Source organism: Rathayibacter sp. AY1F8, assembly GCF_002932165.1.
GTDB lineage: Bacteria > Actinomycetota > Actinomycetes > Actinomycetales > Microbacteriaceae > Rathayibacter.
On record NZ_PSVB01000015.1, the window covers coordinates 1 to 57,671 of the forward strand.

A 57,671-nucleotide genomic window follows, 5' to 3' on the forward strand; every position below is an offset into this window, starting at 1 on the left:
ATCGTCGTCCGTCCTCGAGGACGAGGACGGCGGCCCCGACACGACCCAGAAGGGCTCCTAGTCCGTGCCAACGACACGCCTCAGCACCGAACCCACCGCCGTCCTCGTCCTCGAGGACGGACGACGATTCCGGGGACAGGCCTACGGCGCCCGAGGCCGCACCCTGGGCGAGATCGTCTTCGCCACCGGCATGACCGGCTACCAGGAGACGCTGACCGACCCGAGCTACGCCGGCCAGATCGTCGTGCAGACCGCGCCCCACATCGGCAACACCGGGACCAACGACGAGGACATGGAGTCGCGCCGCATCTGGGTCGCCGGCTACGTCGTCCGCGACCCCTCCCGCGTCGTCTCCAACTTCCGCGCGCAGCGCTCCCTCGGCGACGACCTGGAGACCGACGGCATCGTCGGGATCTCCGGCGTCGACACCCGGGCGATCACCCGCCACATCCGCTCGGCCGGCTCGATGCGCGCCGGCGTGTTCTCCGGCGAGGACCTCGCCCTCCCCGAGGAGGAGCAGCTCGCGCTGGTCCTCGGCGGCCGGCAGATGCAGGGGCTCAACCTCTCCTCCTCGGTCTCGACCGACGAGCAGTACACGGTGCCCGCCCGCGGCGAGCGCGTCGGCTCGGTCGCGGTCATCGACCTGGGGGTGAAGACCTCGACGGTCAACTACCTCGCGGAGCGCGGCTTCGACGTGCACGTGCTGCCCGAGTCGGTGACCGCCGAGCAGGTGCTCGCGCTCGACCCGTCCGCGCTCTTCTTCTCCAACGGCCCCGGCGACCCCGAGGCCTCGGACCGCCACGTCGAGCTGCTGCGCACCACCCTGCGCGCCGACCTGCCGTTCTTCGGCATCTGCTTCGGCAACCAGCTGCTGGGGCGCGCTCTCGGCTTCGGCACCTACAAGCTCCCGTTCGGCCACCGCGGGATCAACCAGCCCGTGCTCGACAAGCTCACCGGCCGCGTGGAGATCACCTCGCAGAACCACGGGTTCGCCGTGGACGCGCCGATCGAGGGCGAGCTGGACTCGCCCGAGGGCTTCGGCCGCGTCGAGGTCAGCCACTACTCCCTCAACGACTCGGTCGTGGAGGGCCTGCGCTGCCTCGACATCCCCGCCTTCTCGGTGCAGTACCACCCGGAGGCGGCGGCCGGCCCGCACGACTCCAACCACCTCTTCGACCGCTTCCGCGAGATGGTCGTGCAGCGCACGGCCGGGCGCGGGGCCTCGGAGCCCACCGACATCCCCACGACCAGCAGCATCGGAGAGCAGAAGTAATGCCGCGCAGGGAAGACATCCAGAGCGTCCTGGTCATCGGCTCCGGCCCGATCGTCATCGGACAGGCCGTCGAGTTCGACTACTCCGGCACCCAGGCCTGCCGCGTGCTGCGCGCCGAGGGGGTGCGCGTGATCCTCGTCAACTCCAACCCGGCGACGATCATGACCGATCCCGACTTCGCCGACGCCACCTACGTGGAGCCGATCACGCCCAAGGCGATCGAGGCGATCATCGCCAAGGAGAAGCCGGACGCGATCCTGCCGACCCTCGGCGGGCAGACGGCCCTGAACGCGGCCATCCAGCTGCACGACCTCGGGATCCTCGAGAAGTACGGCGTCGAGCTCATCGGCGCGAGCTTCGAGGCGATCAACCGCGGCGAGGACCGGCAGATCTTCAAGCAGCTGGTGCTGGACGCGGGCGCCGACGTCGCGAAGTCCTACATCGCGCACACCGTCGACGAGGCGATCGAGTACGCCGAGGACCTGGGCTATCCCCTCGTCATCCGCCCGTCGTTCACCATGGGCGGCCTGGGCTCCGGCTTCGCCTACACCCGCGAGGAGCTGGTGCGGATGGTCGGCGACGGCCTGCACCAGAGCCCCACCACCGAGGTGCTCCTGGAGGAGTCGATCCTCGGCTGGAAGGAGTACGAGCTCGAGCTCATGCGCGACACGGCCGACAACACGGTGGTCGTCTGCTCGATCGAGAACGTCGACCCCGTCGGCGTGCACACGGGCGACTCGATCACCGTCGCACCGGCGCTGACCCTCACCGACCGCGAGTACCAGAAGCTGCGCGACATCGGCATCCGGATCATCCGCGACGTGGGCGTGGACACCGGCGGCTGCAACATCCAGTTCGCGATCGACCCGGCGGACGGCCGGATCATCGTGATCGAGATGAACCCGCGCGTCTCCCGCTCCTCCGCCCTCGCCTCCAAGGCGACCGGCTTCCCGATCGCCAAGATCGCCGCGAAGCTCGCCATCGGCTACCGCCTGGACGAGATCCCGAACGACATCACCAAGGTGACGCCGGCGAGCTTCGAGCCGACGTTGGACTACGTGGTCGTGAAGGTCCCGCGGTTCGCGTTCGAGAAGTTCCCGGCCGCCGACAAGACGCTGACCACGACCATGAAGTCGGTGGGCGAGGCGATGGCGATCGGCCGCAACTACGCGCAGGCGCTGCAGAAGGCGCTCCGCTCGCTCGAGAAGCGCGGCTCGTCGTTCCACTGGGGTGCGCAGGAGCGCTCGGTCGAGGAGCTCCTCGAGATCGCGAGGACCCCGACCGACGGCCGCATCGTCACCGTGCAGCAGGCGCTGCGCCTGGGAGCCACGGTCGAGCAGGCGTTCGAGTCCACGAAGATCGACCCCTGGTTCCTCGACCAGATCGTGCTGATCAACGAGATCGCCGACCTGGTGCGCGAGCACGACGGCCTCGACGCCGGACTCCTCCGCCTGGCGAAGGACCACGGCTTCTCGGACGCGCAGATCGCCGAGCTCCGCGGGCTCGACGAGGCGGAGGTCCGCCGCACCCGCTACGCGCTGGACGTGCGCCCGGTCTACAAGACCGTCGACACCTGCGCGGGCGAGTTCCCGGCGCTCACGCCGTACCACTACTCCTCGTACGACGAGGAGACGGAGGTCGTCGCCGCCGACCGCCGCAAGGTCGTCATCCTGGGCTCCGGCCCCAACCGCATCGGCCAGGGGGTCGAGTTCGACTACTCCTGCGTGCACGCCTCGTTCGCGCTCTCGGACGCGGGCTTCGAGACGATCATGATCAACTGCAACCCCGAGACGGTCTCGACCGACTACGACACCTCGGACCGCCTCTACTTCGAGCCGCTGACTCTCGAGGACGTGCTCGAGGTCATCCACGCGGAGTCGCAGTCCGGCGAGCTCGTCGGCGTCGTCGTGCAGCTGGGCGGCCAGACGGCGCTCGGGCTCGCCGCGGGCCTCGAGGCGGCCGGCGTGCCCATCCTCGGCACCACCCCCGCGAACATCGACCTCGCGGAGGAGCGCGGCGCGTTCTCGCGGATCCTCGACGAGGCGGGGCTTCTCGCTCCGCGCAACGGCACCGCGACCGACCTCGACGGCGCCCGCGAGGTCGCGGTGGAGATCGGCTACCCGGTCCTCGTCCGTCCGTCGTTCGTCCTCGGCGGGCGCGGCATGGAGATCGTCTACGGCACGCCCCAGCTCGAGGACTACTTCGAGCGGATGGCCGGCGAGGGGATCATCGACGAGGCGCACCCGCTGCTGGTGGACCGCTTCCTCGACGACGCGATCGAGATCGACGTCGACGCGCTCTTCGACGGCGAGCAGCTCTACATCGGAGGAGTGATGGAGCACATCGAGGAGGCCGGCATCCACTCCGGCGACTCGGCGTGCACGCTCCCGCCGGTGACGCTCGGCCGCCGCCAGATCGACCAGGTGCGGGAGGCGACCCTCGCGATCGCGCAGGGCGTCGGCGTCCGAGGACTGCTGAACGTCCAGTTCGCGATCGGCCAGGGCGTGCTCTACGTGCTCGAGGCGAACCCCCGGGCCTCGCGCACCGTGCCGTTCGTGTCGAAGGCGCTGGGCATCCCGCTCGCGAAGGCCGCGTCGCGCCTGATGGTGGGCGAGACCATCGCCGCGCTGAAGGCCGAGGGCCTGCTGCCCGAGCGCGACGGCTCCGACGTCCCGATGGACTCTCCCATCGCGGTGAAGGAGGCGGTCCTGCCGTTCAAGCGCTTCCGCACCAAGGAGGGCCAGATCGTCGACTCGCTGCTCGGGCCCGAGATGCGCTCCACTGGCGAGGTCATGGGGATCGACCGCGACTTCCCGCGCGCCTTCGCGAAGAGCCAGGACGCCGCGTACGGCGGCATGCCGGCGAGCGGGACCGTCTTCATCTCGGTCGCCGACCGCGACAAGCGCTCGATCGTCCTGCCCGCGCTGCGCCTGCGTCAGCTCGGCTTCGACATCCTCGCGACCGAGGGCACGGCCGAGGTGCTGAACCGCAACGGGATCCACGCCCGCGTGGTCCGCAAGTACAGCGAGACCGCCGAGGGCGACGCGCCCTCCATCGTCGAGCTGATCGCCCGCGACGAGGTCGACGTGGTGATCAACACGCCCAGCGGAGGAGCGACCCGCGCCGACGGCTACGAGATCCGCGCCGCCGCGGTCGCCGCGGACAAGCCGCTGTTCACCACGATCGCCCAGCTCGCGGCGGCGGTCGCCTCGCTCGACGCGGCGAACGAGCCCTTCGAGGTGACGAGCCTGCAGGACTACGCCCTGCGCCGCGCGGAGCGCACCGCGTGAGCGGCGGCGCGGCGGGCACCGCCTCCTTCGGCTCGCGCCTCGAGGCGGCGTTCGCCGCGCACGGCCGGCTCTGCGTCGGGATCGACCCGCACGCGTACCTGCTCGACGCGTGGGGCCTCGCCGACGACGCGGCCGGGCTCGAGAGCTTCGGCCGAACGGTCGTCGAGGCGGCGGCCGGCCGTGCGGGCGTGGTGAAGCCGCAGATCGCGTTCTTCGAGCGGCACGGCTCGGCGGGCTACGCCGCGCTCGAGCGCGTGCTCGCCGACGCCCGCGAGGCCGGACTGCTGGTGATCGCCGACGTCAAGCGCGGCGACATCGGCACGAGCGTCACCGCCTACGCCGAGGCGTGGCTCCGGCCCGGCTCGCCGCTCGAGGCGGACGCCATGACCGCGGCGGCCTACCAGGGGCTCGGCTCCCTCGAGGGGATGCTGACCCTCGCCGAGGAGGCGGGCAAGGGCGTGTTCGTCCTCGCAGCCACCTCCAACCCCGAGGCCCGCCCCGTGCAGCGCGCCCTCGTGCAGGACGGCGGCCGGGCGGGATCCACCGTGGCGCGCGCGGTCGTGGCGGACGTGGCATCCTGGAACGACGCTCACGCTCGCGCGTCGATCGGCTCGGTCGGCGTGGTGCTCGGCGCCACTGTCGCCCTGGGCGACTTCGGCATCGGCATCGACGAGCCGCTGCACCCCGCACTTCCGGTGCTCGCGCCCGGCTTCGGCCACCAGGGCGCAGCCGTCGCGGACGCGCAGCGGCTGTTCGGCGCGCTGAGCGCCGCCACCATCGTCAGCGAGTCGCGCAGCGTGCTCGGCGCCGGCCCCTCGGGGATCGCGGCCGAGATCACCCGCCGCGCGACCGACATCCAGGAGACCCTTGTCCGCTGAAACCGTCAGCCCCGATCCCGGCGCCTCCTCGCGCCCGGAGGCCGTGCGCCGTCCCTCGCCGCCCGAGGTCGACCGGCGCGCCGCCTCCGAGGCCGCGATCGCGGCGCGCCGTGCCCGCGCCGCCGTCAAGAAGGCCGTCGCCGCCGGACGCCGCCCCGCGACCGCCGTGCTCGCGGCGGCCCAGGCCGAGCCGCTCGGAGTCGAGGGGCGGATGCGCGTCAGCGAGCTGCTCCGCGCGGTGCCGGCGCTCGGCGTGGTGAAGACGCCCCGGGTGATGGACCAGCTGCGGATCGCCGAGTCGAAGCGCCTCGGCGGGCTCGGCCGGCGCCAGGTCGAGGGCCTGGCGTCGTTCCTCGAGGAGCGGGAGTCCCGGCAGCGCCGCCCCGGCCGCAACCGCCTGCTCGTCCTCGCCGGTCCGACCGCGGTCGGCAAGGGCACCGTGTCGACCTACATCCGCGAGAACTACCCGGACGTCCTGCTCTCGGTCTCGGCCACCACCCGGGCCCCGCGTCCGGGCGAGGTGGACGGCGTCAGCTACTACTTCGTCGACGACGCCGAGTTCGACCGGATGGTCGCGGCGGGGGAGTTCCTCGAGTACGCCGTCGTCCACAACGCTCACCGCTACGGCACGCCCCGCGGCCCCATCGACGCCGCGCTGGAGCAGGGCCGGCAGGTGATGCTCGAGATCGACATCCAGGGTGCCCGCCAGGTGCGCGAGCGGATGCCGGACGCGCGGCTGGTCTTCCTCCTGCCGCCGAGCTGGGACGAGCTGGTCCGCCGGCTGGTCGGCCGCGGCACCGAGAGCGCGGAGGAGCAGGAGCGCCGCCTGGCCACCGCGAAGGTGGAGCTGGCCGCGCAGGACGAGTTCGATTTCGCCGTCGTCAACAGCACCGTGCCCGAAGCGGCCCGCGAGGTCGTAGAATTGATGTCGCCTCGTGCCGACGGCGCGCCCGCTGACCCGGGCCGCTGAGACCGGGCCACCGACCACCTCCGGGCCGACGCCCCGGGTCCCACCGGGCACACGCCCCTCGGAGCCCGCGCGCCTGTGTTGCTCCGGAGCCGCAGATCGGCGCTGATGCGCCTGCAAGGAGACACCCATGGCCAACAACCTCGGCATCATCGACCCGCCCATCGACGAGCTCCTCTCGAAGGTCGACTCCAAGTACGCGCTGGTGATCTTCGCCTCCAAGCGCGCCCGCCAGATCAACGACTACTACGCCGACCTCCACGAGGGCAGCCTGTTCGACAACGTCGGCCCGCTGGTCGACTCCACCATCGACGACAAGCCCCTCTCGGTCGCACTGCACGAGATCAACGAGGACAAGCTCGTCGCCAAGCCCCTCGCCGAGTAGTCCCCTCCGGGTGGGCTCCTCTCTCGAGGCCGGCCGACGGCTCAACGTCGTCGTCGGCATCACCGGCGGCATCGCCGCGTACAAGGCCGTCGGAGTCGTCCGCGCGCTGGTCCTCGCGGAGCACGACGTGCACGTCGTCGCGACCGAGGCCGCGCTGCGCTTCGTCGGGAAGCCCACCCTCGAGGCCATCTCGCGGAACCCGGTGCACACCGAGCTCTACGAGGGCGTCGCCGAGGTCCGGCACGTGGCCATCGGCCAGGCCGCCGACCTCATCGTGATCGCGCCCGCGACGGCGCACACGCTCGCCAAACTCGCTGCCGGCCTCGCCGACGACCTGCTCGGCAACACGGTGCTCGCGAGCACCGCCCCGCTCGTGGTCGCCCCCGCGATGCACACCGAGATGTGGGCGAACGCCGCCACCGTCGCGAACACGGCGGTGCTCCGCTCCCGCGGCGTGCACGTCGTCGGCCCCGCGGTCGGCCGCCTCACCGGCGCCGACTCGGGCCCCGGCCGCATGGAGGAGCCCGAGACGATCGTGGCGGAGGCCCTCGCCGTCCACGCCCGCTCCGCCTCCGCCCGCCGCGACCTCGCGGGCGTGCGCGTCCTCGTGACCGCCGGCGGCACCCGCGAGCCCCTCGACCCGGTGCGCTTCGTCGGCAACCGCTCCAGCGGCAGGCAGGGCGTCGCGCTCGCGCTGGCCGCTGCGGCCCGGGGCGCGGAGGTCACCCTCCTCGCCGCGAACCTCGACGTGCCGGCGCCGGAGGGCGTCACGGTCCTCCCGGTGGGCACCGCGCTCGAGCTGCGCGAGGCCGCCCTCGCCGCGGCCCCCGGCGCGGACGTCGTGATCATGGCCGCGGCCGTCGCCGACTACCGGCCCGCCGCGGTCGCCGACGCGAAGATCAAGAAGGAGCAGCAGGGCGACCGTCTCGTCCTCGAGCTCGTCAAGAACCCGGACGTCCTCGCCGAGATCTCCGCCTCCCGGCGGGAGGGGCAGATCGTCGTCGGCTTCGCCGCGGAGACCGAGCCGGACCGGGACGCGATGCTCGCCCTCGGCCGCGCCAAGATCGCCCGGAAGGGCTGCGACCTGCTCGTCCTCAACAGGGTGGGCTGGGCCGAGGGTTTCCAGAGCGACAGCAACGCCGTCGTGGTCCTCGATCGGGCCGGCGATATAGTTGGCGAGGCCTCGGGCAGCAAGGCGGAGGTGGCCGATCGCGTCCTCGACGCGGTCGTGCGCTAGCCCCGCCGGTCCGCCCGCCCAGGCGCCGATCGCCTGCCGCCCGGCATCGCGCCCGCCAGGCCACTCCCGGTACGAACGACCCCGGTCCGCACGAGCCGGGACGAGAAGAGAAGCATGACCTCCGGTCCCCTCCGCCTGTTCACCTCCGAGTCCGTCACCGAGGGCCACCCGGACAAGATCTGCGACCAGATCTCGGACCGCATCCTCGACGCCCTGCTCCGCGAGGACCCGCACAGCCGGGTCGCCGTCGAGACGCTGGTCACGACGGGGCTCGTGCATGTCGCGGGCGAGGTCTCCACGAGCGGCTACGTCGAGATCCCCAAGATCGTGCGCGACACGATCGTCGAGATCGGCTACGACTCCTCGGAGAAGGGCTTCGACGGCCGCTCCTGCGGCGTCTCGGTCTCGATCGGCCAGCAGTCGCCCGAGATCGCGGCGGGCGTCGACACGGCGCTCGAGGTCCGCTCCTCCGAGGCGGGCGAGGACGCCTTCGACCGCCAGGGCGCGGGCGACCAGGGCCTGATGTTCGGCTTCGCGACCGACGAGACCCCCGAGTACATGCCGCTGCCGAGCTGGCTCTCGCACCGCCTCGCCGAGCGCCTGGCCGCCGTCCGCAAGTCGGGCGAGCTCGACTACCTCCGACCCGACGGCAAGACCCAGGTCACCATCGGCTACGACGGCACGACGCCGTCCACCATCGACACCGTCGTCCTGTCCACCCAGCACGCCGAGCACGTCAGCACCGAGACGATCCACGCGGACATCGCGGCGCACGTCATCCGCCCCGTCCTCGAGACGGTCGACCTCGACTCCTCCGCCGTGCGCCTGCTGATCAACCCGACGGGCCGCTTCGAGATCGGCGGCCCTCAGGGCGACGCCGGGCTCACCGGCCGCAAGATCATCGTCGACACCTACGGCGGAGCGTCCCGCCACGGCGGCGGCGCGTTCTCGGGCAAGGACCCGTCGAAGGTGGACCGCTCGGCCGCCTACGCCATGCGGTGGGTCGCCAAGAACGCGGTCGCCGCGGGGCTCGCCTCGCGGCTGGAGGTGCAGGTCGCCTACGCCATCGGCAAGGCGGCCCCGGTCGGCCTCTACGTCGAGACCTTCGGCACCGGCACCGTCTCCGACGAGACGATCACCGAGGCGATCCGCTCGGTCTTCGACCTGCGCCCGGCCGCGATCATCCACGCACTCGACCTGCTCCGCCCGATCTACGCGCAGACCGCGGCCTACGGCCACTTCGGCCGGGAGCTGCCCGACTTCACCTGGGAGCGCCTCGACCGGGTCGACGACCTGCGCTCCGCCGCGGGCCTCTCGTAGCGGGCGCGGCGGCGATGGCGACGAGCGGAGCCGTCGCGCGCGTGCTCCTGGACTCGCCCCTCCCGCAGCTCGACCGGCTCCTGGACTACGCGGTGCCGGAGGCGCTGCGGGGCGAGGTGGTCCCCGGCGTGCGCGTGCGGGTGCCGTTGCGGACCGGAGGCCGGATCGCCGACGCGTTCGTCGTCGAGACGGGGGAGGGGACCGAGCACGCCGGAGCGCTCAGCGGCATCGAGGAGCTGGTCTCGCCGCTCGTCGTGCTGACCCCGGAGGTCTGGGCCCTCGCCCGCCGGGTGGCCGACCGCGCCTCCGGAGGCGCGAGCGACGTGCTGCGCCTGGCCGTGCCGCGCCGCCACGTCCGCGTCGAGAAGGCGCGACTCGCCGCGGGTCCCGCTCCTGCGGCGCCCGCGGTCGGGGCGGGCGGCGTGACGGGCTACCCCGACGCCTCCTTCGCGGGACTCGCCGAGGGGGCCCGGCTGGCGGTCGGCGCCGTGCCCGCTCCGGTGAGGCTCGACTCGGGCGCGTGGGTCGGCGGCTGGGCCGTCACGCTCGCCGAGCTCGCCCGGGACACGCTCGCCGCGGGCCGCGACGCGATCCTGGCCGTCCCCGACTACCGCGACCAGGAGCAGCTGGAGCTGGCCCTCGCCGCCCTCGTCCCCGCGGAGGCGGTGGTGCGCCTCGATGCGCGGCAGAAGGGCGCCGAGCGCTACTCCGCCTTCGTCCGCTGCCTCGATCCCGGGCCGCGGGTCGTCGTCGGCAACCGCTCCGTCCTCTACGCGCCCTCCTCCGCCCTCGGCCTGATCGCGCTCTGGGACGACGGCGATCCGCTCTTCGCCGAGCCGCTCGCGCCCTACGCGCACGCCCGCGACGTCGCCCTGGTGCGGCAGGAGCAGAGCGGCGCCGGCCTCGTCCTGCTCGGCAACACGCGCACGGTCGAGGTCGAGCGGCTCGTCGAGATCGGCTTCGCGACCGAGGTGGAGCCGCGGCCGAGCCGCCGCCCGCACGTCGTGCCGACCGCCCAGCAGTGGGCGGCCGACGAGCACGACGCGGCAGCGCGCATCCCCTCCTCCGCCTGGCGGGAGGCGCGGAAGGCCCTCGACTCCGGTCCCGTGCTCGTCCAGGTCGCGCGCCCCGGCTACGCGCCGGTGGTCGCCTGCGCCCGCTGCCGGACCGTCGCACGCTGCAACCGCTGCCAGGGTCCGCTCGGCGTGCACTCCGAGGGCGGGCGGCCGAGCTGCGGCTGGTGCGGCCTGATCGCGGCCGACTGGACCTGCTCCGTCTGCGAGGCGACGGCTCTGCGCCTCGTCTCCCTCGGCGCGGGCCGCACCGCGGAGGAGCTCGGACGCGCCTTCCCGGGTGCCAAGGTGATCGTCGCCGACGGGCAGCGCCCCGTGCTCACCCTCCCCGACGAGCCCGCGCTCGTCGTGGCCACGCGCGGGGCGGAGCCGCGGGCCGACGGCGGCTACCACGCCGTCCTGCTGCTGGACGGCGAGCGGATGCTGGCCCGCGAGAGCCTGCGGGTCGCCGACGACGCGCTCCGCACATGGTCGAACGCCGCGGCGCTGGCCCGCCCGGGCGCGCCGGTCCTCCTGGTCGGGGTCGGCGGCCGGCTCGCGACCGCCCTGGCGACCTGGCGGCAGGCCGAGTACCTCCGGGCCGAGCTCCAGGAGCGGCGCGCTCTGCGCTTCCCGCCCGCGGTGCGCCTGGCCACGGTGAGCGGCGACGCGCACGCGGTGGAGGAGGCGCTCGACGCGCTCGACGAGGACGACCGGCACGAGGTCCTCGGTCCTGTCGGGCTCGAGGACGGCTCCGTCCGGGCGATCGTCCGGTTCGACTACGCTCGCGGTGCGGATGTGGCCGCGCGCCTCCGCTCCGCCGTGATCCGCAACGCCACGCGCCGTCGTCGCCCGCCGACCACGCCCGGCCGCTTCCGGCCGGCCCCCCGGCTCCGGGTCCGTCTCGACGACCCCGACATCCTCTGACTCCCCAGGAGACCCCCGTGCGCCTCGTCTTCGCCGGCACGCCCGCCGCCGCCGTTCCGACCCTCCGCGACCTCGCCGCCTCCGCGCACGAGGTCGTGGCCGTGGTCACCCGGGAGGACGCCCCGGTGGGACGCAAGCGCGTGCTCACCCCCTCGCCGGTCGCCGTCGTGGCCGAGGAGCTGGGGATCCCGGTAATCCGGGCGAACCGCCTCGTCGAGGACGTGACCGACCGGATCGCGGAGCTCGCCCCCGACCTCGGCGTGATCGTGGCCTACGGCGGCCTCGTCCGGCAGCGCCTGCTGGCGGTGCCGCGCCTGGGCTGGATCAACCTGCACTTCTCCCTGCTGCCGCGCTGGCGCGGGGCGGCTCCCGTCCAGCGGGCGCTGATGGCGGGCGACACGCGGATCGGCGCGAGCGTCTTCCAGCTGGTCGCCGAGCTCGACGCCGGTGACGTGTACGCCGAGCTCGCCGTCGACGCGGGGGAGCGCACCGCGGGCGAGCTGCTGACGGAGCTGGCCGCGAGCGGCGCCGGCCTCACCCTCGGCGTGGTCGACGCGCTGGAGGAGGGCACGGCCGTCGCGACTCCGCAGACCGGAGAGGCGACCCCCGCTCCCAAGCTCGACGCCGCCGACGGCCGGATCGACTGGAGCCTCCCGACCGCGCGGGTACTCGCGCTCGTGCGCGGAACGACTCCCGAGCCCGGAGCCTCGACCGCGGTGGGGGACGCGCGCCTCAAGGTGCTCGCGGTCCGCGCGGCCGAGGGGGACCTCGCTCCCGGCGTCGTCCGCCTCGACTCGGGGCGCGCCCTCGTCGGCACCGCGGACGGAGCGGTCGAGCTGGTCACCGTCCAGCCCGCCGGCAGGACCCCGATGGCCGGCGCCGCCTGGGCCCGCGGCCTGCGCGAGAGCACGGTGCTCGCTTGAGCGCCCGTCGCGAGGCCGCTCCCGCCCGGCGGGTCGCCTACGACGTCCTGCTCGCGGTGAGCGGGTCGGACGCCTACGCCAACCTGGTCCTGCCCGCGCGGATCAGCGCCGCCGGCCTCTCGCCCGCCGACGCGGGACTGGCCACCGAGCTCTGCTACGGCACTCTGCGGATGTCCGGCTACTACGACCGCGTGATCGCCCTCGCGGCCGGCCGGTCCGTCGAGACCATCGATGCGCCGGTGCTCGACGCGCTGCGCCTGGGCGTGCACCAGCTGCTCGCGACCCGCGTGGCCCCGCACGCCGCGGTGAACGAGAGCGTCGCGCTCGTCGCGGCCGGCTCCTCGCGGGGAGCGGTGGCCTTCGCCAACGCCGTGCTGCGCGCGGTCTCGCGCTCGGGCGCCGGCGAGTGGCGCGAGCGGGTCTCCGCGGCCGCGGTCTCCGGCGACGACCGGATCGCCGCGCTGAGCTCCCACCCCGTGTGGATCGTGCGCGCCCTGCGACGGGCGCTGGCGGCGGAGGGGGCGGCCGACGAGCTCGACGCGCTGCTCGCCGCCGACAACGCGGCTCCGCGGGTGAACCTGGTGGCTCTGCCGGGCCTGGCGTCTCCCGGCGAGATCGCCGGCGCCGAATCCGACCGCTTCTCGCCGGTCGGCATGACCAGCACCGGCGGCGACCCGGAGGCAGTCCCCGCGGTGCACGAGGGCCGCGTGCGCGTGCAGGACGAGGGCTCCCAGCTCGCCGCTCTGGCGCTCTCCCGGGCACGGCCGGTCCGCCCGGGCGAGCGCTGGCTCGACCTGTGCGCGGGACCCGGCGGCAAGGCGGCGCTGCTCGCGGCGGAGGCGCGCGCAGGCGGGGCGGCGCTGCTCGCCAACGAGGTGGTCCCGGGCCGCGCGGGCCTGGTGCGGCAGGCGCTGGCCGCCGTCGACCCGTCGGTCGAGGTGCGCACCGGCGACGGGCGCGACCTGGGCGACGAGCAGCCGGGCTCGTTCGACCGCATCCTCCTCGACGCGCCGTGCACCGGTCTCGGTGCGCTGCGGCGTCGGCCCGAGGCGCGCTGGCGCAAGTCCGCGGCCGACGTGGAGCCGCTGGCCGCCCTCCAGGGCGAGCTGCTCGACTCCGCGGTCCGGGCTCTCGCTCCCGACGGGCTGCTGGCCTACGTGACCTGCTCGCCGCACCTCGGCGAGACCCGGCGCGTGCTCGCCCTCGCGCAGGAGCGGCACGAGCTCGAGCTCGTCGACACGCCGGCCGTGCTGCGCGCGGTGACGGCGGACCCGCTCCCGCTGCCGGACGGCCCCCTCCACGTGCAGCTCTGGCCGCACCGGCACGGCACCGACGCCATGTTCGTCCAGCTCCTCCGCCGCCGCCGGCCCCTCGAGGCGGCGTCCGGAGACGCCTGACCCCTCCGGAGCGGGAGCGTGCTCAGCCGGGCGGACGCCGAGGACGCTCCGATCTAGGCTGGACGCATGCCCGCACGGATCAACCCCAGCATCCTCTCCGCCGACTTCGTGAACTTCGAGGCCGAGCTGCAGCGCATCGCCGGAGCCGACCTCGTGCACGTCGACGTGATGGACAACCACTTCGTGCCGAACCTCACCTTCGGGCTGAACATGGTCCAGCGCCTCCAGGACGTCTCGCCCCGCCCGCTCGACCTGCACCTGATGATCGACGACCCCGACCGGTGGGCCCCCGACTACGCCGAGACCGGCGCCTTCTCCGTGACCTTCCACGCCGAGGCCGCGCGCGACGCCGTGGCCCTGGCGCGGCGCCTGCGCGGGATCGGCTCGCGGGCGGGGATCGCGCTCAAGCCGGGCACGATGGTGGACGACTACCTCGACCTCCTGCCCGAGTTCGACCAGGTCCTCGTGATGACGGTCGAGCCCGGCTTCGGGGGCCAGTCCTTCATGCAGGAGACGATGCCCAAGCTGCGCACACTCCGGAACGTGGTGGACCGCACCGGGCTCGACGTCTGGCTCCAGGTCGACGGCGGGATCGCACCCGGCACGATCGAGATCGCAGCGGAGGCGGGAGCCGACACCTTCGTCGCGGGCTCCGCGGTCTTCGGCGCGGACGACCCGGAGGCCGCGATCGCGTCGCTGCGCGAGACGGCGACCGCTCACCTGCACCGGCACTGAGGCGTCCCGCGCCCGGCCGCCGTATAGACTTCCCCGGTGAAAACTTTCGACGACCTCTTCGCTGAGCTGGGCGAGAAGGCCGCCGCCCGTCCCGAGGGTTCGGGCACCGTCCGCGAGCTCGACGCCGGCGTGCACTTCATCGGCAAGAAGATCGTCGAGGAGGCAGCCGAGGTGTGGATGGCCGCCGAGTACGAGGGCGACGAGCGCACCGCCGAGGAGATCTCGCAGCTGCTCTACCACCTGCAGGTGCTCATGCTCGCCAAGGGACTGACGACGGCCGACGTCTACCGGCATCTGTGAGCCCCGCCCCGCTCGCCGGGGTGCGCCTCCGCTCCGCGCCGTCGCGCCCGCACGCTCCCCGAGGAGCCGTGCCGCCCCCTGAACAGCCGTCGAGTCATGAAGGACGTCCCGTGACCACCACCCCCGCCCCGGCGCTCCTGCGCGTCGCCGTCCCCAACAAGGGCTCCCTCTCGGAGACCGCCGGTCAGATGCTCGCGGAGGCCGGCTACACCGGCCGCCGCGACCCGAAGGAGCTGCACGTCGTCGACGAGCGCAACGGGGTGGAGTTCTTCTACCTGCGCCCGCGCGACATCGCCACCTACGTCGGCTCCGGCGCTCTCGACGTCGGGGTCACCGGCCGCGACCTCCTGATCGACTCCGGCTCCGAGGCGCGCGAGATCGCGAGCCTCGGCTTCGCCAACTCCACCTTCCGCTTCGCCGGGCCCGCAGGCCGCTACGACGAGCTCGCGCAGATCGACGGCCTCCGCGTGGCGACCAGCTACCCGGGCCTCGTGGGCCGCTTCCTCCGGGAGCACGGCGTCGAGGTGACGCTGATCCGCCTCGACGGCGCGGTCGAGTCCGCGATCCAGCTCGGCGTCGCCGACGTCATCGCCGATGTCGTCGAGACCGGCACCACGCTCCGCAAGGCCGGCCTCGAGATCTTCGGCCCGGTCATCCTGGACTCGACCGCCGTCCTGGTCTCCGCCGCGGGGGAGCCCGAGGGCATCCCGGTGCTGCTGCGCCGCCTGCAGGGCGTGCTGGTCGCCCGCGAGTACGTGCTGCTCGACTACGACTGCCCCGTCGCGCTCCTGGAGAGCGCCACGGCGATCGCCCCGGGCTTCGAGTCGCCGACGGTCTCGCCGCTGCACGACGCCGAGTGGGTGGCCGTCCGCGTGATGGTGCCGCGCTCGGACATGAACCAGGTGATGGACCGCCTGTACGACCTGGGCGCCCGCGCGATCCTGGTCACCTCCATCCACGCCGCGCGCCTGTAGAGGGGGAGCCGATGAGTCTCGCCGTCCGCGTCATCCCCTGCCTCGACGTCGCCGCCGGCCGCGTCGTGAAGGGCGTCAACTTCCAGAACCTGCGCGATGCGGGCGACCCCGTCGAGCTCGCCCGCCTCTACTTCGAGCAGGGCGCCGACGAGCTGACCTTCCTCGACGTCACCGCCACGGTCGACGACCGCTCGACCACCTACGACGTGGTGCGGGCGACCGCCGAGCAGGTCTTCATCCCGCTCACGGTCGGCGGAGGCGTGCGCAGCGCCGAGGACGTCTCGCGACTGCTCGCGCACGGCGCCGACAAGGTGGGCGTCAACTCCGCCGCGATCGCCCGGCCCGAGCTCCTCGGCGAGATCGCCGACGTCTTCGGCGCGCAGGTGCTCGTGCTCTCGCTCGACGTCAAGCGGAGCGACGCCACGGCGTCCGGCTTCGTCGTCACCACTCACGGCGGACGCCGCGAGACCGAGCTCGACGCCCTGGCCTGGGCGGCCGAGGCCGTCGAGCGCGGCGCCGGGGAGCTGCTGGTCAACTCCATCGACGCCGACGGCACCAAGCAGGGCTTCGACCTCGAGCTGATCGCCGCGATGCGCGAGCTGAGCTCCGTGCCGGTCATCGCCTCCGGAGGCGCCGGCGCCGTCGAGCACTTCGCTCCGGCCGTCGACGCGGGAGCCGACGCCGTGCTCGCCGCCTCCGTCTTCCACAACCGCGAGCTGACGATCGGCGACGTCAAGCGCGCGCTCGCCGCCTCCGGGATCGAGATCCGATGACCCCCGCCGAGCTCGACGCCGTCCTGGACCGCGCCGCCTTCGATCCGACCGGGCTCCTGCCCGCGATCATCCAGCAGCACGACACCCGCGAGGTGCTCATGATGGGCTGGATGGACCGCGAGGCGCTCCGGCGGACCCTCACCGAGGGCCGCGTCACCTTCTGGTCGCGCTCGCGCCAGGAGTACTGGCGCAAGGGCGACACGTCCGGGCACGCGCAGTACGTGCGGGGTGCCGCCCTCGACTGCGACGCCGACACCCTGCTGGTCCAGGTCGAGCAGATCGGCGCAGCCTGCCACACGGGCGAGCACGCCTGCTTCGACGTCGACCCCCTCGTGCCGTTCACCGGCCTCGGTCCGGCGGAGTGAGCATGAGCGGACGGCGGCTGAAGTACACGGCGATCCTCGGGGTCGTGCTGCTCGCCGCGCTCGAGCTGACCTCCTCCACCCAGACCTGGTCCACGCTGACCCTGGCCGCGATCGAGGGGGAGGGCCAGCGGATCGACGTGGCCGGGACCGTCGCCGCGCCCGCGCTCTCCGCCCTGGCGCTCGCGGGCCTCGCCCTCGCCGCGGCCCTCGCCATCGCCGGCCCCGTCTTCCGGATCGTGCTCGGTGTGCTCCAGGCCGTCCTCGGCGCCTCGGTGGTGCTCGCGGCCGCGACGGCACTGGGCGACCCCGTGCGCGCCGGCGCTTCGCTCGTCACCGAGGCGACCGCCATCGCGGGGGAGCAGTCCGTCGCGGCGCTCGTGGCCTCGTCCTCCGCGACGGCCTGGCCCGTCGTCGCCCTGGTCTGCGGCGTGCTCACCGCGCTGCTCGGGATCGGCGTCCTCGTGACCTCGGGCCGCTGGCCGGGAGCGGCGCGGAAGCGCGCCTCCCGCTTCGAGCCCGCCGACGGCTACGGCCACGGCGCGTCGACCGTGCAGACGGACGACGGCGACATCGACCCGGTCGTCTCGTGGGACGAGCTCTCGCGCGGCGACGACCCCACCTCGGGCCGCTGACACCGGCCGCGGTCGTGTCCGGCGGTCCGGCATCCCCGCCTCCTGCAGGCGGCTGCGCAGGCGAGTCCGGGGCCGGGCGCTCAGGCGCCTCACGCTAGACTGCTCTGGTCCCGATGCACCCCCAGGAGGAGACCCATGAGCACCGAGCACGACGACGACAACCACGGCCACTCGCCCGCAGCGTGGACGGCCGTCGTCATCATGCTGGTCGGATTCACGATCGGCACGATCGCGTTCTGGTTCGACGTGCCCCTGGTGGTCTGGCTCTCGGCCGGCCTGGTCGTGGTGGGTCTGCTCGTGGGCATGGGCATGGCCAAGGCGGGCTACGGCGTCAACGGCGCGAAGGCGAACCCGAAGGCGCGCGCCTAGGTGCTCGCCGACCTCACCGCCGGCGCCCTGGCCGACGCGGCCCGGCGCCGCGAGAGCGCCCCGCTCGAAGCCGTCGAGCGCCGCGCGCTCGCCCAGGCGCCCGCCCTCGACGCCCTGGCCGCTCTGGCCCCCGCCGAGCGCGTCAGGATCATCGCCGAGGTGAAGCGCGCCAGCCCGTCGCGCGGAGCCCTCGCCGACATCCCCGTCCCCGCCGAGCTGGCCGGGCAGTACGAGCTCGGGGGAGCGAGCGCGATCAGCGTCCTTACCGAGGAGCGCCGCTTCAAGGGGTCCCTCGCGGACCTCGAGGCGGTCCGCGAGCGCGTGTCGATCCCCGTCCTGCGCAAGGACTTCGTCGCCGAGCCGTACCAGGTCCTTGAGGCCCGCGCGGCCGGAGCCGACCTGGTCCTCCTCATCGTCGCCGCGCTCGAGCAGCCCCTGCTCGCCGAGCTGCACGCCCTCGTGCTCGAGCTGGGGATGACCCCGCTCGTCGAGACGCACTCGGCCGACGAGCTCGAGCGGGCCGCCGACCTCGGCGCGCGGCTCATCGGCGTGAACGCCCGCGACCTCTCCACCTTCCAGCTCGACCGCGACCTCTTCGGCCGCCTCTCCGAGCGCTTCCCCGACGATGCGGTGAAGGTGGCCGAGTCGGCCGTCCTCACCGCCGACGACGTCGCGCACTACCGCGGCTCCGGAGCCGACGTCGTCCTCGTGGGCGAGGCTCTCGTCACCGGCGGCGACCCCGTCTCCACCCTCGCCGGCTTCCTGGCGCACTGACCACACCGATAGGCGGTACCCCCATGGCACTCCGGGATGAACTCGGCCCCTACTTCGGCGAGTTCGGCGGACGCTACGTCCCCGAGTCCCTCGTCGAGGCCCTCGACGAGCTGAGCGCCGAGTACGAGCGCACGAAGGTCGATCCCGCGTTCGCGGCAGAACTGATGGAGCTGCACCGCAGCTACACCGGTCGTCCGTCGATCATCACCGAGGTGCCGCGGTTCGCCGAGCACGCCGGCGGTGCGCGGATCATCCTCAAGCGCGAGGACCTCAACCACACCGGCTCGCACAAGATCAACAACGTGCTGGGCCAGGCGCTGCTCACCAAGCGGATCGGCAAGACCCGCGTCATCGCCGAGACGGGAGCGGGCCAGCACGGCGTCGCGACCGCCACGGCCGCCGCCCTGTTCGGCCTCGACTGCGTGGTCTACATGGGCGAGGTCGACACCGAGCGCCAGGCCCTCAACGTCGCCCGCATGCGCCTGCTCGGCGCCGAGGTGATCCCCGTGACGACCGGCTCGCGCACCCTCAAGGACGCGATCAACGACGCGATGCGCGACTGGGTGACGAACGTGGGCACCACGAACTACATCTTCGGCACCGTCGCCGGCCCGCACCCGTTCCCGGCCCTCGTCCGGGACTTCCAGAAGATCATCGGCGAGGAGGCGCGCGAGCAGGTCCTCGAGCTCACCGGCTCGCTGCCCACCGCGGTCACCGCCTGCGTCGGCGGCGGCTCCAACGCGATGGGGATCTTCCACGCCTTCCTCGATGACCCCGAGGTCCGCCTCGTCGGCTTCGAGGCCGGCGGCGACGGGATCGAGACCCCCCGCCACGCGGCGACCATCAGCAAGGGCCGCCCCGGCGTCCTGCACGGCGCCCGCAGCTTCCTCCTCCAGGACGAGGACGGCCAGACCGTCGAGTCGCACTCGATCTCGGCCGGCCTCGACTACCCGGGCATCGGCCCGGAGCACGCGTGGCTCTCGAGCATCGGCCGCGCCGATTACCGCGCGGTCACCGACTCGGCCGCGATGGACGCGCTCATGCTGCTCAGCCGCACCGAGGGGATCATCCCGGCGATCGAGTCCGCGCACGCGCTGGCCGGCACGCTGGAGCTCGGGCGCGAGCTCGGCCCCGAGGCCACCATCCTGGTCAACCTCTCGGGCCGCGGCGACAAGGACATGACGACCGCTGCGCACTACTTCGGCCTCATGGACCAGGGCGCGGTGCAGTCGTGAGCGGCCGCGGACCGAGCGTCGCCGAGACCGTCCGGCGCCGGAACGAGGAGGCGGCGGGCGCCCTGATCGGCTACCTCCCCGTCGGCTTCCCCGACCTGCCGACCAGCATCGACGCCGCCGTGGCCATGGCCGAGAACGGCGTCGACGCGATCGAGCTCGGTCTGCCCTACTCCGATCCGGTGATGGACGGACCCGTCATCCAGGAGGCGACCCAGGCCGCCATCGCGGGCGGCTTCCGCCTCCGCCACGGCTTCGAGGCCGTCCGCGAGATCCGGGCGCGCGTCGACGTGCCGGTCCTGGTGATGACCTACTACAACCCCGTCCTGCAGTACGGGGTCGAGCGCTTCGCCACCGATCTGGCCGAGGCCGGCGGGTCCGGCCTCATCACGCCCGACCTGATCCCGGACGAGGGCGCCGAGTGGCTCGCCGTCTCCGAGCGGCTCGGACTCGACCGCGTGTTCCTCGCGGCACCGTCCTCGACGGACACGCGCCTGCGCCAGGCCGTCGACTCGAGCCGTGGATTCGTCTACGCGGTCTCGACGATGGGCATCACCGGCGCGCGCACCGATGTCGACTCCGCGGCCCGCACCCTGGTCGACCGCCTCCGCGCCGCCGGCTCCGAGAGCGCGTGCGTCGGCCTGGGCATCTCGACCGGCGAGCAGGTCGCCGAGATCCTCGCCTACGCGGACGGCGCCATCGTCGGATCCGCCCTGGTGCGGGCGCTGGCGTCCGGCGGGGTCGACGCGGTCGCCGAGACCTCCCGCGGCCTCGCCGAGGGCACCCGCCTGCGCTCCGCGCGCTGACACCCTCCCGCTACAATCGGGATGCCCACCGGGGCGCGGCCGAGCCGTGCCCGGGGGACCCCCTCCTTCGAAAGGTCGAGTACCGGTGTCCGTACCGCTGAGCATTCCGAGCCCCCCCGACGCGTGGAGTCAGTACGACCTCACGATCGGCACCTTCACGCTCGCGATCCACACCTACGCGCTCTGCATCCTCGCGGGGATCATCGTGGCGACGATCATGACGAACCAGCGCCTCAAGCGCCGCGGCGCGGAGCCGTGGGTCGTGCTCGACATCATCATCTGGGCGGTGCCGCTCGGCATCGTCGGCGCCCGCGCCTACCACGTGCTCACCCACCCCGGCGACTACTTCTACGACGGCGCCGACCCGTGGGAGGTCGTCCGCATCTGGAACGGCGGCAACGCCATCTTCGGCGGGCTCATCGGAGGCGCGGTCGGCGCGTTCATCGGCTGCCGCTGGACAGGAGTGCGCTTCTGGACCTTCGCCGACGCCCTCGCCCCCGGCATGCTCGCCGCTCAGGCGCTCGGGCGCCTGGGCAACTGGTTCAACCACGAGCTCTTCGGCCTGCCCACGACCCTGCCCTGGGGCCTCGAGATCGAGACCACCAACCCGGCCTTCCCCGTCGGCCTCCCGGCGGGCACGCTCTTCCACCCGACCTTCCTCTACGAGATCCTCTGGAACGTCGTCGGCATCGCGGTCATCCTCCTGCTCGAGCGCCGTCTCAAGCTGCAGTGGGGCACCGTCTTCGCCGCCTACCTGATCTGGTACGGGATCGGCCGCGTCTGGTTCGAATCCATCCGGATCGACCCGAGCGAGTTCTTCTGGGGCATCCGCACCAACGTCTGGGCCGCGCTCATCGCCGTGGTCATCGGCCTGGTCCTCGTGGTGATCCAGAAGCGCGAGCACCCGGGCGCCGAGCCCTCGGCCTACCGGCCGGGTCGCGAGTGGACGCCCGCCCCGGCTGCGGTAGAATTCGAGGACGTCGAGTCCGACTCCGACGACACCACCACCCCTGCTTCCGGCACCGACGCCGAGAAGCCGACGGTCTCCCGCACCTGACGGAGGTCGCGGAGCCTCCGCGACCGCCTCCCGGGTGCCCGACACCTCCACGACCGCCCCATCGCGGCGCAGCCACGAGCGCTGCCGCAGGCGGGTCGTCGTGCAGGCACCGCCGGCGGCGCGCGACGCTCGCGCCACGGCAGAACCCTGCGGCCCTCCCGATCGGGGAGCCGCTCCTCCTTCACCACCGCGGGCCAGCGACGTCCCGATCAGCCATCACCCCCGTGAGGACGGTTCCCATGGCCTCCGCCCAGCCCTCGACCCCGGCCCGCGCCGTGCCCTTCCTGGGCATGCCGCCGGCGCAGGGGATGTACGACCCGGCCGCCGAGAAGGACGCGTGCGGTCTCGCGATGGTCGCCACCATGCGCGGCACCGCCGGCCACGACATCATCGACGCCGCGCTGAACGCGCTGCGCAACCTCGAGCACCGCGGCGCCGTCGGCTCCGACGCGGGAACGGGCGACGGCGCGGGGATCATCACGCAGATCCCGGACGAGTTCCTCCGCGCGGTCGCTCCCTTCGAGCTCCCGCCGCTGGGCCAGTACGCGGTGGGCAACGCCTTCCTCCCGGTGGACGTGTTCGAGCGCGAGCGGGTCAAGTCGACGATCGCCGACATCGCCCGCGAGGAGAACCTCGCCGTGGTCGGCTGGCGGTCCGTGCCCGTGCAGCCCGACGAGATCGGCACGCTCGCCCGGGCCGCCATGCCGGCGATCGAGCAGCTGTTTATCCGGAGCGAGCTGACCGACGAGAGCGGCACGCCCCTCTCCTCCGTGCGCCTCGACCGCCTGACCTTCCGCCTGCGCAAGCGCGTCGAGCGCGAGCTCGAGGTCTACTTCATGTCGCTCTCGAGCCGCACGCTCGTCTACAAGGGCATGGTGACGACGCTCCAGCTGGAGCCGTTCTACCCGGACCTGTCCGACGAGCGCTTCGCGTCGAAGCTCGCGCTGGTGCACTCCCGGTACTCCACCAACACCTTCCCCTCGTGGCCGCTCGCTCAGCCGTTCCGGATGATCGCGCACAACGGCGAGATCAACACGGTGCAGGGCAACCGCAACTGGATGCGCGCGCGCCAGTCGCAGCTGAAGAGCCGCGAGCTGGGCGACCTGGCCCCGCTGTTCCCGATCGTCTCGCCCGGCCGCAGCGACTCCGCCTCGTTCGACGAGACCGTCGAGCTGCTCAATCTGGCCGGCCGGTCGCTCCCGCACGCGATCATGATGATGGTGCCGGAGGCCTGGGAGAACCAGGACGGCGCGCTCGACCCGAAGCGCCGCGCGTTCTACGAGTACCACTCGATGCTCATGGAGCCGTGGGACGGCCCGGCCGCGATCGTCTTCACCGACGGCGAGCTCGTCGGCGCCACCCTCGACCGCAACGGGCTCCGACCCGGCCGCTACGTCGTCACCGACGACGGGCTCGTGGTGCTCGCCAGCGAGATCGGCGTGCTCGACATCGACCCCGCGAAGGTGGTCCGCAAGGGACGCCTGCAGCCCGGCCGCATGTTCCTGGTCGACACCGAGCAGGGCCGCATCGTCGAGGACGAGGAGATCAAGGGGCAGCTCGCCGCCTCCGGTCCGTTCGAGGAGTGGCTCGAGAAGGGCCGCATCAACCTCAAGGACCTCCCCGAGCGCGAGCACATCGTGCACACGCCCGCCTCGGTCAACCGCCGCCAGCGCACCTTCGGCTACACCGAGGAGGAGGTCCGCCTCCTCCTGCTGCCGATGGCGCGCGCTGGTGCGGAGCCGCTCGGAGCGATGGGCTCGGACACCCCCGTGGCCGTCCTGTCCAAGCGCCCCCGCCTGCTCTTCGACTACTTCACGCAGGCCTTCGCGCAGGTGACGAACCCGCCGCTGGACTCGATCCGCGAGGAGGTCGTGACCTCGCTCCGCCTGGGCCTCGGCCCCGAGCGCAACCTGCTGACCGCCGGTGCCGAACACGCGCGCCAGGTCGTCCTCGACTTCCCGGTCATCGACAACGACGAGCTCGCGAAGATCCAGCACATCGCGCCGCGCCCGCTGAGCCACATCACCACGACGATCCGCGGCCTCTACCGCGTCGACGCGGGACCCCGCGCGATGCAGGACCGCATCGACGAGATGTGCGACGAGGCCGACGAGGCCATCGCCGCGGGAGCGCAGTTCCTGGTGCTCTCGGACCGCGACTCCACCAAGGACCTCGCGCCGATCCCCTCGCTGCTGATGCTCGCCGCCGTGCACCACCACCTCATCCGCACCGAGAACCGGATGCGAGTGGGGCTCGTGGTCGAGGCGGGCGACGTCCGCGAGGTGCACCATGTGGCGACGCTCATCGGCTACGGCGCCTCCGCGGTCAACCCGTACCTGGCGATGGAGACCTGCGAGGACCTCGTCCGCAGCGGCATGCTGTCGGACGTCTCGCCGGAGAAGGCCGTGAAGAACGTGATCAAGGCGCTCGGCAAGGGCGTGCTGAAGATCATGTCCAAGATGGGCATCTCCACCGTGTCGAGCTACGCCGGGGCGCAGACCTTCGAGGCCGTCGGCCTCAGCCAGGCGTTCGTCGACCAGTACTTCACCGGCACCGTCTCGAAGCTCGGCGGCATCGGCATCGACGTCGTCGCCGAGGAGAACGCCGCGCGTCACCGCGCCGCGTACCCCGAGGACGGCGCGATCGTCGCGCATGAGCGCCTGGCGGTCGGCGGCGAGTACCAGTGGCGCCGCGACGGCGCCCCGCACCTGTTCAACCCGGACACGGTGTTCCGCCTGCAGCACTCGACGCGCAACCGCCGCTACGACGTCTTCCGCGAGTACACGAAGATGGTCGACGACCAGGCGAGCTCGCTGATGACCCTCCGCGGCATGTTCAAGCTCGACACCGCGGGGCGCACGCCGATCCCGATCGACGAGGTCGAGCCGGTCGAGGCGATCGTCAAGCGCTTCTCGACGGGCGCGATGAGCTACGGCTCCATCTCGCCGGAGGCGCACGAGACGCTCGCCATCGCGATGAACCGCCTCGGCGCCAAGTCGAACACCGGCGAGGGCGGCGAGGACACCGAGCGGCTGCTCGACCCGGAGCGCCGCTCCGCGATCAAGCAGGTCGCCTCGGGCCGCTTCGGCGTCACGAGCATGTACCTCACCCACGCCGACGACATCCAGATCAAGCTCGCCCAGGGTGCCAAGCCCGGCGAGGGCGGTCAGCTCCCGCCCACGAAGGTGTACCCGTGGATCGCGCGCACCCGGCACGCGACCGCCGGCGTCGGCCTGATCTCGCCGCCGCCGCACCACGACATCTACTCGATCGAGGACCTGAAGCAGCTGATCTTCGACCTCAAGCGGGCGAACCCGTCGGCGCGCATCCACGCGAAGCTGGTCAGCCAGTCGGGCATCGGAGCGGTCGCCGCCGGCACCGCGAAGGCCCTCGCCGACGTGATCCTCGTCTCGGGTCACGACGGCGGCACCGGCGCGAGCCCGGTGAACTCGCTCAAGCACGCGGGCACGCCCTGGGAGCTCGGCCTGGCCGAGACCCAGCAGACGCTGATGCTCAACGGCATGCGCGATCGCGTGGTCGTGCAGGTCGACGGCCAGATGAAGACCGGTCGCGACGTCGTCATCGGCGCGCTGCTCGGGGCCGAGGAGTTCGGCTTCGCGACGGCCCCGCTGATCGTCGAGGGCTGCATCATGATGCGCGTCTGCCACCTCGACACCTGCCCGGTGGGCGTCGCGACGCAGAACCCGGAGCTGCGCCAGCGGTTCTCCGGAAAGCCGGAGTTCGTCGTCAACTTCTTCGAGTTCATCGCCCAGGAGGTGCGCGAGTACCTCGCGCAGCTCGGCTTCCGGAGCGTCGACGAGATCGTCGGACACCGCGAGCTGCTCGACGTCGACCAGGCGATCGAGCACTGGAAGGCGAGCGGGCTCGACCTGACGCCGATCCTCGTCGGACCGGTCTTCACGGCGGAGGAGCCGCGCCGCCACGGCCGCGCGCAGGAGCACGAGCTCGAGCACCACTTCGACAACGAGCTGATCCGCCTCGCGGCGAACGTGCTCGACCACCGCGGCACCGTGCGGATCGAGCGCGAGATCAAGAACACCGAGCGCGCCGTCGGCACCATGCTCGGCCACGAGGTCACCGTCCGCTTCGGCGAGAACGGCCTGCCGGCCGACTCCATCGTCGTATCGCTCCGCGGCTCGGCCGGGCAGTCGCTCGGAGCGTTCCTCCCCGCCGGCATCACGCTGCGGCTCGAGGGCGACTCCAACGACTACGTCGGCAAGGGCCTCTCGGGCGGCCAGATCGTGGTGCGGCCGGACCGCCGCAGCACCTTCGACGCCTCGACGAACGTGATCGCGGGCAATGTGATCGGCTACGGGGCGACCCAGGGCACGATGTTCATCCGCGGGATGGTCGGCGAGCGCTTCCTGGTCCGCAACTCCGGCGCCACCGCGGTGGTCGAGGGAGTGGGCGACCACGCGCTCGAGTACATGACCGGCGGCCTGGCGGTGATCCTCGGCGAGACCGGGCGGAACCTCGGCGCCGGCATGTCGGGCGGCACGGCCTACATCCACGGCCTGCGCCGCGAGCTCGTGAACCGCGACGCGATCGCCTCCGGCGAGCTGACCCTCTCCGAGCTCGGCAGCGCCGACGTGGAGATCCTTCGCGACCTGCTCGAGCGGCACGTCGCGGAGACCGAGTCGACCCTGGCCCAGGGGATGCTCGACGATTTCGACGGAACGGTCTCGCGTTTCGTCAAGGTACTGCCCCGCGACTTCGCCGCGGTGCTCGCGACGCGCGCATCCGCTGTGGAGGAGGGGCTCGACCCCGACGGCGACGTCGTCTGGGGACGGATTCTGGAGGTGACCGGTGGCTGATCCCAAGGGGTTCCTGAAGGTGCAGGACCGGGAGCTGCCCAAGCGGCGTCCCGTGTCCGTCCGCCTGATGGACTGGAAAGAGGTCTACGAGCAGGGCGACTCCGCCGTGCTGCGCCGGCAGGCGGGCCGCTGCATGGACTGCGGCATCCCGTTCTGCCACAAGGGCTGCCCGCTGGGGAACCTGATCCCCGAGTGGAACGATCTGATGTGGCGCGGCGAGGGCCGCCAGGCGATCGAGCGCCTGCACGCGACGAACAACTTCCCGGAGTTCACGGGCCGGCTCTGCCCGGCGCCGTGCGAGTCGTCCTGCGTGCTCGGCATCAATCAGCCCGCCGTCACGATCAAGCAGATCGAGGTCTCGATCATCGATCAGGCCTTCGGCAACGACTGGGTGCAGCCGCACCCGCCGGAGCGCCTGACCGGCAAGACCGTCGCGGTCGTCGGCTCCGGCCCGGCGGGGCTCGCCGCCGCTCAGCAGCTCACCCGCGCCGGGCACACCGTCGCGGTCTACGAGCGCGACGACCGCATCGGCGGCCTCCTGCGCTACGGGATCCCGGACTTCAAGATGGAGAAGAAGCACCTCGAGCTCCGCCTGAACCAGATGAAGGCCGAGGGCACCCGGTTCCGCGCGGGCGTCGACATCGGCTCCGACATCACCTGGGACGACCTGCGGGCGCGCTACGACGCGGTCGTGGTCGCCACCGGTGCTCTCGTGCCGCGCGACCTGCCGATCCCGGGTCGCGACCTCGACGGCGTGCACTTCGCCATGGAGTACCTCGTGCAGTCGAACCGCGCGATCGCGGGCGACCGCGTCTTCGAGCAGATCTCGGCCGAGGGCAAGCACGTCGTCGTCCTGGGCGGAGGCGACACCGGAGCGGACTGCATCGGCACCGCCCACCGCCAGAAGGCCGCGTCGGTCACGAACCTGGCGATCGGGCAGCAGCCGCCGTCGCAGCGCCCGGACAGCCAGCCCTGGCCGATGGACCCGACCGTGTTCGAGGTCTCGAGCGCCCACGAGGAGGGCGGGGAGCGGATGTTCCTCGCGTCGACCGTGGAGTTCCTCGCGAACGAGGGCGGCGAGGTCCGCGCGGTGCGCGTGGCCGAGACCGAGTACCTCGACGGGCGCCGCGTCCCCAAGGCGGGCACCGAGCGCGAGATCCCGGCCGACCTGGTCCTGCTCGCCCTCGGCTTCACCGGCCCGGAGGCGGACCACCTCGGCCGCCAGCTCGACGTCCCCTTCACCGAGCGCGGCAACGTCGCGCGCGGCGACGCCTTCGAGACCACCGTCCCCGGCGTCTTCGTGGCCGGCGACGCCGGGCGCGGCCAGTCCCTGATCGTCTGGGCGATCGCGGAGGGCCGCTCCGTCGCGGCCGAGGTCGACCGCTACCTCGAGGGCACGACCCAGCTGCCGGCGCCGGTCGGCCCCAACGACCGGGGCTTCACGCTCTAGTCCCCGGGACGCGATAGTCTCGGCCCGCCAGCAATCAGCTCACCCTCCCCGCTAACGACGCGCCTCCGGGCGCAGAACAACGGAGCACCCCCTCAATGAGACGAGCGAAAATCGTCGCCACCCTCGGCCCGGCAACGTCGTCGTACGAGACCATTCGTGCGATCATCGACGCCGGCGTGGACGTGGCCCGCATGAACCTCAGTCACGGAAGCTACGACGTCCACGAAGGCATCTACCGCATCGTGCGGAAGGCCGCGGACGACGCCGGGCGCGCGGTCGCGATCCTCGTCGACCTGCAGGGTCCGAAGATCCGCCTCGGCAAGTTCGAGGGCGGCCCGTACGCCCTCGCCGAGGGCGACGTCTTCACCATCACCACCGAGGACGTCCTCGGCACGCGCGAGCTCTCGGGCACCACGTTCAAGGGCCTCCCGGACGACGTGAACCCGGGCGACATGCTCCTCATCGACGACGGCAAGGTCGCTGTCCGCGTCACCGCCGTCGAGGGCCCCCGGGTCGTCACCGAGGTCGTCGTCCCCGGCAACGTCTCGAACAACAAGGGCATCAATCTGCCCGGTGTCGCGGTCAACGTCCCCGCCCTCTCCCAGAAGGACGAGGACGACCTCCGCTGGGCGATCCGCCTCGGCGCCGACATCATCGCCCTCTCCTTCGTGCGCAACGCCAGCGACATCGAGCGCGTGCACGAGATCATGGCGGAGGAGGGCCGCAAGGCTCCCGTCATCGCCAAGATCGAGAAGCCGCAGGCGGTCGACAACCTGCAGGAGATCATCGACGTCTTCGACGGCATCATGGTCGCCCGCGGCGACCTCGGCGTCGAGCTGCCCCTCGAGGCGGTGCCGATCGTGCAGAAGCACGCCGTCGAGCTCGCCCGCCGCTGGGCGAAGCCGGTCATCGTCGCGACCCAGATGCTCGAGTCGATGATCGAGAGCCCCCGCCCCACGCGGGCCGAGGCCTCGGACGTCGCGAACGCCATCCTCGACGGCGCGGACGCGGTCATGCTCTCGGGCGAGACCAGCGTCGGAGCCTGGCCCGTCGTCACCGTGCAGACCATGGCCCGCATCGTCGAGTCCACCGAGGAGCACGGCCTGGAGCGCATCCCCCCGCTGGGGAGCAAGCCCCGCACCCAGGGCGGATCCGTCACGCTGGCCGCCGCCGAGGTCGCGGAGTTCGTCGAGGCGAAGTTCCTCTGCGTGTTCACGGAGTCGGGCGACTCGGTCCGCCGCATGACGCGCCTGCGCCACGGCATCCCGATCATCGGCTTCACCCCCGAGCCGGCCGTCCGCCGCCGCATGGCGCTGAACTGGGGCGTCCAGTCCTTCGTCACGCCGCGCGTCAACCACACCGACGCGATGTTCGCGCAGGTGGACGCGGTGCTGCTCCGCGAGGGCCTCGCCCAGGCGGGCGAGACCGTGGTCGTCGTCTCCGGATCGCCCCCCGGGCGCGCCGGCACGACGAACGACATGCGGGTGCACATCGTCGGCTCGTCCAGCTCGGCCGACAGGGCCGAGAACTGGGACCACTGAGTCCAGCACCCTCCGGAGGGCCCGGTCGCGCGAGCGGCCGGGCCCTCCGGCGTTCCCCGGCGGCCCGCGTGGCGGGACGCGCCTCCGCGGGCGGATACCGTGGACCCATGCGACTCGGCGTGCTCGACATCGGCTCCAACACGGTCCACCTGCTCCTCGTCGACGCGCACCCCGGCGCCCGCCCGGTGCCCTACCGCTCGCACAAGCGGAGCCTCGCTCTCGTGGCGCACCTCGATGAGGCGGGGGAGATCACCGAGCGTGGCCAGCGCGAGCTGATCGCGTTCGTGACCGAGGCCGCCGAGGTCGCCCGCGAGCACCGCGCGGAGGACCTGCTGGCGTTCGCGACCTCGGCGATCCGCGAGGCCGGCAACGGCGCGGCGGTCCTCGACCGGGTCCGCGCCGAGACGGGCGTGCACCTCCAGGAGCTCGGCGGCGAGGCCGAGGCGTCGGCCACCTTCCTCGCCGTGCGCCGCTGGTTCGGCTGGGGCGCGGGCTCGATCCTGGACCTCGACATCGGCGGCGGCTCGTTCGAGCTCTCGATGGGCGTGGACGAGGTGCCCGAGCTCGCCGTGTCGGTCCCGCTCGGAGCGGGGCGGGTGACGCGGGACCTGCTGGTCGGCGATCCCGCCTCGGCCACGAGCGTGAAGGCCGCCCGGCGTCACGCCCGCGAGGTGCTCGCGGAGCCCGTCCGCGGCTTCCTCGCCCTGGGGCGCCCCGACCTGGTCGCAGGCACGTCGAAGACCTTCCGGTCTCTGGCGCGGATCACCGGCGCCGCTCCGAGCGCCGCCGGTCCGCTGGTGCGCCGCGAGCTGCACCTGGTCGACCTCCGGCTGTGGTCCGCCCGCCTCGCCGCGATCGGCGCGGCCGATCGCTCAGCGCTGCCCGGCGTCTCCGCTCTGCGGGCTCCGCAGCTGCTCGCGGGCGCTCTCGTCGCGGAGGCGGCCATGGACGCCCTCGGCATCGAGACGCTGGTGATCTGCCCCTGGGCCACCCGCGAGGGGCTGATCATCCGCCGCTTCGAGCTGCTCGACGCGCAGATCCAGCGCGCGGACGTTCAGCTCAGCGCGATGCTGTAGGACAGCGACCGTCGGCCGCCCGGCTCGAGGACGACCTGGCGCGGCTTGTCGACGATGTCGCCGTCCCAGCCCTCGGGGGTCGGGACGCTCCGCCACGGCTCGAGGCAGACGAACGGGGCCCCGACGGGCTTCCACACGCCGACCACGTCGAAGTCCCCGGTGTCGACGACGATCGCGCGGGCGGCGCCGTCGGCCTCGAGCCGGAGGGTCCGCCGGCGCGGCTCGTCGAAGATCATCACGCCCTCCTCGAAGTGCGCGTCGTCCACTGTCAGGACCCCGTCCTCGAGCGGCGCCGGGTGGCGCGCCTCGAGCAGCAGGTTCTCCGGAGCGCGGCGGTACCCCTCCGGCTCGGGCTGCGCGAAGCGGATGCGGTGCTCGCCGCGGCCCTCGGGCAGCGGCAGCGCGAAGGCCGGGTGGTTGCCGAGCGAGAAGCCCAGCGGAGAGGGACCCCTGTTCTCGACGGTCTGGGTGATCCGGAGCGAGGCGCCGGTCACGGCGTAGGCGATGAGGAGCGTCCAGTCGAAGGGGAACACCGCGCGCGTGGCGTCGTCGCTCCGGAGCCGGAACACCGCCTCGTCCGCCGAGACGCCCGCGAGCTCGAAGACCCGGTCCCGCGCGAAGCCGTGCTGCCCCATCCGGTGGTCCGCGCCGTCGTGGTGCAGCGTGTCGCCGGGGAGGCGCCCGATGATCGGGAACAGGACGGGAGCGTGCCGGCGCCACTCCGGGCCGGCCTGCCACAGGTACTCGCGGCCCTCGTCGTCGCGGAGGGACGTCATCTCGGCCCCGGCGGTCGTCAGGGCGAGGCGCAGGCTCTCGCTGCCGAGGGTGAGGACGGTGGGCGCGGGGGAGTCGCTGCTGGTCATCCTCCGATTCTGCCCGTCACGCGGTGCGGGCGGGGGTGTCGGCGGCGCGTGGCAGCATGGGGCGGTGCCTCCCGAGTCGACCCCCTCCTCCTGGCGCGCCCGCGTCGGCGAGCTCAGCGGAGCCGCCGAGACCGAGTCGCCGACCGTCCTCACTCCGATCGGGCTGCAGTTCGAGCTGCGCCGGCTGGTGCGCCGGGCCGACGATCCGTGGCGGGCGCCGGCGAGCGAGCGCGTCACGGCGAAGACCTACGACCCCGACGAGCGCCGCGACCACCGTCTGGCCACCCGCCCCGCCGTCCGTGGGCGCGGGGGCGCCTGGAACCGCACCACCCTCACCTGGAAGTCGCTGAACTTCCAGACCCACCGGCTCTCGCTCGACCCCGCTCACCAGCGCTGGTTCGCCGAGTTCGCGGCTCTGCACCGCGCCACGCGCACCGTCCACCTCGGGCAGGACCCCGACTGGATCCACCTCGACGACTACGAGAGCCCACTGCTCTGGCGGCTGCTCGAGCAGGCGCAGGCCGCCGGGATCCCGCTGCTCGCCCCGGAGAAGGGCGCGGTCCGTCTCGCCGGTCCCGCGCATGTGGCGGTGACGGTCTCGGCGGAGGAGGGAGCGCTCCGGCTGCGGCCCGTCCTGCGGATCGACGGCGCGGAGCACGCGCCCGAGTCGGCGCGTCCGGTCGCCCGGCACGGCGTCTACGCGGTCGAGGGCGGCGATCCGTCCTCGCTCCTGCTCGCGCCCGCGTCCCTGCCCTTCGACGACGAGGAGCTGCGGCTCCTCGACCACCCCGAGGAGACGGAGGTCCCGGCGGAGGACGTGCCCGAGTTCGTCGGCGAGCACCTCCCCGCCCTCCGCGGCCGCGTCGCGGTGCGCGAGGAGGGCGTCGACCTCGTCCTGGACGATCCGGAGCCCCCGCGCCTGGTCTGCACGGTCTCGTTCGAGCCGCGGCGCGCCGTCAGGGTGGGCTGGCACTGGCGCCGCTCGCCCGATCGCGCGGGCGAGCTCGACGGCACGGCCGACGCGGCTCTCGAGCGCGCGGTGCTCCGCCGGGTGCGCTCGGTGCTCGGCGAGGCCGGGTCCGCTCTCGTGCCGGAGCCGGGGACGAGCGCGGTCCTGCGCGGGGCCGAGGCGGCGGTGTTCGTGGTGGAGCAGCTCCCGCAGCTGGAGGGGATCGGCGGGGTCCGGATCGAGCGCGAGGGCGCGGCCCCGGACTACCGCCTGCTGACCGGACCGCTCACGCTCACCATCACCGCGGTCGACACCGAGAGCGCCGACTGGTTCGACCTCGGCGTCGTCGTGACCATCGGCGACGCGACCGTGCCGTTCCTGCCCCTCTTCCGCGCTCTGGCCGCGGGCGGCGACCGCATCCGCCTGGTCGACCACTCCTACCTCTCGCTCGCGCACCCCGGCCTCGACCGGCTCCGGGAGCTGCTGACCCGGGCGGACGAGCTCGAGGAGTGGGAGACGGGACCGCGGCTCGGCCGGCACCAGGCCGGGCTGTGGAACGAGCTGGAGGAGCTCGCCGACGAGAGCGTCCCCTCCGACGCGTGGCGCGCCGTGCTCGACTCCGCGCTGGCCGCCGGGTCGCCGGAGGACGTGGAGCCGCCGGAGGGCCTGACCGCCCGGCTGCGTCCGTACCAGCGGGCGGGCTACGCCTGGCTCGTGCACCGCCTCCGTCACGGGCTCGGCGGGATCCTGGCCGACGACATGGGCCTCGGCAAGACCCTGCAGGCGCTGGCCATGATGCTCGACGCGGTCGAGGAGGCGGGCCGCGCCGGGATCCGCCGCGCGCCGTTCCTCGTGGTCGCCCCCACCTCGGTCGTGCCGGGCTGGCGCTCGGAGGCCGAGCGCTTCGCGCCCGCCCTGCGCGTCCACGTCGTCGCGAGCTCGCGGGAGGGCGCGCTCGACGCGATCCCGGCCGACGCGGACGTGGTCCTCACCAGCTACGCGGTCCTGCGCCTCGGCGGCGAGCGCTGGGCGTCGAGGACGTGGTCGGCGCTGATCCTCGACGAGGCCCAGTTCGTCAAGAACCCCGCCTCGCAGACGCACCGGGCCGCCCGCGGGGTCGGCGCGCCCGTCACGCTCGCGCTCACCGGCACACCGCTGGAGAACTCGCTCGACGAGCTCTGGGCGGTCCTCGCCCTGGTGGCGCCCGGGCTCCTGCCGCCGCTGCGCCGCTTCCGCGAGGAGTACACCCGGCCGATCCTGCACGCGGAGGCGCCCGTCGGCATCGCCTCGCCCGATCTGTCCGAGGGACGGACCGTCAGCCACACCGAGGGCGCGCGCCGCCGCCTCGAGAGACTGCGCCGGCGACTGCGTCCGTTCCTGCTCCGCCGCACCAAGGAGGCGGTGGCGCCGGAGCTCCCCGAGAAGCAGGAGCAGACGATTGAGGTCGCGCTGACGCCCGCCCACCGGGTGCTCTACGACGGCTACCTCCAGCGCGAGCGGCGGAAGCTCCTGGGCCTGGTCGACGACCTCGACCGGCAGCGCTTCACGGTGTTCCGATCGCTCACCCTCCTGCGCCTGCTCGCGCTCGACGCGTCCCTGGTCGACCCGGCCTACCGGCACGTCCCGTCCGCGAAGCTCGACGTGCTCGTCGAGCAGCTCGACGACGTGATCGCGGAAGGCCGTCGGGCCCTCGTCTTCAGCACCTTCACGTCGTACCTGGAGCGGGCGGGGGAGCGGCTGCGTCGGCGCGGCATCCCGTTCGTGCAGCTCGACGGCTCCACGCGGGACCGCGCGGGAGTGATCGAGGAGTTCCGCTCGGGAGCCGCGCCCGTCTTCCTGATCAGCCTGAAGGCGGGCGGCACCGGGCTCACCCTCACCGAGGCCGACCACGTCTTCATCCTCGACCCGTGGTGGAACCCGGCGGCCGAGGCGCAGGCCGTCGACCGCGCGCACCGCATCGGCCAGGAGCGGCGGGTGAACGTGTACCGGCTGGTGGCGACGGACACGATCGAGGAGAAGATCGTGCGCCTCCAGGAGCGCAAGGGCCGCCTCAGCACGGCGGTGCTCGACGAGGGCGAGCTCTTCGCCCGGGCGCTGTCGGCCGACGACGTCCGCGAACTGCTGGCCGAGTGACCACGGCCCCACGAAGGGTGACAGAACGGCCAGCCGCGGCCCAGGATCCGAGCGCACACTGAGCGGATGAGACGCCGCCGCCCCCGCCCCCGCGCCGACTGGATCGTCGCCCTCGAGAAGGGCGACGACGCCGGGCTCTTCGGACCGGGCAGCGCGGTCTGGGCGGTCAACGGCGGCCTGCCCACGATGATCGCCGGAGTGCGGGCTCTGCTCATGCAGACCCTCCACGCCGGAGCGATGGCCGGTGTGCACGACCACTCCCGCTACCGCGAGGACCCGATGGGCCGCCTCGACAACACGGTCCGCTGGGTCCTGACCACCAGCTTCGGCGACACCGCCGCGGCGAGCGGAGCGGCGCGCTGGGTGACCGGCGTGCACGAGCGGATCGTCGGCTCCTACGAGGACGCCGGCGGGCGTGAGCGCTCCTACTCGGCGCAGGACCCCCGCCTGCTGCTCTGGGTGCACGACGCCTTCACCGACGCGTTCCTCGGCGCCCACGAGATCTGGGGCGGACGGATCCCCGGCGGCCCCGACGCCTACGTGCGCGAGTGGGCCGCCTCCGGCCGGCTGCTCGGAGTGGAGGATCCGCCCGAGAGCGTCGCGGAGCTCCGCGCGCAGCTCGCCGGATTCGCCGGCGAGCTCAAGCCCGACGCACGCGTGCACGAGGCGGTCGGCTTCCTTCGCGACATCCGGCTGCCGGGCGAGGCGGGCGTGGTCTACCCGCTGCTGTTCGCTGGCGCGGTCGCCTCGCTCAGCCCCGAGGTGCGGAGGCTCCTGGGTCTCCGGCGCCCGTGGTGGCCCGCGATCACGGCGAACCGCCTGCTGTTCGTGTTCCTGGGCCGGTATCTCGGCCGGGTCTCGCCGAGCGAGCAGGCCGCGATCGACCGCATCGCCGGCCTCGACCAGGTGCGCACCGGCGCCTGACGCTCTTCCCGTACACCTGTCCGGGAAGTGGTAGACTGACACCGATGACTCCCGCCCGCCTCGCCTCCGTGCCCGCGGCGGAGTCCCCCTCGGCGCTCGGCTCCGCCGATCCGCGAGCCCGGCGCACCCGCCGCCGCGTGTTCGACGCGGTCGAGCGGCTCGTCATGCAGAGCGACGGCGAGAGGGCCGAGGGCATCGCGGTGAGCGACATCGTGCGCGAGGCCGGGATCAGCCGCAGCTCGTTCTACGCCCACTTCGACGACGCGGCGGGAGTCGCCTCCGCGCTGCTCCGCCAGGACCTCGTGGTCGCCGACGTCGCCGAGGGCGATCCCGCCGACCGCTCCGGAGCCGACGCCCTGCAGCGCGGCTACTCGCGGCTCGTCGAGCGGCTGGTCGACCGCCACGCCTTCCATGCCCGGCTCCGCGCGCGGGCCTCCGCCCGGGTCGCCTCCGACGACGCCGTGCTCGACACGGCGCTCGCCCTGCACCGCGAGGTGCTCGCCCGGGTCGACGTCCCCGCCGCGGTCGACCCCGAGCTCACCGCGGTCTTCGCGGCCGGCGGCGTCCTCTCCGTGGTCGGCGCCTGGCTCGCCGGCTCCCTCGACGGCACCGACGAGGAGCTGGTCGAGCACCTCGTCGCGCTGCTCCCGGCCTGGCTCGCCGCGGCGCCGCTGCGCCCCCTGGACTCCTCACTCCCACCACGCCCCACGACGAAAGGCACGACATGATGACATTCGAGGTCGGCGAGACCCTGGTCTACCCGCACCACGGAGCGGTGACGATCACCGGGCTCGAGAAGCGCTCGGTCAAGGGCGTCGAGAAGACGTTCATGACGATGAACGTGCACACCAGCGAGCTCACCATCACCCTCCCCGTCGAGAACGCCGAGCTCGTCGGCGTCCGCGAGATCATCGACGACGCCGGAGTCCAGGCGGTCTACGACGTCCTGCGCAGCGACGTCGCGGAGGAGGCCAGCAACTGGTCCCGCCGCTTCAAGGCCAACCAGGAGAAGATGGCCAGCGGCAGCGTGTACCGCGTCAGCGAGGTCGTCCGCGACCTGTGGCGCCGCGAGCAGGCCGGCGGCGTCTCGGCCGGCGAGAAGCGGATGCTCCTCAAGGCGCGTCAGATCCTCGTGTCGGAGCTCTCGCTCGCCCTGAAGGGCACCGACGAGGAGGCCTCGGCCAAGCTCGACGAGGTCCTCGCCTCGGCGATCTGACCCCGCGTCGCGGCGGGTCGGCTCACTCGGGCCGGCACGCCGCGATGATCCTCGCGGCGACCTCGTCCTGCGAGGCGGAGCCGTCGATCCGCACCAGGAGCTCGCGCTCGTCGTAGACCTCCGCCAGAGGAGCCGTCTCGCGCTCGTAGACCTCGATCCGGTTCCGCACCACCTCGGGGTCGTCGTCGGCGCGGTCCTGCTCCTGCGCCCGCACGTGCAGCCGTTCGAGGACCACGTCCGCGTCGGCCGTCAGCAGCACGACGCACGAGAGCGGCGTGCCCCGCTCCTCGAGGAGCTCCGCCAGCGCGTCCACCTGGGCGAGCGTGCGCGGGTAGCCGTCGAGGATGAACCCGTCCCGGGCGTCCTCCTCGGCGATGCGCTCGGCGACCAGGGCGTTCGTCAGCTCGTCCGGCACGTACTCGCCGGCCTCCACGAGCGCCCGCAGACGCCGTCCGAGGTCGGTGCCGTCGGCGACGTGCGCGCGGAACAGATCGCCGGTGGAGATCGCCGGCACCCCCAGCTCGCGCGACAGCACGGCCGCCTGGGTGCCCTTGCCCACGCCGGGCGGGCCCATCATGATGACGCGCATCGCTCGTCCTCCTCGGTGTCGTCAGGCGATGCTAGCGGTGCGGAGCGGCGTGGCCGGTGCACACCGCGCCCGTAGGCTGGCGGGACGAGCCGAGGAGGAGCGATGCCCGCAGCACCCGGGGCCGAGCAGGCCGCCGCCGATCTGGCCGCGCTCCTGCGCCAGGTCTCCGCCGAGCTCGACGCCCGCGGCATCGCCGACCAGGCCGTCGCCGAGCTGCGGACGCCGCGCGCGATCCTCGGCTTCCGCCGCAAGCCGGTGATGGCGCCGGTGACCCGCGCGTGGCGCCTCGGCGTGGTGCTCCTCGGACGCGAGGGCGAGCTCCTCGCGACGGGCTCGGTCACGCGTGCCGTCGCTCCGCTGCACGCCAACAACCAGTCCGAGTCGCAGGAGGCGCGCCGCGAGATCCGGCGCGCCGCCTTCGACGGTCCGTTCCAGGAGGGCGAGATCGTCAACTACGGCTGGCGGCGCCTCGCACTCGACGCCGCAGCGCTCGAGTCGGGCCAGGAGCCGCTGGCACTGCGCGGCTCCGAGGTGCTCGTGCGCTGGGCGCCCGGTCTGAGCGAGCAGGGACTGATGCCGCTGCGCCGGTACCTGGCCGACCGCCTCGACCTCCTCGAGGCCGACTAGCGCCGGGTCACTCCTCCTCGGCCACCGGGTGGAACCACGGCGGGTAGACGGCGACGCGGGGAGAGGCGTCGATGCCCTCGAAGAGAGCCTTGACGCGGTTGCGGGCGGCGACCGACGCCACGCCGACCGTCGCGACGCCCTCGAGCGGGAAGCGCTCGGGCACGAGCGCCTCGGCGCTGCGCAGGGCCGGCTCGTCGACCAGGAGGCGCGCGAAGGTGCGCACGAGCGCGTCGCCCTCGGTGAAGCGCGTGAGGACGTGGGAGGCGTCGCCGTCGCTCAGGACCGGGGCGGAGGCGAGCGAGCCCACGAGGACGACGTACTGCGAAGCGGTGGTCTCGTGGGCGCTCGGCGACCAGTGCGGAGCGACCCGCTCGCCGCGCAGGTCGGCCCAGAGGGCGGCGTCGGGGGAGAGGAAGAAGGGCACGAAGCCGGCGACGCTGACGCCGTCCTTCACCTGCACGGCACGGCGGTGCTCGCGGGTGGTCTCGGCGCTGACGTCGATCGCGGGGCGCTCCTGGAGCTGCTGGTCCGCCAGGATCGCGCCGGCGGCGACGATCGCCTCGAGGTTGTCGAGGTGGGTGACGTGGTAGATCCGCTGCGCGGCGATGTCGACCTTCGGCAGGGGCTTCTCGCGCGCCGTGCCGCGGGCGGCGGCACGGGCGGTGGCCGCACGGGAGGTCCCGGGCACGCGCGCGGGGGCGCGGGTGGCACGGCCGACCTGCTCGGGGAGCTTCTTCGGGGTGCAGACGTCGCAGAGCGCGATGTCGAGGCCGTGGATGCATTCGGTGGGCACTCTGGATTCCTTCTGCGCGCGGGCTCGGGGTTCCGCCGCAGGGACGACGTTACGCGACCGGGGCCCTCGCGCGTCCCGGCGGCGGGGATCTGCGGAGCCGCGGCGTCCGCCCGGGCATCCTCTGGGAGGCGCCGGAGCACCGCTCCCCGCCGCGTAGCGTGAGCGGGATGAAGCGCGTGCCGCCCGCCGAGAGCCAGGAATCCGTCTGGGACTACCCGCGACCCCCGAGGGTCGAGACCACCGCCGAGCACGTGGTCGTGCGGCTGGGCGGCGTCGTCGTCGCCGAGACCCGCGACGCTCTCCGCGTCCTCGAGACGAGCCACCCTCCCGTCTACTACCTCCCCGTGTCCTCGTTCGCGCCCGGGGCGCTCGAGCCCGCGCCCGGCCGCAGCATCTGCGAGTTCAAGGGCGCGGCCTCCTACCTCACCGTGCGCGGGGGAGGAGGAGCGGTCGCGGAGGCGGCGGGCTGGACGTACCCCGAGCCGATGGACGGCTTCGAGGCCCTCGTCGACACGGTCGCCCTCTACCCCGCCCGGATGGACTCCTGCACGGTCGACGGCGAGGCGGTCCAGCCGCAGCCGGGCGACTTCTACGGCGGCTGGATCACCTCGCGCGTGGTCGGTCCGTTCAAGGGCTCGCCGGGCACGATGTTCTGGTGAATCAGACGGGGGAGGGCGGACCGAGCGGGTCCTGGACGAGGACCGCTCGTGCGGCGTCGATCCCCGAGGCCTCCAGCGTCCATTCCGGCCGCACCAGGGTCTCCGGTGTGACGCGGAACCGCAGCTCCTCGACCGACATACCGTCCGGACCGACGATCCGGTGCGTCCCGTTCGGCCGGTAGCCGAGGGCCTCCGAGACCCGGATCGAGCGGGTGTTCCAGGCGAGAGCGGCGCTCTCGGCGACCTCGGCTCCGAGGTGGTCGAAGGCGAGGAGGAGGACGGCGGCGCGCATCTCCTGCCCGAGGCCGCGGCCCTGCGCCGAGCGGGTGAGCCACGAGCCCGAGGTCAGGGTGCGGGTGGCGGCGAAGGACTCGGCGACCACGTCCTGGCAGCCGACGACCCGGCCGTCCTCGACCACGGCGAACGCGACGCGCCACGACTCCCGCGTCGTCTGCGCGCGCTGCGACCAGTGGAAGCGGGCGAGCTCGCCGGGCAGGCGCTCCGCCGGCGCCTCGGCCCAGGGGGAGGGGAACGGCGAGCGGCCGCTCTCGTGCACGCCCGCGAGGGCTGCCTCGGCGAGAGGGCCGAGGTCGGCGTCGCGGACCGGATGCAGCTCGAGCCGCGGCGTGCGCAGCTCCAGCGAGAACAGGGGCCAGGGGTCGGTGCTCATCCGACGACGCTAGCGAGCGGAGGCGCGCACCGCGCGACCAGGCGGGTACCGGTGGTGGGACTCGAACCCACAAGCCCTCTCGGACAGAGCATTTTGAGTGCCCCGCGTCTGCCATTCCGCCACACCGGCTCATCACCAGCCCGTCGAGAATACCGTAGGCTCATCGGCGTGACTGACCAGGAACCCTCGTCGACCGCACCCCGTCGGGTCGTCGTCGCCGAAGACGAATCCCTCATCCGCCTCGACATCGTGGAGATCCTCCGCGACAACGGCTTCGAGGTCGTCGGCGAGGCCGGCGACGGAGAGACCGCTGTGGCCCTCGCCACCGAGCTGCGCCCCGATCTCGTCATCATGGACGTCAAGATGCCCCAGCTCGACGGCATCTCGGCGGCCGAGCGCCTCTCGAAGGCGCACATCGCGCCCGTCGTCCTGCTCACCGCCTTCAGCCAGAAGGAGCTCGTCGAGCGCGCCAGCGAGGCCGGAGCGCTCGCCTACGTCGTGAAGCCCTTCACGCCCAACGACCTGCTGCCCGCGATCGAGATCGCCCTCTCGCGGTACGCCCAGATCCTCACCCTCGAGGCCGAGGTCGCCGACATGGTCGAGCGCTTCGAGACCCGCAAGCTCGTCGACCGCGCCAAGGGCCTGCTCAACGAGAAGATGGGGCTCACCGAGCCCGAGGCGTTCCGCTGGATCCAGAAGGCCTCCATGGACCGCCGGCTCACCATGCACGACGTCGCGCAGGCGATCATCGAGCAGCTGAGCACGAAGAAGGCCTAGCGCGAGGCCGGGCCCGAGGGCCCACGGCCTCAGGGCCAGAGGCGGGTGCGCTCCCACGGGGAGCCGCCCGCCTCCTTCGTTCCCGGGCGGTACTCGAGACGGGTGTGATCCTGCTCCGGCGCGGTCGAGCCCTGCCAGAACTCGATGCGCTCGGGCACGACGCGGTAGACGGCCCACTCCCGGTCGAGCGTCGCGGGCGAGCAGCCCACGGCGACGCTGGTCTGGAGCGTGACGAGGCCGAAGTCCTGCGCGCTGCGCATCGGCTCGCTCTGGCGTCCGACGAGCAGGGCGGTGCGAGCGGCCTCGGAGCGGCGGCGGAAGTCGTCGGCCGACTCCTGCGCGGAGGCGCGCTCAACCCGGCCCTCGACCCGGACCTGACGGCCCTGGACCGGCCAGAAGAAGGTCAGCGCGGCGTGCGGGTTCTCCTCCATGGCGCGTCCCTTGGGGCTGGTGGCATGGGTGGAGAACGCCCAGCCCGCCTCGTCGATCTCGCGCAGCACGAGCACGCGCGCCGAGACCGTGCCGTCGTCGGAGGCGGTGGAGAGCGTGGCGCCGTGGGGGAGGAGCTGGCCAGCGTCCTTCGCCTCCTCGAGCCACTGCGCGAACAGCTCGAGAGGATCGGCCGGAGCCGCCTCCGCATCGAACGAGGGCAGCTCGGAGGGCATGGACGGGAGGCTCTTGAGGAGATGGCGAAGGCTCATCCGCTCAGTGTCGCCCTTCGGGCACCACCGGGCACAGTCGCGCGCCGTCGCTTGACAGTGCCGCTCGCCGCGGTGCCGGGTCCCCGAGCGGCGCGGCCGACCGGTCGATCCCCCGTCGCTCGCAGGCGCGGGCGGTCCCGACGGCGGTCGCGGTCCTGGGCGCGGTCGTCGCCCTCCGCTCCCGCGAGGGGGACCCGTCCGCTCCCGTCAGCGGGCGTCGCGGATGATGTTGGTGATCCGCACGGTGGAGAGGCGGCGCCCCTCCTGGTCGCGCACGACGATCTCGTGGGTGGTGAGGGTGGAGCCCAGGTGGATCGCGTCGCAGGTGGCGATCACGAAGCCCGAGTGGACCGACCGGCTGTGGCTCGCGTTCAGCTCGATGCCCATCGCCAGGCGGCCCGCGCCGGCGTGCACGTTCGCCGCGATCGAGCCCATCGACTCGGCGAGCACGACGTGTGCGCCGCCGTGCAGGATGCCGACCGGCTGCCGGTTGCCCTCGACGGGCATCGAGGCCACCGAGTGCTGCGGGGTGAGCTCGTGCCAGAGGATCCCCATCCGCTCGGCGAGCTCGCCCATGCCGCGGCCGATCCCGGCGACCAGGTCGAGCGCGGGCGGGCGGATCCAGGCGGTCGTGGTGGGGGTCGGCTCGGTCACGTCGCTCCTCGCGCTGGAGCCTCGGAGCGGCCCTGACCGGCGGGCGCGAGCGGGCCGATCCGGTGTCGGAGGCGCTGTGTAGTCTGGCCCTGTGTCAGATCCGGAACAGCCTACCCTCCTGCTCGTCGACGGCCATTCCCTGGCGTTCCGGGCGTTCTACGCGCTCCCGGTCGACAGCTTCCAGACCCGCGAGGGCCAGCACACGAACGCCATCCACGGCTTCCTCTCGATGCTGATCCTGCTGCTGAAGAACGAGAAGCCGACCCACCTCGGCGTCGCGTTCGACATCTCCCGCTACTCGTTCCGCACCCGCGAGTACCCGGAGTACAAGGGCACCCGCGGCGAGACGCCGCCCGAGTTCAAGGGCCAGGTCCCCCTCCTCGAGGAGGCGCTGCACGCCATGAACATCCGGACCGTCTCGAAGGAGGACTTCGAGGCCGACGACATCCTCGCGACGCTCGCGCGCCAGGGGGCCGAGGCCGGCTTCCGCGTGCTGGTCGTCTCGGGCGATCGCGACACCATCCAGCTGGTGACCCCGGACGTCACCCTGCTCTACCCCTCCACCCAGGGCGTCTCGCAGCTCACCCGCTACGACCGCGACAAGGTGTTCGAGAAGTACGGCGTCGAGCCGCACCAGTACCCCGAGATCGCCGCCCTCGTCGGCGAGACCAGCGACAACCTGCCCGGCGTCGACAAGGTCGGCCCCAAGACGGCCGCGAAGTGGGTCAACCAGTACGGCACGGTCGCCGACATCATCGCCCACGCCGACGAGATCAAGGGCGTGGTCGGCGAGAAGCTGCGCGAGCAGAAGGAGAACGCGCTCCGCAACCGCCGCCTCAACCGGCTGGTGACGGACGTCGAGCTCCCCCTCGGGCCGCACGATCTGACGCGCCGTCCGATCGATCCCGACGCGGTCCGCGAGATCTTCAGCCGCCTCGAGTTCAAGACCCTGCAGGAGCGGGTCCTCACGATCGCCGCGGAGGAGGGCGTCGACGGCGCTGCCGCGGCCCTGGCGGGCGACGTGGTCACGACCTCCGCACCCGCCGTCCGCACCCTGGTCGACGAGGAGCTCGCGCACTGGCTCGACCGCGTGTCGGCGAAGGGCACCGCGCCGGTCGCCGTGCACGTCCTGCTCGGAGCCGGCGGGCTCGAGGGTGTGGGCCTCGCGGTCGAGAAGGAGACGGCGTTCGTCCCGTGGGCCGCCGAGCGGCCCGACTACACCGCGCTCGAGCAGTGGCTGGCCGGGCCCGCCCCCAAGTACTTCGCCGACGCGAAGCCCCAGATCAAGGCGCTGCGGAGGGCCGGACTCCCCGTCGCGGGGCTCGCGTTCGACACCCGCGTCGCCTCCTGGCTGGTGCAGCCCACCGGGCATCCGGCCACGCTCGCGGCGCAGGTCGCGCAGCACCTCGACGAGACCATGGCGCAGGGCGACCCGAACCAGCTGGTCCCCACCGTCGAGCCGATGGGGCCCGCCACCGAGGCCTGGTACGCGTACCGGCTCGTCGCTCCGCTGCGCGAGCGGCTGGGCGAGGGGATGCTCTCGGTGCTCGTCGACATCGAGCTGCCGATCGTCCAGGTCCTCGCGACGATGGAGCTCACCGGCGTCGCGATCGACGCCGACGTGCTGGCGCGCCTCCGCGCCGAGCTGACCGTCTCGGCCGCCGACCTCGCGAGCCGCGCGTTCGCCGAGATCGGCCACGAGATGAACCTCGGCTCGCCCAAGCAGCTGCAGCAGGTCCTCTTCGAGGAGCTCGACATGCCGCGCACCCGGGCCACGAAGACGGGCTACACCACCGACGCCTCCGCCCTCGCCGACCTGCAGGAGTCCCACCCGCACCCGTTCCTCGGGCTGCTCCTCGAGCACCGCGACGCGACCAAGCTCAAGCAGATCATCGAGACGCTCGAGAAGTCGGTCACCGCCGACGGCCGGATCCACACCAGCTACGACCAGACCGGCACGGCCACCGGCCGGATCTCCTCCAACGACCCGAACCTGCAGAACATCCCCGTCCGCAGCGAGGTGGGCCGCCGCATCCGCACCGCCTTCGTCCACGGAGCGGAGGCGAGCACCCTCCTCACCGCCGACTACTCGCAGATCGAGATGCGGATCATGGCGCACCTCTCCGGGGACGCCGGGCTGATCGAGGCCTTCCACTCCGGCGAGGACCTGCACCGCTTCGTCGGATCGCGGATCTTCGGCGTCGATCCGGGCGACGTCACCTCGGCCATGCGCAACAAGGTCAAGGCGATGTCCTACGGCCTCGCCTACGGCCTGAGCGCCTTCGGCCTGTCGAAGCAGCTGCGCATCTCGAGCGCCGAGGCCAAGCAGCTGATGACCGACTACTTCGTCCGCTTCGGCGCGGTGCGCGACTACCTCCGCAGCGTCGTCGAGCAGGCCCGCGAGACCGGCTACACCGAGACGATCTTCGGACGCCGGCGTCCGTTCCCCGACCTGCAGAGCGCGAACCGCGTCCTCCGCGACAACGCTGAGAGGGCGGCACTCAACTCGCCGATCCAGGGCTCGGCCGCCGACATCATGAAGCGCGCGATGATCGGCGTGCAGGCCGACCTCGACGAGCAGGGGCTCGGCTCTCGGATGCTCCTCCAGGTGCACGACGAGCTGATCTTCGACGTCGCCCCCGGCGAGGAGGAGCCGCTCGAGGCGATCGTCCGCGGCCGGATGGCGGGTGCCGCCGACCTGAGCGTCCCGCTCGAGGTGCAGGTGGGCCACGGGTCCGACTGGGACGTCGCCGCGCACTGAGCCGGCCGCAGGGCCTGGCTAGGCTCGGAGGCATGAGCACCGACACCCCCCGCGAGCCCACCGCCGTCGACGCCGTCGCCGAGCGCTGGGTCGACACGCTCGTCGACCTCGACCCCACCCTCGGCACCGCGATCGGACGCAGCGGCGCGAACGGCCGTCTGGGCGACTACTCGCCGGCCGGTCTCGAGCAGGCCCGGGCGGCGACCGCCTCGGCCCTCGCCGAGCTCGAGGCCGCCGACCCCGTGGACGACGTCGACTGCGTCACGGTCGCCGACCTCGGCGCCGAGCTCCGGCTCTCCCTGGAGGGGCACGACGCCGGTCTGCCGCTGCGGGACCTCAACGTGATCGCGTCCCCGGCGCAGGAGCTGCGCGACGTCTTCGACCTGATGCCGACGAACGAGGTCGCCGACTGGGAGGCGGTCGCCGAGCGGCTGCTGGCCGTGCCGGCCGCCCTCGAGGGCTACGCGGAGACCCTGCGCGAGGGGATCCGCACCGGCGTGGTCCCCGCCCGCCGCCAGGTCGAGCTCGTCGCCGAGCAGGCGCGGAAGATCGCCGCTCCCCGCGGGTTCTTCGCCGAGCTGGCCGCGGAGGCCGCTCCCGCCGCCGGATCCCTGCCCGCGTCGCTCGCTCAGCGACTGGAGGACGGCGCCCGCCGTGCCTCGGCCGCCTACGGGTCGCTCGCGCAGTTCCTCCGGGGCGAGCTCGCCCCCGCCGCGACCGAGCAGGACGCCGTCGGCCGGGAGCTGTACGCGCTGCACTCCCGCCGCTTCCTCGGCGCTGTCGTCGACCTCGACGAGACCTACGAGTGGGGGATCGAGGAGCTGGCCCGCATGACGTCCGAGCAGGAGGCGATCGCGCGCGAGATCCTGCCCGGCGCCTCCGTCGCCGAGGCGATCGCCCACCTCGAGGCGGACCCGGCCCGCACTCTGCACGGCGTCGACGCTCTGCAGGCCTGGATGCAGGAGACCAGCGACCGCTCCGTCCGCGAGCTCGCCGGCACCGCCTTCGACATCCCGGAGGAGGTGCGCCGCCTCGAGTGCAGGATCGCGCCGACCCAGGAGGGCGGCATCTACTACACCGGTCCGAGCGACGACTTCTCGCGCCCGGGGCGGATGTGGTGGTCGGTCCCGGCCGGAGTCACCGAGTTCGCCACCTGGCGGGAGCTGACCACGGTCTACCACGAGGGCGTCCCGGGCCATCACCTGCAGATCGGCCAGGCCGTCCACAACCGCGCCCGCCTCAACACCTGGCGCCGTCAGCTCGCCGGGACCTCCGGCCATGCCGAGGGCTGGGCGCTCTACGCGGAGCGGCTGATGGAGCGCTTCGGCTACCTCGACGACCCGGCCGACCGCCTGGGCATGCTCGACGGCCAGCGGATGCGCGCGGCGCGCGTCGTGCTGGACATCGGCGTGCACCTCCAGAAGCCGATGCCGGGCTCCGGCACCGTCTGGACCGCCGAGTCGGCCCTCGACTTCATGCGGGCCAACGTGAACATGGACGACGCGTTCGTGCGCTTCGAGGTGAACCGGTACCTCGGCTGGCCGGGGCAGGCTCCGTCCTACAAGATCGGGCAGCGGATCTGGGAGCAGCTGCGCGACGAGGCGGAGGCGCGCGAGGGCGCCGCGTTCTCGCTCGCGGCCTTCCACCGGAGGGCGCTCGACCTCGGCGGCGTCGGTCTCGACACCCTCCGCTCCTCCCTCGCCGGCTGACTCCGGAACCCACGCCTGGACGGGCGCGGCGAGATTGCCGTGCGCCTCCCGGGGCGTCTAAGCTGGGGTGTCACATCTGTGGCGCCGCCGTGCCCGCGGCGCGCGAGGAAGGCCGGTCCTCCGGCCGGCCGAGCGCGGCTCCCGGGCCGGAGGCACATCCCTCACCACCGCAGTGGTCACCACTCCGCCGAGCCGCGAGGCCCGCAGGCGGCCGCCGCCCGAGACCCATCCATCCTGGAGCATCCCTTAATGACAACCGCAACGACCGACAAGGCAACCAAGCAGGTCGCGATCAACGACATCGGGTCTGCTGAAGACTTTCTTGCCGCGGTCGAAAAGACTCTGAAGTTCTTCAACGACGGAGACCTCATCGAAGGCACCGTCGTGAAGATCGACCGCGACGAGGTCCTCCTCGACGTCGGCTACAAGACCGAGGGCGTCATCCCCTCGCGCGAGCTCTCCATCAAGCACGACGTCGACCCCTCCGAGGTCGTCAACGTGGGCGACAGCGTCGAGGCCCTCGTCCTCCAGAAGGAGGACAAGGAGGGTCGCCTGATCCTGTCCAAGAAGCGTGCGCAGTACGAGCGCGCGTGGGGCGACGTCGAGAAGATCAAGGAGTCGGACGGCGTCGTCACCGGCTCGGTCATCGAGGTCGTCAAGGGTGGTCTCATCGTCGACATCGGCCTCCGCGGCTTCCTCCCGGCCTCGCTCATCGAGCTGCGCCGCGTCCGCGATCTCACGCCGTACCTCGGCCAGGAGATCGAGGCGAAGATCCTCGAGCTCGACAAGAACCGCAACAACGTGGTCCTGTCGCGTCGCGCGCTCCTCGAGCAGACCCAGTCCGAGAGCCGCACCACGTTCCTGAACAACCTGCACAAGGGTCAGGTCCGCAAGGGCGTCGTGTCGTCGATCGTCAACTTCGGTGCGTTCGTCGACCTCGGCGGCGTCGACGGTCTCGTCCACGTCTCCGAGCTCTCCTGGAAGCACATCGAGCACGCCTCCGAGGTCGTCGAGGTGGGCCAGGAGGTCACCGTCGAGATCCTCGAGGTCGACCTCGACCGCGAGCGCGTGTCGCTCTCGCTCAAGGCGACCCAGGAGGACCCGTGGCAGGTCTTCGCCCGCACCCACGCGATCGGACAGGTCGCGCCGGGCAAGGTCACGAAGCTGGTCCCGTTCGGTGCCTTCGTCCGCGTCGCGGACGGCATCGAGGGCCTCGTCCACATCTCCGAGCTGTCGGGCAAGCACGTCGAGCTCGCCGAGCAGGTCGTGTCGGTCGGCGAAGAGGTGTTCGTCAAGGTCATCGACATCGACCTCGACCGTCGCCGCATCTCCCTCTCGCTCAAGCAGGCGAACGAGAACGTCGACCCCGAGGGCACCGAGTTCGACCCGGCGCTCTACGGCATGGCCACGGAGTACGACGACCAGGGGAACTACAAGTACCCCGAGGGCTTCGACCCCGAGACCAACGAGTGGCGCGAGGGCTTCGAATCGCAGCGCGAGGCCTGGGAGCAGGAGTACGCCGCTGCTCAGGCGCGCTGGGAGGCCCACAAGGCCCAGGTGGCCAAGTCGCAGGAGGAGGCGGCCACCGTCTCCGAGGGCGTCTCGGTCGGCGCCGGCTTCACCAGCGAGTCGACCACCGGCGGCACCCTCGCCGACGACGAGTCGCTCGCCGCGCTCCGCGAGAAGCTGTCCTCGAACAACTGATCGCGAGCACATCGCATCGAACGGCCGGTCCCCTCGGGGGCCGGCCGTTCGGCGTTCCGGGCGACGGCGCTGGGTAGGGTGGCCGGGTGCATCTCGTCGCCCTCACCGGAGGCATCGCCTCGGGCAAGTCCACTGTCGCCCGCCGTCTCGCCGAGCACGGAGCGGTGGTGGTCGACGCCGACGTCCTCGCGCGCGAGGTCGTCGAGCCGGGGGAGCCGGCGCTGGCGGCGATCGCCGAGCGCTTCGGCCCGTCCGTGATCCGCGCGGACGGCGCGCTGGACCGCCCGGCGCTCGGCGCGATCGTCTTCTCGGACGCGGCGGCCCGCGCCGACCTCAATGCGATCACCCATCCGGCGGTGACGCTCCGCTCGCAGCGGCTGTTCGCGGAGGCCGCCGAGGCGGACCCGGACGCGGTGGTCGTCTACGACGTCCCCCTCCTGGCCGAGGGCCGTGGAGCGGGGGAGTTCGACGAGGTGGTCGTCGTGCACGCGCCGCAGCCCCTCCGCATCGAGCGTCTCGTCGCCCTCCGGGGACTGACCGAGGAGGAGGCTCGTGCGCGGGTCTCGTCGCAGGCGAGCGACGAGGAGCGCCTCGCCCTCGCCGACGTCGTGATCGACTCCTCCGGCACGCTGGAGGAGACGCTCGCTCGGACCGACGCGCTGTGGGAGCGGCTCGCCCGCTGACGGTCCCTCCCGGACACCCGCCCTCGTGCCCGAGCGGCCCGGTCGGGGAGCGCACCCCCGTTCGCCGCCAGCGCACGCGCCGTCCGGTGTCGGTGGTCGCGGCTACGCTTCGAACCATGGAGCCAACCCGTGCCGTGCACCCGTTCGAGGTCATCAGCGAGTACAAGCCGAGCGGTGACCAGCCCGGCGCGATCGCCGATCTGAGCGCCCGCATCAACGCCGGCGAGACCGATGTCGTCCTGCTGGGCGCCACCGGGACCGGCAAGTCCGCGACCACGGCCTGGCTCGTCGAGGCCGTGCAGCGCCCCACGCTCGTGCTCGCGCACAACAAGACCCTCGCCGCGCAGCTCGCCAACGAGTTCCGCGAGCTGTTCCCCAACAACGCCGTCGAGTACTTCGTCTCGTACTACGACTACTACCAGCCCGAGGCCTACGTCCCGCAGACCGACACCTTCATCGAGAAGGACAGCTCGGTCAACGCCGAGGTCGAGCGGCTGCGCCACTCCACCACGAACTCGCTCCTGAGCCGCCGCGACGTGATCGTGGTGTCGACCGTCTCGTGCATCTACGGCCTCGGCCAGCCCGAGCAGTACCTCGAGGCGATGGTGGCGCTCCAGGTCGGCCAGCGGGTCGACCGGGACCGCCTCATCCGCAAGTTCGTGTCGATGCAGTACGCGCGCAACGACGTCGACTTCGCCCGCGGCACCTTCCGGGTGCGGGGCGACACGATCGAGATCATCCCGATGTACGAGGAGCTCGCGATCCGGATCGAGATGTTCGGCGACGAGATCGAGGCGCTCTACACGCTCCACCCGCTCACCGGCGACATCGTCCGGAAGCTCGACTCCGTGTCGGTCTTCCCCGGCTCGCACTACGTCGCCAGCCAGGACGTCATGCACCGTGCGATCGACACCATCCAGCAGGAGCTCGAGGTGCGCCTGGCCGACCTCGAGAAGCAGAACAAGCTCCTCGAGGCGCAGCGCCTGCGGATGCGCACGACCTTCGATCTCGAGATGATGCAGCAGATCGGATTCTGCTCCGGCATCGAGAACTACTCCCGCCACATCGACGGCCGCGAGTCGGGCGAGGCCCCGCACTGCCTGCTCGACTACTTCCCGGACGACTTCCTCGTCGTGATCGACGAGTCGCACGTGACGGTGCCGCAGATCGGTGCGATGTACGAGGGCGACGCCTCCCGCAAGCGCACGCTGGTCGAGCACGGCTTCCGCCTGCCCTCGGCGATGGACAACCGGCCCCTGAAGTGGGAGGAGTTCAAGTCGCGCGTCGGCCAGACCGTCTACCTCTCGGCGACCCCGGGCCGCTACGAGATGGGCATCGCCGACGGCATCGTCGAGCAGATCATCCGCCCGACCGGCCTGATCGATCCCGAGATCGTCGTCAAGCCGACGAAGGGCCAGATCGACGACCTGCTCGAGGAGATCAAGCGCCGCACCGAGCGCGACGAGCGCGTGCTCGTCACGACGCTGACGAAGCGCATGGCCGAGGAGCTCACCGACTTCCTCACGGAGGCCGGCGTCCGGGTCCGCTACCTGCACTCCGACGTCGACACCCTGCGGCGCGTCGAGCTACTCTCGGAGCTGCGAGCGGGCGTGTACGACGTCCTGGTCGGCATCAACCTGCTGCGCGAGGGGCTCGACCTGCCGGAGGTCTCGCTCGTGGCGATCCTCGACGCCGACAAGGAGGGCTTCCTCCGCTCGTCCACGTCGCTCATCCAGACGATCGGCCGTGCGGCGCGCAACGTCTCGGGCGAGGTCCACATGTACGCCGACAAGGTGACGGACTCGATGCGGCTCGCGATCGACGAGACCGACCGCCGACGCGAGAAGCAGGTCGCCTACAACCTCGACCACGGCATCGACCCGACGCCGCTGCGGAAGAAGATCGCCGACATCACCGACGCCCTCGCCCGCGAGGGGGCCGACACCGCCAAGCTGCTCGCCGGGCGCGACGCCAAGAAGAAGAGCCCGACGCCGAACCTGCGCCGTCAGGGTCTCGCCGCGAACGGCGGCAACGATCTCGAGGCGATCATCTCCGACCTCAACGGGCAGATGCTCCAGGCGGCGGGCGAGCTCAAGTTCGAGCTCGCGGCCCGGCTGCGGGACGAGGTCCAGGAGCTCAAGCGCGAGCTCCGCCAGATGGAGAAGGCCGGGCACCTGTCCTGATCGGGGGCGCTGATCCGCAAGGGGAGGGGCCCGCGGATCAGCGCCCAGCGAACGCCACGGGCGATGTCGGTGGCTCCGCATACACTTTCGGAGTGTCGATCCTGAACGCCGTTACGGACCCCTCCTCCACCCCCTCTCCCTCCTTCCACCGCTTCGTCTCCTCGCTCGACGAGTCGTCCTCGAAGCTGGTGGTGAGCGGCGCGCGGGTGCACAACCTGCAGAACGTCGACCTCGAGATCCCGCGCGACTCGATGGTGGTGTTCACCGGTCTCTCGGGCTCGGGCAAGTCCTCCCTGGCCTTCGACACGATCTTCGCGGAGGGCCAGCGGCGCTACGTCGAGTCCCTCTCCGCGTACGCCCGCCAGTTCCTCGGGCAGGTGGACCGGCCGGACGTCGACTTCATCGAGGGCCTCAGCCCCGCGGTCTCGATCGACCAGAAGTCGACGAACCGCAACCCGCGCTCCACCGTCGGCACGATCACCGAGATCTTCGACTACATGCGTCTGCTGTGGGCGCGCATCGGCGTCCCGCACTGCCCCATCTGCAGCGAGCGGATCTCCGCGCAGACCGTGCAGCAGATCGCCGACCAGCTGATGGAGCTCGAGACCGGTACCCGCTACCAGATCCTCAGCCCCGTCGTCTCGCAGAAGAAGGGCGAGTTCGTCGACCTCTTCAAGGAGCTGACCGCGGGCGGCTACTCCCGCGCCATGGTGGACGGGAAGCTTGTCCAGCTGAGCGAGCCGCCGGTGCTCAAGAAGCAGTACAAGCACGACATCTCCGTCGTGGTCGACCGGCTCGTGGCCGGCCCCGACATCCTCGGGCGCCTCACCGACTCGCTCGAGACGGCCCTGCGGCTCACCGACGGCATCGTGCAGATCAACTACGTCGACGGCGAGGGCGACGGCGCCTGGACCACCTACTCCGAGAAGCTGTCCTGCCCCAACAACCACCCGATCTCGCTGACCGAGATCGAGCCGCGGACCTTCTCCTTCAACGCGCCCTTCGGCGCCTGCCCGGAGTGCTCGGGCCTCGGCACGCGCATGTCGGTCGACGACGAGCTGCTGCTCGGCGACCCCGACCTGAGCATCGCCGAGGGCGTCATCATCCCCTGGACCACCCAGGGCAAGGGCTTGTTCCAGTACTACGAGAAGCTGCTCGACGGCCTCTCCCGCGACCTCGGCTTCACGCTCACCACCCCGTGGAAGCGCCTCAGCACCGAGGTGCAGCAGGCCGTCCTCCACGGCGACAACTTCGAGGTCAAGGTCAAGTGGAAGAATCGCTACGGCCGCGAGATGAGCTACACCTCGGGCTTCGAGGGCGTCGTGCCCTACATCGAGCGCCAGTTCGTCCAGGCCGAGACCGACGTCCAGCGCACCCGCTGGTCCGAGTTCCTCCGCGAGGTGCCCTGCCCCGTGTGCAAGGGCTCCCGCCTCAAGCCCGAGGTGCTCGCCGTGCTCGTGCACGGGGCGAGCATCGCGGACGTGGCCGACCTCAGCCTCGGCGACGCCCAGGACTTCATGAGCCGGCTCGAGCTGACCGACCGCGAGGCGCACATCGCCGCGCAGGTGCTACGCGAGATCCGCGCGCGCATCGACTTCCTCATCGAAGTCGGGCTCAACTACCTCAACCTCTCGCGCGCCGCCGCCTCCCTGTCGGGCGGCGAGGCGCAGCGCATCCGCCTGGCGACCCAGATCGGCTCCGGGCTGACCGGCGTGCTCTACGTGCTCGACGAGCCGAGCATCGGCCTGCACCAGCGCGACAACCGCCGCCTGATCGACACCCTCATCAAGCTGCGCGATCTGGGCAACACGCTGATCGTGGTCGAGCACGACGAGGACACCATCCGCACCGCCGACTGGATCGTCGACATCGGCCCGGGCGCCGGGGTCAACGGCGGCAAGGTCGTGCACTCCGGCTCCTACGAGTCGCTGCTCGAGAACACCCACTCGCTGACCGGCGACTACGTCTCGGGCCGCAAGGCGATCGAGGTCCCGAAGAAGCGGCGGAAGATCGACCGCAAGCGGATGATCAAGGTCGTCGGGGCGAACGCCAACAACCTCCGCAAGGTCGACGCGGAGTTCCCGCTCGGCACGTTCGTCGCGGTCACCGGGGTCTCCGGCTCCGGCAAGAGCACCCTCGTGAACGACATCCTCTACCGCGTGCTCGCCAACCAGCTCAACGGCGCCCGCAAGGTGCCGGGCAAGCACACGCGCGTCACCGGCCTCGAGAACCTCGACAAGGTCGTGCACGTCGACCAGAACCCGATCGGCCGCACGCCGCGCTCGAACCCCGCCACCTACACGGGCGTGTTCGACCGCATCCGCAACCTCTTCGCCGAGACCACCGAGGCGAAGGCGCGGGGGTACCTGCCCGGACGCTTCAGCTTCAACGTCAAGGGCGGCCGCTGCGAGGCCTGCTCGGGCGACGGCACCATCAAGATCGAGATGAACTTCCTGCCCGACGTCTACGTGGCGTGCGAGGTCTGCGGGGGAGCGCGCTACAACCGCGACACACTGACCGTGCACTACAAGGGCAAGAACATCGCCGAGGTGCTCGACATGCCGATCGCCGAGGCGGCCGACTTCTTCGAGCCCATCACGGCGATCCACCGCTTCCTCCGCACGCTGGTGGAGGTGGGCCTCGGCTACGTCCGCCTCGGCCAGAGCGCGACCACGCTCTCCGGCGGCGAGGCGCAGCGCGTCAAGCTGGCCACCGAGCTCCAGCGCCGCTCCAACGGCCGCAGCGTCTACGTGCTCGACGAGCCGACGACGGGCCTGCACTTCGAGGATGTCCGCAAGCTCCTCCTCGTCCTCAACGGCCTGGTCGACAAGGGCAACACGGTGATCACCATCGAGCACAACCTCGACGTCATCAAGTCCGCCGACTGGCTGATCGACATGGGTCCCGAGGGCGGCGCCGGCGGCGGACAGGTGGTCGCGGTGGGCACCCCCGAGCACGTGGCGAAGGTCGAGGGCAGCCACACCGGCATGTTCCTCGCCGAGATCCTCGGCTGACGCGAGCGAGAGGCATGGCGCAGACAGTCGACTTCCGGCCGAAGCCGGGTGAGATCCCGACCCTCCCGGGCGTGTACCGCTTCACGGATGCCCGGGGGCGGGTGCTCTACGTGGGCAAGGCCAAGAACCTCCGCGCGCGGCTGAGCAACTACTTCGCCCCGCTGCCGAGCCTGCACGAGCGCACCCGGCGGATGGTCACCTCGGCCTCCGGCGTCGAGTGGACCGTTGTCGGCACCGACGTCGAGGCCCTGCAGCTCGAGTTCACCTGGATCAACGAGTTCGATCCCCCCTTCAACGTCAAGTTCCGCGACGACAAGTCCTACCCCTACATGGCGGTGACGCTCGGCGACGAGGCCCCGCGGGTGATGGTCACGCGGAACGCCAAGATCAGGAAGGCCCGCTACTTCGGGCCCTACCCGAAGATCTGGGCGATCCACGAGACGATCGACCTGATGATCAAGGCGTTCCCGATCAGGACCTGCAACGACTCCAACTACAAGCGCGCCATGCAGAGCGGCAAGCCCTGCTTCGCGTCGCAGATCGGCCGCTGCGGCGGGCCCTGCTCCCACCGTGTCACCTTCGCCGAGCACCGCGAGATGGTCGACCGCTTCGTCGCCTTCATGGGCAGCCACGACCGCCGGATGATCGGCGAGCTCGAGAAGGAGATGCGCGAGGCCGCCGCGGCGATGGAGTACGAGCGCGCCGGCAAGCTGCGCGATCAGGCCGCCGCCCTCGACGCGGTCCTCGCCAAGAGCGCGGTCGTGCTCAAGGACAACGTGGACGTCGACCTCTACGCGATCGTCCACGACGAGCTCGCCGCCTCCGTGCAGCAGTTCCGGGTCCGCGGCGGGCGCATCCGCGGCGAGCGGGGCTGGGTCGTCGACAAGGAGCTCGACATGAGCACGGCGGAGCTCGTCGACACGGCCCTCCAGGCCGCCTACGAGACCGGCGACGTCCCGCCCCGGGAGGTCGTCGTGCCGGAGCTGCCCGAGGACACCGAGGCGCTCGAGGAGTGGCTGAGCGGACTGCGCGGCACGAACGTGCGCCTCCGAGCGGCCCAGCGCGGAGACAAGGCCGCCCTCCTCGAGACGGCGACGCAGAACGCGAAGCACTCGCTGATGCTCTACAAGACCCGCCGCTCCGCCGACTTCACCGCTCGGACGCAGGCCCTGGAGGACATTCGCGACGCCCTCGGCATGAGCGAGGCGCCGCTCCGGATGGAGTGCTACGACGTCTCCCACCTCAGCGGCACCAACATCGTCGCCTCGATGGTGGTCTTCGAGGACGGGCTCGCGCGGAAGGACCAGTACCGGCGGTTCTCCATCGCGGAGTCGACGGACGACACCGAGTCGCTGCACCAGGTGCTCACCCGCCGCCTCGCGTACCTCCGCGAGCCGGTCGAGCCCGCGGCGGTCGACCCCGAGACCGGCGAGGCCAAGCGGCGCAAGTTCTCGTACCCCCCGCAGCTGCTGATCGTCGACGGCGGCCAGCCGCAGGTCGCAGCCGCGCAGCGCGCGCTCGACGAGTCCGGGGTGACCGGCATCACCCTCTGCGGGATCGCCAAGCGCCTCGAGGAGATCTGGATGCCGGACTCCGACTTCCCCGTCATCCTGCCGCGCAACAGCGATGCGCTCTTCCTCTTCCAGCGCATCCGCGACGAGGCGCACCGCTTCGCGATCACCCACCAGAGGACGCGTCGCAAGCGCGACATCTCGTCGCAGCTGGCCGAGGTGCCCGGGCTCGGAGGCACGCGAGTTCGCGACCTGCTGAAGCACTTCGGATCCGTCGCCCGGCTCCGCGAGGCGGGCGAGGCCGAGATCGCCGAGGTCAAGGGCATCGGCCCGACGCTGGCGGGCGCGATCCACGCGCACCTGCATCCGGACGGGTCCGCCGTCGGGGGCACGCCCTAGGCTGGAGGCCCGCGCTCCGGGGGAGAGCGGCCGGTGCCCGGCACCGAGGACACGAGCAGACACGAGCACGGAGAGCGCATGAGCACGGAGAGCGAGCAGCAGGACGTGCTGATCGTCACGGGGATGTCCGGAGCGGGCCGGTCCACGGCCGCGAACGCGCTGGAGGACCTCGGCTGGTACGTCGTCGACAACCTGCCGCCGCAGATGCTGCGCCCGCTGGTCGACCTGGCGCAGCGTGCAGGGGACACGCTGCCGAAGATCGCGGCGGTCGTCGACGTCCGCGGACGCGACTTCTTCGAGGACCTCGGCGACATCGTCCGCGAGCTGCGCGCCGGGGTCGACCTCCGAGTGGTGTTCCTCGAGGCCACCGACGCCGCGCTCGTCCGCCGCTTCGAGCAGGTGCGCCGTCCGCACCCGCTGCAGGGCCGGGGGACCCTCCTCGACGGCATCTCCGCCGAGCGGACGCGCCTCGCTCAGCTGCGGGAGTCGGCCGACATCGTCATCGACACCTCGGACCTCAACATCCACCAGCTGGCCACCAGCATCACCGAGCGCTTCGCCGAGGCCGGCCGCGCGGGCCTCCAGGTCACGGTGATGAGCTTCGGCTTCAAGTACGGGCTGCCGACGGACGCCGACATGGTGGCCGACGCGCGGTTCCTGCCGAACCCGTACTGGATCCCGGAGCTGCGTCCGCACACGGGTCTCGACGAAGAGGTGAGAGACTACGTGCTGGCCCAGCAGGGCGCCGAGGAGTTCATCGACTCCTACTCCCGGGCCCTGCGCCCCGTGCTCGACGGCTACCAGCGCGAGAACAAGCGCCACGCGACCATCGCGATCGGCTGCACGGGAGGCAAGCACCGCTCCGTCGCGGTCGCGGGCCGTGTCGCGGCCCGTCTGGCCGAGCTGCCGGGCGTCGCCGTCAACGTGGCGCACCGCGACCTCGGCCGAGAATGATCCCCGCGCGCTCAGCCGCGCACCCGACGTAAGGAAGACTCCGTGGCCCTCACCGCAGACGTCAAGGGCGAACTGGTCGCGATCGTCTCGCGCAAGAACACCGTCCGTGCCGCCGAACTGGCGACCATCCTCCGCTTCTCCGGAGGACTGCACATCATCTCCAACCGCCTCGCGGTCGAGGTCGAGCTCGACTCCGCCCCGCTCGCGACCCGCGTGCGCCGCGACCTCGCCGAGCTGTACGGCGTCCGCAGCGAGGGCAGCATCGTCTCGGCCGGCGGATCCCGGAGGACCACGAGCTGGCTGGTGCGCGTCGTCGAGGGCGGGGACACCCTCGCGCGGCAGACCGGCCTCCTCGACCAGCGGGGCCGGCCCGTCCGCGGCCTGCCCAACCGCCTGACGACCGGCTCCCGCGAGGAGCTCGCCGCCCTGTGGCGCGGCGCCTTCCTCGCCCAGGGCTCGCTGACCGACCCGGGCCGCTCCGCGGCGCTCGAGATCGTCTGCCCCGGCAACGAGGCGGCCATGGCGATCGTCGGAGCCGCCGGACGCCTGGGCGTCCAGGCCAAGTCCCGCGAGGTGCGCGGCGTCCACCGGGTCGTCATCCGCGACGGCGAGAGCATCAGCGCGATGCTC

At 72.4% G+C, this 57,671-nt stretch carries 47 protein-coding genes and 1 tRNA gene (1 of these 48 running past the window's edge); 41 read left to right on the forward strand and 7 right to left on the reverse strand.

Translation table 11 applies throughout. The features are described from left to right. Positions 1 to 64: 64 nt before the first annotated feature. The 25 genes from carA to C5C35_RS11595 all read left to right on the forward strand — a co-directional run bounded on the left by carA (position 65) and on the right by C5C35_RS11595 (position 30,568). Positions 65 to 1,273: a glutamine-hydrolyzing carbamoyl-phosphate synthase small subunit gene (gene carA, locus C5C35_RS11475; RefSeq protein WP_104225321.1), complete on the forward strand. Its 1,209-nt coding sequence runs from the start codon at positions 65 to 67 to the stop codon at positions 1,271 to 1,273. Then, a complete protein-coding gene (carB, locus tag C5C35_RS11480) occupies positions 1,273 to 4,563 on the forward strand; it encodes a carbamoyl-phosphate synthase large subunit (RefSeq protein ID WP_104263163.1) in 3,291 nt (1,096 codons plus the stop codon). Before carA ends, carB begins: the two co-directional genes overlap by 1 nt. Then, the gene (gene pyrF / locus C5C35_RS11485) at positions 4,560 to 5,441 is read left to right on the forward strand and encodes an orotidine-5'-phosphate decarboxylase (protein ID WP_104246781.1); all 882 of its coding nucleotides are present in this window, start codon (positions 4,560 to 4,562) and stop codon (positions 5,439 to 5,441) included. The genes carB and pyrF overlap by 4 nt, the downstream gene beginning before the upstream one ends. Positions 5,442 to 5,484: 43 nt before the next feature. Continuing rightward, positions 5,485 to 6,411 (forward strand): guanylate kinase, encoded by a 927-nt coding sequence (gmk, locus tag C5C35_RS11490; RefSeq protein WP_104354723.1) that lies wholly within the window; start codon positions 5,485 to 5,487, stop codon positions 6,409 to 6,411. Positions 6,412 to 6,538: 127 nt separating this feature from the next. Beyond that, the gene (gene rpoZ, locus C5C35_RS11495) at positions 6,539 to 6,793 is read left to right on the forward strand and encodes a DNA-directed RNA polymerase subunit omega (RefSeq protein ID WP_104221835.1); all 255 of its coding nucleotides are present in this window, start codon (positions 6,539 to 6,541) and stop codon (positions 6,791 to 6,793) included. Between the two features lie 10 nt (positions 6,794 to 6,803). Continuing rightward, the gene (gene coaBC / locus C5C35_RS11500; RefSeq protein WP_104237507.1) at positions 6,804 to 8,030 is read left to right on the forward strand and encodes a bifunctional phosphopantothenoylcysteine decarboxylase/phosphopantothenate--cysteine ligase CoaBC; all 1,227 of its coding nucleotides are present in this window, start codon (positions 6,804 to 6,806) and stop codon (positions 8,028 to 8,030) included. 114 nt (positions 8,031 to 8,144) lie between these two features. Beyond that, entirely contained in the window at positions 8,145 to 9,350 is a 1,206-nt protein-coding gene (gene metK / locus C5C35_RS11505; protein ID WP_104221839.1) for a methionine adenosyltransferase, read from the forward strand. Between the two features lie 14 nt (positions 9,351 to 9,364). Continuing rightward, positions 9,365 to 11,329, forward strand: coding sequence for a hypothetical protein (locus C5C35_RS11510; protein WP_104263164.1), 1,965 nt, complete (start codon positions 9,365 to 9,367; stop codon positions 11,327 to 11,329). 17 nt (positions 11,330 to 11,346) lie between these two features. Continuing rightward, complete coding sequence (locus tag C5C35_RS11515; RefSeq protein WP_181134113.1) at positions 11,347 to 12,252, forward strand: methionyl-tRNA formyltransferase; 906 nt, start codon at positions 11,347 to 11,349, stop codon at positions 12,250 to 12,252. After that, positions 12,249 to 13,649: an RsmB/NOP family class I SAM-dependent RNA methyltransferase gene (locus tag C5C35_RS11520; protein WP_258066379.1), complete on the forward strand. Its 1,401-nt coding sequence runs from the start codon at positions 12,249 to 12,251 to the stop codon at positions 13,647 to 13,649. Before C5C35_RS11515 ends, C5C35_RS11520 begins: the two co-directional genes overlap by 4 nt. 66 nt (positions 13,650 to 13,715) lie before the next feature. Continuing rightward, the gene (gene rpe / locus C5C35_RS11525; protein WP_104263167.1) at positions 13,716 to 14,384 is read left to right on the forward strand and encodes a ribulose-phosphate 3-epimerase; all 669 of its coding nucleotides are present in this window, start codon (positions 13,716 to 13,718) and stop codon (positions 14,382 to 14,384) included. 36 nt (positions 14,385 to 14,420) lie between these two features. Beyond that, positions 14,421 to 14,684: a phosphoribosyl-ATP diphosphatase gene (locus C5C35_RS11530; protein WP_055791842.1), complete on the forward strand. Its 264-nt coding sequence runs from the start codon at positions 14,421 to 14,423 to the stop codon at positions 14,682 to 14,684. A gap of 110 nt (positions 14,685 to 14,794) precedes the next feature. After that, positions 14,795 to 15,658: an ATP phosphoribosyltransferase gene (gene hisG, locus C5C35_RS11535; protein WP_104221851.1), complete on the forward strand. Its 864-nt coding sequence runs from the start codon at positions 14,795 to 14,797 to the stop codon at positions 15,656 to 15,658. Between the two features lie 11 nt (positions 15,659 to 15,669). Continuing rightward, a complete protein-coding gene (gene hisF, locus C5C35_RS11540) occupies positions 15,670 to 16,431 on the forward strand; it encodes an imidazole glycerol phosphate synthase subunit HisF (protein WP_104221853.1) in 762 nt (253 codons plus the stop codon). Next, positions 16,428 to 16,796, forward strand: a complete 369-nt coding sequence (gene hisI, locus C5C35_RS11545; protein ID WP_104221855.1) for a phosphoribosyl-AMP cyclohydrolase — start codon at positions 16,428 to 16,430, stop codon at positions 16,794 to 16,796. The genes hisF and hisI overlap by 4 nt, the downstream gene beginning before the upstream one ends. 2 nt (positions 16,797 to 16,798) lie before the next feature. Then, a complete protein-coding gene (locus C5C35_RS11550) occupies positions 16,799 to 17,428 on the forward strand; it encodes a Trp biosynthesis-associated membrane protein (protein WP_104260723.1) in 630 nt (209 codons plus the stop codon). A 135-nt stretch (positions 17,429 to 17,563) separates the two neighbouring features. Further along, the gene (locus tag C5C35_RS11555; RefSeq protein WP_104221860.1) at positions 17,564 to 17,797 is read left to right on the forward strand and encodes a DUF6704 family protein; all 234 of its coding nucleotides are present in this window, start codon (positions 17,564 to 17,566) and stop codon (positions 17,795 to 17,797) included. Next, entirely contained in the window at positions 17,798 to 18,571 is a 774-nt protein-coding gene (gene trpC, locus C5C35_RS11560; protein ID WP_104221862.1) for an indole-3-glycerol phosphate synthase TrpC, read from the forward strand. Between the two features lie 23 nt (positions 18,572 to 18,594). Then, positions 18,595 to 19,806 (forward strand): tryptophan synthase subunit beta, encoded by a 1,212-nt coding sequence (gene trpB, locus C5C35_RS11565; RefSeq protein ID WP_104225310.1) that lies wholly within the window; start codon positions 18,595 to 18,597, stop codon positions 19,804 to 19,806. Then, complete coding sequence (gene trpA / locus C5C35_RS11570; protein WP_104232657.1) at positions 19,803 to 20,609, forward strand: tryptophan synthase subunit alpha; 807 nt, start codon at positions 19,803 to 19,805, stop codon at positions 20,607 to 20,609. The genes trpB and trpA overlap by 4 nt, the downstream gene beginning before the upstream one ends. A gap of 85 nt (positions 20,610 to 20,694) precedes the next feature. Further along, on the forward strand, positions 20,695 to 21,666 hold the full coding sequence (gene lgt, locus C5C35_RS11575) for a prolipoprotein diacylglyceryl transferase (protein WP_258059820.1): 972 nt from the start codon (positions 20,695 to 20,697) through the stop codon (positions 21,664 to 21,666). Positions 21,667 to 21,905: 239 nt separating this feature from the next. Continuing rightward, a complete protein-coding gene (gltB, locus tag C5C35_RS11580) occupies positions 21,906 to 26,501 on the forward strand; it encodes a glutamate synthase large subunit (RefSeq protein WP_104221865.1) in 4,596 nt (1,531 codons plus the stop codon). Next, positions 26,494 to 27,951, forward strand: coding sequence for a glutamate synthase subunit beta (locus C5C35_RS11585; protein ID WP_104246790.1), 1,458 nt, complete (start codon positions 26,494 to 26,496; stop codon positions 27,949 to 27,951). Before gltB ends, C5C35_RS11585 begins: the two co-directional genes overlap by 8 nt. Before the next feature lie 95 nt (positions 27,952 to 28,046). Further along, positions 28,047 to 29,492: a pyruvate kinase gene (gene pyk / locus C5C35_RS11590; protein ID WP_104221869.1), complete on the forward strand. Its 1,446-nt coding sequence runs from the start codon at positions 28,047 to 28,049 to the stop codon at positions 29,490 to 29,492. 107 nt (positions 29,493 to 29,599) lie between these two features. Further along, positions 29,600 to 30,568, forward strand: a complete 969-nt coding sequence (locus C5C35_RS11595; protein ID WP_104246791.1) for an exopolyphosphatase — start codon at positions 29,600 to 29,602, stop codon at positions 30,566 to 30,568. Here the strand turns inward: C5C35_RS11595 and C5C35_RS11600 are convergent. Then, positions 30,547 to 31,431: an aldose 1-epimerase family protein gene (locus tag C5C35_RS11600; RefSeq protein WP_104260725.1), complete on the reverse strand. Its 885-nt coding sequence runs from the start codon at positions 31,429 to 31,431 to the stop codon at positions 30,547 to 30,549. The genes C5C35_RS11595 and C5C35_RS11600 overlap by 22 nt on opposite strands. Positions 31,432 to 31,495: 64 nt before the next feature. Between C5C35_RS11600 and C5C35_RS11605 the strand changes: the two genes are divergently transcribed. The 4 genes from C5C35_RS11605 (at position 31,496) to C5C35_RS11620 (ending at position 36,653) form a co-directional block, all read left to right on the forward strand. Further along, positions 31,496 to 34,513, forward strand: a complete 3,018-nt coding sequence (locus C5C35_RS11605) for a DEAD/DEAH box helicase (RefSeq protein ID WP_104263168.1) — start codon at positions 31,496 to 31,498, stop codon at positions 34,511 to 34,513. A 66-nt stretch (positions 34,514 to 34,579) separates the two neighbouring features. After that, a complete protein-coding gene (locus C5C35_RS11610; RefSeq protein WP_104263169.1) occupies positions 34,580 to 35,437 on the forward strand; it encodes an oxygenase MpaB family protein in 858 nt (285 codons plus the stop codon). 44 nt (positions 35,438 to 35,481) lie between these two features. After that, on the forward strand, positions 35,482 to 36,165 hold the full coding sequence (locus C5C35_RS11615) for a TetR/AcrR family transcriptional regulator (protein ID WP_104221877.1): 684 nt from the start codon (positions 35,482 to 35,484) through the stop codon (positions 36,163 to 36,165). Continuing rightward, positions 36,165 to 36,653 (forward strand): CarD family transcriptional regulator, encoded by a 489-nt coding sequence (locus C5C35_RS11620; protein WP_068257183.1) that lies wholly within the window; start codon positions 36,165 to 36,167, stop codon positions 36,651 to 36,653. Before C5C35_RS11615 ends, C5C35_RS11620 begins: the two co-directional genes overlap by 1 nt. Before the next feature lie 22 nt (positions 36,654 to 36,675). On the opposite strand, the gene C5C35_RS11625 is transcribed toward C5C35_RS11620, so the two are convergent. Further along, a complete protein-coding gene (locus C5C35_RS11625; protein WP_104221879.1) occupies positions 36,676 to 37,242 on the reverse strand; it encodes an adenylate kinase in 567 nt (188 codons plus the stop codon). 102 nt (positions 37,243 to 37,344) lie between these two features. Between C5C35_RS11625 and C5C35_RS11630 the strand changes: the two genes are divergently transcribed. After that, positions 37,345 to 37,869 (forward strand): hypothetical protein, encoded by a 525-nt coding sequence (locus C5C35_RS11630; RefSeq protein WP_104263170.1) that lies wholly within the window; start codon positions 37,345 to 37,347, stop codon positions 37,867 to 37,869. A 7-nt stretch (positions 37,870 to 37,876) separates the two neighbouring features. Here C5C35_RS11630 and C5C35_RS11635 read toward each other — a convergent pair whose 3' ends face one another. Continuing rightward, positions 37,877 to 38,662 (reverse strand): DarT ssDNA thymidine ADP-ribosyltransferase family protein, encoded by a 786-nt coding sequence (locus C5C35_RS11635; protein ID WP_104221883.1) that lies wholly within the window; start codon positions 38,660 to 38,662, stop codon positions 37,877 to 37,879. A 167-nt stretch (positions 38,663 to 38,829) separates the two neighbouring features. Here C5C35_RS11635 and C5C35_RS11640 point away from each other — a divergent pair, with 167 nt between their 5' ends. Then, on the forward strand, positions 38,830 to 39,321 hold the full coding sequence (locus tag C5C35_RS11640; protein ID WP_104263172.1) for a DUF427 domain-containing protein: 492 nt from the start codon (positions 38,830 to 38,832) through the stop codon (positions 39,319 to 39,321). 1 nt (position 39,322) lies between these two features. On the opposite strand, the gene C5C35_RS11645 is transcribed toward C5C35_RS11640, so the two are convergent. Both C5C35_RS11645 and C5C35_RS11650 read right to left on the reverse strand, forming a co-directional pair. After that, a complete protein-coding gene (locus tag C5C35_RS11645; RefSeq protein WP_104260731.1) occupies positions 39,323 to 39,991 on the reverse strand; it encodes a GNAT family N-acetyltransferase in 669 nt (222 codons plus the stop codon). Between the two features lie 46 nt (positions 39,992 to 40,037). Then, a tRNA-Leu gene (locus C5C35_RS11650) sits at positions 40,038 to 40,120 on the reverse strand. A 39-nt stretch (positions 40,121 to 40,159) separates the two neighbouring features. Between C5C35_RS11650 and C5C35_RS11655 the strand changes: the two genes are divergently transcribed. Beyond that, a complete protein-coding gene (locus C5C35_RS11655; RefSeq protein ID WP_104221889.1) occupies positions 40,160 to 40,768 on the forward strand; it encodes an ANTAR domain-containing response regulator in 609 nt (202 codons plus the stop codon). Positions 40,769 to 40,797: 29 nt separating this feature from the next. On the opposite strand, the gene C5C35_RS11660 is transcribed toward C5C35_RS11655, so the two are convergent. Together C5C35_RS11660 and C5C35_RS11665 are read right to left on the reverse strand one after the other, a co-directional pair. After that, positions 40,798 to 41,469 carry a pyridoxal 5'-phosphate synthase gene (locus C5C35_RS11660; RefSeq protein WP_104263173.1) on the reverse strand — a complete coding sequence of 224 codons (672 nt, stop codon included), beginning with the start codon at positions 41,467 to 41,469 and terminating at the stop codon, positions 40,798 to 40,800. A gap of 207 nt (positions 41,470 to 41,676) precedes the next feature. Beyond that, complete coding sequence (locus tag C5C35_RS11665; protein ID WP_374953047.1) at positions 41,677 to 42,123, reverse strand: PaaI family thioesterase; 447 nt, start codon at positions 42,121 to 42,123, stop codon at positions 41,677 to 41,679. A 91-nt stretch (positions 42,124 to 42,214) separates the two neighbouring features. Between C5C35_RS11665 and polA the strand changes: the two genes are divergently transcribed. The 9 genes from polA to whiA form a co-directional block, all read left to right on the forward strand. Further along, complete coding sequence (gene polA / locus C5C35_RS11670; protein ID WP_104263174.1) at positions 42,215 to 44,884, forward strand: DNA polymerase I; 2,670 nt, start codon at positions 42,215 to 42,217, stop codon at positions 44,882 to 44,884. Between the two features lie 32 nt (positions 44,885 to 44,916). Next, a complete protein-coding gene (locus tag C5C35_RS11675) occupies positions 44,917 to 46,593 on the forward strand; it encodes a DUF885 domain-containing protein (protein ID WP_104263175.1) in 1,677 nt (558 codons plus the stop codon). Between the two features lie 249 nt (positions 46,594 to 46,842). Then, on the forward strand, positions 46,843 to 48,297 hold the full coding sequence (rpsA, locus tag C5C35_RS11680; protein WP_104221897.1) for a 30S ribosomal protein S1: 1,455 nt from the start codon (positions 46,843 to 46,845) through the stop codon (positions 48,295 to 48,297). Positions 48,298 to 48,383: 86 nt separating this feature from the next. Beyond that, entirely contained in the window at positions 48,384 to 48,980 is a 597-nt protein-coding gene (gene coaE, locus C5C35_RS11685; RefSeq protein ID WP_104263176.1) for a dephospho-CoA kinase, read from the forward strand. Between the two features lie 116 nt (positions 48,981 to 49,096). After that, complete coding sequence (uvrB, locus tag C5C35_RS11690; protein ID WP_104221901.1) at positions 49,097 to 51,163, forward strand: excinuclease ABC subunit UvrB; 2,067 nt, start codon at positions 49,097 to 49,099, stop codon at positions 51,161 to 51,163. A 188-nt stretch (positions 51,164 to 51,351) separates the two neighbouring features. Then, on the forward strand, positions 51,352 to 54,177 hold the full coding sequence (gene uvrA, locus C5C35_RS11695; RefSeq protein WP_244229661.1) for an excinuclease ABC subunit UvrA: 2,826 nt from the start codon (positions 51,352 to 51,354) through the stop codon (positions 54,175 to 54,177). 14 nt (positions 54,178 to 54,191) lie between these two features. After that, entirely contained in the window at positions 54,192 to 56,087 is a 1,896-nt protein-coding gene (gene uvrC, locus C5C35_RS11700) for an excinuclease ABC subunit UvrC (protein ID WP_104260735.1), read from the forward strand. 78 nt (positions 56,088 to 56,165) lie between these two features. Next, a complete protein-coding gene (gene rapZ, locus C5C35_RS11705; protein ID WP_097166020.1) occupies positions 56,166 to 57,041 on the forward strand; it encodes an RNase adapter RapZ in 876 nt (291 codons plus the stop codon). A gap of 42 nt (positions 57,042 to 57,083) precedes the next feature. Further along, a protein-coding gene (gene whiA, locus C5C35_RS11710; protein WP_104237489.1) for a DNA-binding protein WhiA crosses the window boundary here: on the forward strand, positions 57,084 to 57,671 show its 5' portion. 393 nt of this gene lie beyond the right edge of the window; only the first 588 of its 981 coding nucleotides appear in the window; it begins with the start codon at positions 57,084 to 57,086; its stop codon lies off the right edge, out of view.

What these genes read in the sequence shown, in the direction of transcription:
- rapZ (WP_097166020.1), top strand. Translation starts at nt 56,166, where the DNA reads ATGAGCACGGAGAGCGAGCAGCAGGACGTGCTGATCGTCACGGGGATG.
- hisI (WP_104221855.1), top strand. Translation starts at nt 16,428, where the DNA reads ATGACCCCCGCCGAGCTCGACGCCGTCCTGGACCGCGCCGCCTTCGAT.
- C5C35_RS11615 (WP_104221877.1), top strand. Translation starts at nt 35,482, where the DNA reads ATGACTCCCGCCCGCCTCGCCTCCGTGCCCGCGGCGGAGTCCCCCTCG.
- C5C35_RS11640 (WP_104263172.1), top strand. Translation starts at nt 38,830, where the DNA reads ATGAAGCGCGTGCCGCCCGCCGAGAGCCAGGAATCCGTCTGGGACTAC.
- C5C35_RS11645 (WP_104260731.1), bottom strand. Translation starts at nt 39,991, where the DNA reads ATGAGCACCGACCCCTGGCCCCTGTTCTCGCTGGAGCTGCGCACGCCG.
- C5C35_RS11660 (WP_104263173.1), bottom strand. Translation starts at nt 41,469, where the DNA reads ATGAGCCTTCGCCATCTCCTCAAGAGCCTCCCGTCCATGCCCTCCGAG.
- trpB (WP_104225310.1), top strand. Translation starts at nt 18,595, where the DNA reads ATGGCACTCCGGGATGAACTCGGCCCCTACTTCGGCGAGTTCGGCGGA.
- C5C35_RS11610 (WP_104263169.1), top strand. Translation starts at nt 34,580, where the DNA reads ATGAGACGCCGCCGCCCCCGCCCCCGCGCCGACTGGATCGTCGCCCTC.
- C5C35_RS11630 (WP_104263170.1), top strand. Translation starts at nt 37,345, where the DNA reads ATGCCCGCAGCACCCGGGGCCGAGCAGGCCGCCGCCGATCTGGCCGCG.
- C5C35_RS11620 (WP_068257183.1), top strand. Translation starts at nt 36,165, where the DNA reads ATGACATTCGAGGTCGGCGAGACCCTGGTCTACCCGCACCACGGAGCG.
- C5C35_RS11675 (WP_104263175.1), top strand. Translation starts at nt 44,917, where the DNA reads ATGAGCACCGACACCCCCCGCGAGCCCACCGCCGTCGACGCCGTCGCC.
- C5C35_RS11595 (WP_104246791.1), top strand. Translation starts at nt 29,600, where the DNA reads ATGCGACTCGGCGTGCTCGACATCGGCTCCAACACGGTCCACCTGCTC.
- uvrB (WP_104221901.1), top strand. Translation starts at nt 49,097, where the DNA reads ATGGAGCCAACCCGTGCCGTGCACCCGTTCGAGGTCATCAGCGAGTAC.
- carB (WP_104263163.1), top strand. Translation starts at nt 1,273, where the DNA reads ATGCCGCGCAGGGAAGACATCCAGAGCGTCCTGGTCATCGGCTCCGGC.
- C5C35_RS11600 (WP_104260725.1), bottom strand. Translation starts at nt 31,431, where the DNA reads ATGACCAGCAGCGACTCCCCCGCGCCCACCGTCCTCACCCTCGGCAGC.
- rpe (WP_104263167.1), top strand. Translation starts at nt 13,716, where the DNA reads ATGCCCGCACGGATCAACCCCAGCATCCTCTCCGCCGACTTCGTGAAC.
- C5C35_RS11510 (WP_104263164.1), top strand. Translation starts at nt 9,365, where the DNA reads ATGGCGACGAGCGGAGCCGTCGCGCGCGTGCTCCTGGACTCGCCCCTC.
- pyk (WP_104221869.1), top strand. Translation starts at nt 28,047, where the DNA reads ATGAGACGAGCGAAAATCGTCGCCACCCTCGGCCCGGCAACGTCGTCG.
- rpsA (WP_104221897.1), top strand. Translation starts at nt 46,843, where the DNA reads ATGACAACCGCAACGACCGACAAGGCAACCAAGCAGGTCGCGATCAAC.
- rpoZ (WP_104221835.1), top strand. Translation starts at nt 6,539, where the DNA reads ATGGCCAACAACCTCGGCATCATCGACCCGCCCATCGACGAGCTCCTC.
- C5C35_RS11555 (WP_104221860.1), top strand. Translation starts at nt 17,564, where the DNA reads ATGAGCACCGAGCACGACGACGACAACCACGGCCACTCGCCCGCAGCG.
- C5C35_RS11625 (WP_104221879.1), bottom strand. Translation starts at nt 37,242, where the DNA reads ATGCGCGTCATCATGATGGGCCCGCCCGGCGTGGGCAAGGGCACCCAG.
- uvrC (WP_104260735.1), top strand. Translation starts at nt 54,192, where the DNA reads ATGGCGCAGACAGTCGACTTCCGGCCGAAGCCGGGTGAGATCCCGACC.
- hisF (WP_104221853.1), top strand. Translation starts at nt 15,670, where the DNA reads ATGAGTCTCGCCGTCCGCGTCATCCCCTGCCTCGACGTCGCCGCCGGC.
- gltB (WP_104221865.1), top strand. Translation starts at nt 21,906, where the DNA reads ATGGCCTCCGCCCAGCCCTCGACCCCGGCCCGCGCCGTGCCCTTCCTG.
- metK (WP_104221839.1), top strand. Translation starts at nt 8,145, where the DNA reads ATGACCTCCGGTCCCCTCCGCCTGTTCACCTCCGAGTCCGTCACCGAG.
- C5C35_RS11550 (WP_104260723.1), top strand. Translation starts at nt 16,799, where the DNA reads ATGAGCGGACGGCGGCTGAAGTACACGGCGATCCTCGGGGTCGTGCTG.